Source organism: Mycobacterium asiaticum (assembly GCF_001673365.1).
Classification (GTDB): domain Bacteria; phylum Actinomycetota; class Actinomycetes; order Mycobacteriales; family Mycobacteriaceae; genus Mycobacterium; species Mycobacterium asiaticum_A.
Genome location: NZ_LZLS01000099.1, coordinates 1 through 57671, shown reverse-complemented (window position 1 = coordinate 57671; position 57671 = coordinate 1). Strand labels below are relative to the sequence as shown.

The following is a 57671-nucleotide window of genomic DNA, read 5'->3' as shown; positions in this document are numbered from 1 at the left end:
TGCCCGGAGGTGGCGCCCTTGATCCACTGTTCGCCGCGTGAGCGCGAAAAGTAGGTTGCCTCACGGGTTTCCAATGTGCGGGCCAACGCATCGTCGTCCATCCAGGCGACCATCAACACGTCGCCGGTGCCGCGTTCCTGCACCACCGCGGTGAACAAGCCGTCGGCGTTACGCTTCAGCCGCGCAGCGATTTTCGGGTCGAGCGTCATGTGGTGATCCGCACTGTGATCTTCTCCGCTGCCATCGCGGCCTTCACCTGCCCGATGGTCAGCTCGCGAAAGTGAAAGACGCTGGCGGCCAACACCGCATCGGCTCCGGCCTCGACCGCTGGCGCGAAGTGATCCACCGCGCCGGCACCACCGCTGGCGATCACCGGCACGCTGACCGCCGCGCGTACCGCCTGCAGCATCGCCAGATCGAATCCGGCTTTGGTGCCGTCGGCATCCATCGAGTTGAGCAGGATCTCCCCCACGCCCAGTTCAGCACCCCGGGTGGCCCACTCGATCGCGTCGATACCCGTGCCACGGCGACCGCCGTGGGTGGTGACTTCCCAGCCCGACGGTGTCGGGGCCGATCCTTGCGGCACCGTTCGCGCATCGACGGACAACACGATGCACTGCGAGCCGAATTGCCTTGCCATTTCGGCCAGCAAGTCCGGGCGTGCGATAGCGGCGGTGTTGACCGAAACTTTGTCGGCCCCCGCGCGCAGCAGGATGTCGACGTCGGCGACGGTGCGCACGCCGCCGCCCACGGTGAGCGGGATGAACACCTGCTCGGCGGTGCGGCGTACTACGTCGAGCATGGTGGCGCGCCCCGATGACGATGCGGTCACGTCGAGAAAGGTGAGTTCGTCGGCGCCCTCGGCGTCGTAGGCGGCGGCGAGTTCGACGGGATCGCCTGCATCCCGGAGGTTTTCGAAGTTCACGCCCTTCACCACGCGTCCGTCGTCGACGTCCAGGCACGGGATGACCCGCACCGCCAACGCGCGAGCAGACGCAAACTCACCGTCTTGCTCGGCGTGTCGCGTGCTTTTGCGTCTGGTCGCCATCAGTAGTCCTCGGGTTGGCCGGTGCTGCGCAAGATCTCGAGAATCTCGGCATGCACACCGGGCGCGGCGGCCAACGCGGAGCGCGAGGCCGGGGTCCACGGTTCGCCGGCCAGGTCGGTGACGATACCGCCCGCTGCGCGCACCAACACCACTCCGGCGGCATGGTCCCACACGTGACTACCGAAACTTATTGCACCGCCCAGGATTCCATCGGCAACATAGGCGAGGTCCAAGCCGGTGGATCCGTGCATCCGCAAACGCGACGACAGCCGGCTGAGGTTCTCCAACACCGCTACGCGGTAGCGGCCCGGGAATCGGCCTCGGGAGTCGGCGCTGAAAGAGCCGGCCCCCACCAGCGCATCCGCCAACTCGGCGGAGGCCAGCGATGGCTGCGGCACACCGTTTTTCATCAGCGGGCCGTCCAGCACGGCGGTGTAGTGCTGACCGATGAACGGCAACCAGGTCAGACCTGCCACCGGTACGCCCTCACGCAACAGGCCCAGCAGAATGCCCGCCATCGGTGATCCGGCCGCGTAGTTGAATGTCCCGTCTATCGGGTCAAGCACCCACACCCACGGCGAATCCAATTCGGCGCCACCGAATTCTTCGCCGTGCACCTCGATTCCGGTGGCCGCCACGAGGGCGTCGACGACCTGGCGCTCGATGGCGAGGTCGACCTCGGTGGCAAAATCGTTGCCCTTTTTGCTCACCGCCGACTCAGCGCGGTGGCCGGCCACGAACGGCTCGACCGCGTCGTCCAGGATGGTTGCGGCCTTGGCTACCAACGCATCAAGATCCATCGCGGAACTACTCCCGCACCGCGGCCAGTGCCTGCGGCAAGGTGAACCGGCCAGCGTAGAGCGCCTTGCCCACGATCGCGCCCTCGACTCCGCGGTCGGTCAGTGTCGCGATGGCGCGCAGGTCATCGAGGCTGGACACGCCGCCGGAGGCGATCACCGGCGCGTCGGTGCGCTCTGCGACGGCGGTGAGCAGTTCGAGGTTGGGGCCGCCCAACGTGCCGTCCTTGGTGACGTCGGTGACGACGTATCGCGAACAACCTTCGGAGTCAAGGCGATCCAGCACTTCCCACAGGTCGCCCCCGTCCGTCTCCCAACCACGCCCACGCAATCGGTGTGCACCATCAACGATTTGGACGTCCAGCCCGACGGCGACCTTGTCGCCGTGTTCGGCGATCGCGCGGGCACACCACTGCGGGTTCTCCAGGGCGGCGGTGCCGAGATTGACCCGGGCGCAACCGGTGGCCAGCGCGGCGGTCAGGGAGTCGTCGTCGCGAATGCCTCCGGACAGTTCAACGTGGACGTCAAGTTTGCCCACCACCTCGGCGAGCAGTTCGCGGTTGGAGCCGCGGCCGAACGCGGCGTCCAAGTCGACCAAGTGGATCCAATCGGTCCCGTCGCGCTGCCAGCCCAGGGCGGCGTCCAGCGCTGAACCGTACTCGGTTTCACTGCCGGCCTTGCCTTGCACCAGGCGCACCGCACGGCCGTCGACCACGTCGACAGCGGGCAACAGAATCAGCGTCATGGCTAGAGCGCCTCCACCCAGTTATGCAGGATGGCCGCGCCGGCATCCCCGCTCTTTTCCGGGTGGAACTGGGTGGCGGACAGCGGTCCGTCTTCGACCGCCGCCAAAAACGGCACTTCATGTGTCGCCCACGTCAACATTGCTTCGGCTGAACCTTCCCACCGCTGCGCGGCGTAGGAGTGTACGAAATAAAAACGGGTATCGGCGTTCAGACCTTTGAACAGGGTGCTGCCGCCCGCGGCATCCACCACATTCCAACCCATGTGCGGGATCACCGGCGCATCCAGATGGGTGACCGCACCAGGCCACTGGCCGCAACCCACTGTCTCGACGCCGAATTCGACGCCGCGGGCAAAAAGAATCTGCATTCCCACGCAGACACCCAGGACCGGGCGCCCGGCGCTGACCCGGTCGGCGATAATCCGTTCGCCGTCGATCGCACGCAGGCCTGTCATGCACGCCTCGAACGCCCCGACACCGGGGACCACCAGGCCGTCGGCCGCCAGCGCCGCGTCGGCATCGGCGGTGACTTCCACCTGCGCGCCCACCCGCTCCAGCGCGCGCTGCGCCGAGCGCAGATTGCCGGAGCCGTAGTCCAGAACTACGACGGATTTCTGTCTCACAGAACACCTTTGGTGGACGGCACACCGGAGACGCGTGGGTCGGGCTCGACGGCCTGCCGTAGCGCGCGGGCGACAGCCTTGTACTGGGCCTCGGTGATGTGGTGTGGGTCGCGACCGTACAACACCCGCACGTGCAGCGCAATGCGGGCATTCATGGCCAGCGACTCGAACACATGCCGGTTGACGACGGTGTGATAGGGCACCGAGTTTCCGGCAATCGTGAAGTGCTGCAGGTGATCCGGCTCTCCGGTGTGCACGCAGTACGGTCGGCCGGACACATCCACCACGGCGTGTGCCAGTGTCTCGTCCATGGGGATGAAGGAGTCGCCGAATCGGCGGATGCCCTTCTTGTCGCCGAGCGCCTGCCCGAGCGCCTGGCCCAGTGCGATCGCGGTGTCCTCGATGGTGTGGTGCGCTTCGATCTCGACGTCGCCCTTGGTACGCACGGTCAGGTCGAAGCTGGCGTGACTGCCCAGCGCGGTCAGCATGTGATCGTAGAACGGGACGCCGGTGTCGATCTCGACCTGTCCAGTGCCGTCGAGGTCGAGTTCGATGACGATGTCGGATTCGCGGGTACGGCGTTCGATGCGCGCGCGCCGGGCTGCTTGGCTGGTCATGATGCTCCTAAGATATGGTCGCGACCCGCTTCCCCCGGCTCCGCCGCGCTCGCGATCGCTCCAGAAATATGGTCGCGACCCGCTTCGCCCGGCTCCGCCGCGCTCGCGATCGCTCCGGAAATATGGTCGCGACCCGCTACGTCAGTCGTGGCGATCTGTGCGCTCGCCCGCAGGAAGGCGTCGTTCTCGTCAGCCAAACCGGTGGTGGCGCGCAAGTAGCCGGGTATGCCGACGTCGCGGATGAGCACGCCGGCGTCCAGATAATGCTGCCAAGCAGTCGGCGCGTCGGCGAACTCGCCGAAGAGCACGAAGTTGGCGTCACTCGGAATGACCCGAAAACCCATGCCGGTCAACGATCTTGACACCCGCTCACGCTCGGCGATCAAGGTGGCGACGCTGCCCAGGGTGTCGTCGGCGTGCCGCAGGGCTGCCCGCGCTGCAGCTTGGGTGACCGATGACAGGTGATACGGCAGCCGCACCAACAGCATGGCGTCGACGAGTGCAGGTGTGGCCACCAGATATCCGAGCCGCCCGCCCGCGAACGCGAAGGCTTTGCTCATGGTGCGCGACACGATCAGCTTGGTTGGATACTCCTCGACCAGCGAGACCGCGCTGGGCTGCGACGAAAACTCGCCATAGGCCTCGTCCACGATCAGAATGCCCGGCACCACGTCGAGTAGCCTGCGCAGATCGGCCAATGGAATGCTCTGGCCGGAAGGATTATTGGGACTGGCGACGAACACCACGTCGGGTTTGCGTTCGGTGACTGCGGCGACGGCGGCGTCGACGTCCAGACTGAAGTCGCCGGCGCGGACCGTTTCCAGCCATTCGGTGCGGGTGGCGTCGGAGATGATCGGATGCATCGAGTACGACGGGACAAACCCGATAGCGCTGCGACCGGGTCCGCCGAAGGCTTGCAACAGTTGCTGCAGGATCTCGTTGGAACCGTTTGCCGCCCAGACACTTTCGACACCCACCTGGTTTCCGGTCTGGTTGCTCAGGTACGCGGCGAGGTCGGTACGCAGCGCCACCGCGTCGCGGTCGGGATAGCGGTGCAGGTCGGTGGCGGCTTCGCGCACCGAGCATACGACGTCGTCGACGAGCGCCTGGGTCGGCGGATGCGGATTCTCGTTGGTGTTCAACCGCACCGGAACATCCAATTGCGGTGCGCCATAAGGCGATTTGCCGCGCAGGTCGTCGCGCAGCGGCAGGTCGTCCAGGGTGGGGCGCAAGGTCACGGTTCGAACCTCCGTCGTACCGCTTCACCGTGCGACGGCAGATCCTCGGCCTTGGCCAGCGTGATCACATGGCCGGCAACGTCTTTCAGCGCGGCCTCGGTGTAGTCCACAACGTGGATGCCGCGCAGGAAGGTTTGCACCGACAGGCCACTAGAGTGGCGCGCGGAACCGGCGGTGGGCAGTACGTGATTGGAGCCGGCGCAGTAGTCGCCGAGGCTGACCGGCGCGTAGGGTCCGACGAAAATTGCGCCCGCAGAACGGATTCGGGCGGCTACCTGCGTCGCGTCGGACGTCTGGATTTCCAGGTGCTCGGCGGCGTAGGCGTTGACTACGTTTATGGCCGCGTCGAGGTCGTCGGTCAGGATGATCCTGGATTGCGGCCCGGAAAGCGCGGCCGTCACCCGTTCCCGGTGCACGGTGGTCTGCAGTTGGGCGGCCACCTCAGCGTCGGTGGCGTCGGCCAGTTCCAGGCTGGGGGTGACCAGCACGCTGGCAGCCATCTCGTCGTGCTCGGCCTGACTGATCAAGTCGGCGGCCACGTGCGCGGGATCGGCAGTGTGGTCGGCAAGGATGGCGATTTCGGTGGGTCCGGCTTCGGCGTCGATACCGACCAGAGAGCGGCATAGCCGTTTGGCGGCGGTGACGTAGATATTGCCGGGTCCGGTGATCATGTCGACCGGCGCCAGTTCAGGTCCGCCGGTATCGAGGCCACCGTAAGCCAGCAAGGCCACCGCTTGCGCACCGCCGACCGCCCAGACCTCCTCGACGCCCAGCAGCCCCGCCGCGGCCAGGATGGTCGGGTGCGGCAACCCGCCGAACTCCGCTTGCGGCGGGCTGGCCACTACCAGCGAGTCGACGCCGGCGGCCTGGGCCGGCACCACGTTCATCACCACGCTGGACGGGTACACGGCCCTGCCGCCGGGGACGTAGAGGCCGACTCGTTCCACCGGCACCCAGCGCTCGGTGACCGTGGCGCCTGGACTGACTGTCGTAGTGGTGTCGGTGCGTCGCTGGTCGGCGTGCACCGCGCGGGTGCGCTCGATCATCACCTGCAGCGCCTCGCGAACGGCGCCGTCCAGGCCGACTACCGCGGCTTCCAGCGCACCCGGCGGCACGCGCACCGCGGCGGGCCGCACGCCGTCGAACTCTTCGCCATAGTCCAAGGCGGCTTTCGCCCCGCGTTCGGCGACAGCCTCCACGATGGGCCGCACCTTGGGCAACACCGCCTCCACGTCGACACCACCGCGCGGCAGCTCGGCCCGCAGCCGCGCAGGCGTCAACTCCGCGCCCCGCAAATCAATCCGGGCCAGCAAGGTGGGCGATGTCGTCACGTGGACCATTGTCCCAGAGCAGCTCAAATGGATATTCGACGGTACAGTCCAGCGGTAAAAGAGGAGCCCGCCATGTCAGCAAGGGATCAACACCCCAACAACGCCCCCGGCGTCCCGATGGTTTATCCGGTGTGGTTTGAGAACATCCAGGTCAAGTACCTCAACCCGGCGCTCAAGCCGATCGCCCGCTTCCTACCCGGGACCGCGACCATCGAGCACCGTGGCCGCAAGTCGGGTAAGCCGTTCAAGACGATCGTCACGACTTACCGCAAGGGCAATACGCTGGCGATCGCGCTTGGCCACGGCAAGACCGATTGGGTCAAGAATGTGCTGGCCGCGGGGCAGGCTGACGTGCGGTATGCCCGCCGCACGGTGCACGTCACCAACCCACGGATTCTGGAAGCGGGCACTGACGGCCCGGACGTTCAGGGACTGCCCGCGCTGGCGAAGCTACAGCTGCGCCGGATGGCGGTCTTCGTCGCCGATATCGCCTGATTCGACGCCGCGGGTCGGCGCAATTTCGACTCGGCGGCCGGGCGCGTTCGAGTGTGCGTCCACAGCTTTCGGTGTGCACCTACGGCGGCATATTCACCGATTTCCCGCCGTAGCTTCACACCCAACGCCGACACTTCACACCCAACGCCGTCACTTCACACTCACCCCCGGCGCACTTCGACGCCGCGGGCCAGCGCACCGCGTGCGCGGCGGCCCGCCGCATCGCGTGTGCGTCCACTGCCTTCGGTGTGCACCTACGGCGGCATATTTACCGATTTCCCGCCGGCGCTTCACACCCAACGCCGACGCTTCACACTCACCCCCGGCGCATTTCGACGCCGCGGGCCAGCGCACCGCGTGCGCGGCGGCCCGCCGCATCGAGTGTGCGTCCACTCCGTTGGGTGTGCACCTGCGGCGGCATATTCACCGATTTCCCGCCGACACTTCACACCCAACGCCGTCACTTCACACTCACCCCCGGCGCACTTCGACGCCGCGGGCCGGCGCATTTCGACGCCGCGGGCCAGCGCATCGCGTGTGCGGCGGCCCGTCGCATCGAGTGTGCGTCCACTGCTTTCGGTGTGCACCTACGGCGGCATATCCACCGATTTCCCGCCGACGCTTCACACCCAACGCCGACGCTTCACACTCAACGCCGACGCTTCACACTCAACGCCGACGCTTTACACCCAGCCCAGCAGACGCTTTACACCCAGCCCAGCAGACGCTTCACACCTAACGCCGACCCGACGACACGCAACGCCAGCTACATGTCCAGGCCGACATCAAGCACCCGCACCGAATGCGTCAGCGCACCAACGGCCAGATAGTCCACCCCGGTGCCGGCGTAGGTTTTGGCGGAATCGAGGCTCAACCCGCCGGAAGACTCGAGTAATACCTGAGGCGCACGCGCGTCGCGGCGCTGCACCGCCATCTGCGTCTGCCACACCGGAAAGTTGTCCAGCAGAATCAATTCGGGCTTCTCGGGCAGCACGGCGTCGAGTTGCTCGAGTGAATCCACTTCGACCTCGCAGCACAGCTCAGGCGCCGCGGCCCGGACCGCCCGCAGCGCCTCGAGCACCGATCCGGCCGCGGCGACATGGTTGTCCTTGATCAGCGCCGCATCACCCAAGCCGAGCCGATGGTTGACGCCGCCACCGACGCGGACCGCGTACTTTTGCAACGCGCGCAGACCGGGCAGGGTTTTGCGGGTATCGCGGACCTTGGCCTTCGTGCCTTTGACGGCGTCGACCCACGCCGCAGTGACGGTGGCAATGCCCGACAGGTGGCAGACCAGGTTGAGCATGGTTCGCTCCGCGGTCAGCAGACCCCGTGTCTCGGCGCGCACGGTCAGCACCGGCTCACCTGGGCCTAGCCGCACTCCGTCTTCGACGCGGTGCAGCACTTGGTAGCCGTCCTGGCCGACGACCTCGTCGAGCACCATCAGCGCCACATCCACTCCGGCAATCACGCCGGCTTCCCGCGGCACCATCGACGCAGTGGCCATCGCGTCCGCCGACACGGTCGCCAACGTGGTGGCATCGGGCCCGTAACACAAATCCTCGTTGAGCCCGCGCAGGATGGTCTCCCGAGCGGCCGCCCGCTCCGAATCGTCCAGCGTCATCACCCCACCGCCGCCAATGCTTCCACCTGCACGTCACAACTCGAGCCCAGCCGAACCAGGCTGCTGCGCCCCAAGTCGGTGCCGGCAGCGGGATATTCGGCGCGGTGGTGGCAGCCTCGGCTCTCGGCGCGAGCGCGTGCGGCGGCCGTCACCGTCCGTGCCGCGAGCGCCAAAGCCACGTCCTCGGCGTCGCGACGGCCCGCGACGTGGCGGATCGGTGCGGCGCCGAGCATTTCGGTCAACCGCTGCAGACCGGCACCGTCGCGTACCACCGAGGCGTCCCGGCTCATGGCCTGTTGCAAATCGGCGCGCGCGGGGGCGCTGTAGCTGATCGGTTCGGCCATCCTGGCGCGGGGTATCCCCGCCGCTCGGGCGTGGGCGGCTGCTGCCCTGCCCGCCCGGTTTCCGACGACCAGACCTTCCAGCAGACTGTTCGAGGCCAGTCGGTTGGCGCCGTGCATGCCGGTGCGGGCGACCTCACCGGCGGCATAGAGTCCGGGCAATTCCGTCTGGCCTGAAACATCGGTGACGACGCCACCGCAGCTGTAATGCGCGCCGGGAACGATCGGAATGGGTTGCCGCACAGGATCAATGCCCGCTGCCCGGCATGCGGCGGTCACCGTCGGGAATCGTGCCGCGAAGCCCGCGATGCCGCGCGCGTCGAGGTAGGCACAGGGTTCTCCGGTCGCCCTGAGCCGCGCGTCGATGGCGGCGGCAACCACGTCGCGCGGGGCCAGATCACCCATCGGGTGCACCCCGGCGGTGATCGAATCACCTTGCCGATCAACCAATATCGCACCTTCACCACGGATGGCTTCGGTGATCAACGGGCGCCGGCCACCGCCCTTGGCTGAATAGAGCATGGTCGGGTGGAACTGGATGAACTCGAGGTCACTGACGGCCAAGCCCGCCCACAGCGCCAGCGCGATGCCATCGCCGGTGGAGCCTTCGGGATTGGTGGTCGCGCTGTAGAGGTGCCCGAGTCCACCGGTGGCCAGGATTACCGAGGGGGCACTGAGGATGCCGCATCCGTCCGGACGGGCCACCAAAACTCCGGTCACCGCAGAGTCGTGCAGCACGCGCAGCGCCACGTGACTGCTGCGAATGTCGAGCAGTTGGGCGGCGTCGTCGAGGGTGCGCTGTACCTCTGCGCCGGTGGCGTCGCCTCCGGCGTGCACGACGCGGCGCCGCGAGTGCCCGCCCTCGCGGGTCACATCCCAGAAGCCGGGCGTCGCTTCGTCGAATCGTGCTCCGTCACCGACCAATTCGGTGACCGCACGGTAGCCGTCGGCGACGATCGAGTACACCGCGTCCGGGTCACACAGGCCGGCACCAGCAGCCAAAGTGTCGGCCACGTGAGCGTCGACCGAGTCGTCGCTGTGTGGCAACACCACCGCGATGCCGCCTTGGGCGTAGTGCGTCGCGGTCACCGCACGCGTCTGCGAGGCCTTGTTCAGCACGACGACGCGGCTGCCGGCACGGTGAGCGGCCAGCGCGGCGGCCAAGCCGGCGACGCCCATTCCGATAACGATGACATCGGTTTCGTCCCGCCACACCGGGGCGGTCGTCATTCGCCACCACCGGGTTGGCCGATGGCGATCATCCGCTGCACGCTGCGCCGACCGGCGGCGGCCACGTCGGGATCAACATGGACTTCGTCGGCACCTTCCACCAGGCAACGCAACAGCGCGGCCGGGGTGATCATCTTCATGTACTTGCAGGAAGCCCGGTCATTGACCGCCTGGAAGTCGACTTGCGGTGCGGCCCTGCGCAACTGGTGCAGCATGCCGACCTCGGTGGCAACCAGCACCTTGCGCGCATGCGTCTCGTGCGCGGCATCGAGCATGCCGCCGGTGGACAGAATCTTGACCCGCTCCGCGGGGAATGCGCCCTCGCCGGCCAAATACAACGCCGAAGTGGCACAACCACATTCGGGGTGCACGAACAGTTCGGCGTCGGGATTGGCGCGAGCTTGCTCGTTGAGTTCGTCACCGTTGATCCCGGCGTGTACGTGGCATTCGCCGGCCCAGACGTGCATGTTGGTGCGTCCGGTCACCCGCCGCACGTGCGCGCCGAGGAACTGGTCGGGGCAGAACAGCACCTCGCGATCGGGGTCGATGGATGCGACGACGTCGACGGCGTTTGACGACGTGCAGCAGATGTCGGTGAGCGCCTTCACTTCTGCTGTCGTGTTGACGTAAGAGACGACGACGGCGCCGGGGTGTTCGTCCTTCCAGGCGCGCAGGTCGTCGGGAGTGATCGAGTCGGCCAGCGAACAGCCCGCGCGCTGATCGGGGATCAGCACCGTCTTGTCCGGACTGAGGATCTTGGCCGTCTCGGCCATGAAGTGGACACCGCAGAACACGATGGTGTCTTCGGGCGCCTCGGCCGCGATCCTGGACAGCGCCAGCGAATCCCCCACGTGATCGGCGACGTCTTGGATCGCGGGCAGTTGGTAATTGTGAGCCAGCACGGTAGCGCCGCGCAGACGAGCCAGCCGGCGAATCTCGGCCGCCCACTGCGCATCACCCTCGATTCCGGTGTAACCGGTGGGCGTGCTGATGATGCCGGCCGCCAATTCATGCGATCGCCGCGTAGCGAGCGTGTCCATGCGATTCAAGACCGTCATGGGGGCTCCTTTCGCACCCAGAGGTTTTCGACTTACAATCGAAAACATGTCTTATGGTAGCACCGCCCACGAAGTGCTTGCGGTCGTGTTCCAGGTTCGGATGGTTAACGAATCCAGCCGTACCGAAAAACCGCAGCTGAACGTCCTGTTATGGCAGCGCGCACGGGACCCGCAGAAGGGTGCATGGTCACTACCGGGCGGTCGACTGCGCAACGCCGAGGACATGACCACCTCGGTCCGCCGTCAACTCGCCGAAAAAGTCGACCTTCGCGAACTGTCCCACCTTGAACAACTCGCGGTGTTCTCCGATCCACAGCGGGTGCCGGGGCCGCGGATGATCGCGTCCACCTTCCTGGGTCTGGTGCCCTCCCCCGCAACCCCCGAATTGCCACCGGACACCCGCTGGCACCCGGTGAACACGCTGCCACCAATGGCGTTCGACCACGGGCCGATGGTCAGCCACGCCCATGCCCGATTGGTCGCCAAGATGTCCTACACCAACATCGGATTTGCCTTGGCGCCAAAAGAATTCGCCCTATCGACCTTGCGCGACATCTATGGTGCCGCGCTGGGCCACCAGGTTGATGCCACCAACCTGCAGCGCGTGCTCGCTCGCCGCAAGGTCATCACCCAAACCGGCACCATCGCCCAATCCGGGCGCAGTGGCGGTCGCCCGGCCGCGTTATACCGGTTCACCGACTCCCAGTTGCGGGTGACAGACGAATTCGCCGCACTGCGCCCGCCAGGGTGACCGAGCCCCCAACCAGCGGCATTTGTGACCGGCGCCACCCGGCGCGCTGGTTTCGATCCGGCGTCCACGGCCTGTACATTGTCTAAGAGCTGTTTAAGAGAACGCTGGCGCGTGTCAGGCGCCGGTGCAGGATCTGACTGGCCGGCGGCGCCCCCACCTAACTAAGCGCAAGACGAGCGTGCGAGTACGCCGAGCCCTCGAAGGGAGAGCCTTAATGGTGGAGCTGGCGAAAGCGGCTGGCGGTGCGACCGCAGAAGGGTTGCGCTGGATCGGCCGACCCTCGCACCAGGAACTGCAGCGCAAGGTCCGCCCGCTGCTCCCCAAGGACGACCCGTTCTACCAGCCACCGTCAGGTTTCCAGCACGCCGACCCGGGCACGGTGCTGCGCTCCCGCGACGTCGAACTGGCGTTCATGGGCTTGATTCCCCAATCCATCACCGCCACCCAACTGCTGTTCCGAACGACGGACATGAATGGCAACCCCGAGGCGACGGTGACGACGGTGCTCGTGCCCGCCGAGGTCGCCCCGGGCAAAACCATCCCGCTGCTGTCCTACCAGTGCGCGATCGACGCCATCACCTCACGCTGCTTCCCCTCCTACGCGCTGCGGCGACGGGCCAAAGCCATCGGTTCGCTGACCCAGCTCGAGTTGTTGCTGATCACCGCCGCTGTCGCCGAGGGCTGGGCGGTGTCGGTGCCCGACCATGAAGGCCTGCACGGGCTGTGGGGTGCGCCCTACGAGCCGGGCTACCGCACCCTGGACGGCATCCGCGCCGCACTGAGCTCTGAACGGCTGGGGTTGTCCCCGTCGGCGCCGGTCGGGCTGTGGGGCTACTCCGGTGGCGGTTTGGCCAGCGCGTGGGCCGCCGAGGTGTGCGGCGATTACGCCCCCGAGTTGAACATCGTCGGCGCCGTACTGGGGTCGCCCGTCGGCAATCTTGGGAACACGTTCCGGCGCCTCAACGGCAAGCTGCTGGCGGGTCTGCCCGCGCTGGTGGTCGCCGCGCTGGCGCACACTTACCCCGACCTGGACAAGGTCATCAACGAACACGCCAGCGAGGCCGGCCGCGCGCTGCTGGACAGCCTGGAGAAGATGACGACCGCGGAGGCGATCGTCCGGATGGCGAACCGGGACATGGGTGACTTTCTTAACGTGCCGCTCGAGGACGTCCTGGCCACTCCCGCGGTGACGCACGTCTTCGACAGCACCACGCTGGGCGTCGCGGTTCCCACGCCGCCAGTGCTGATCGTGCAGGCCGTGCACGACTACCTGATCTCCGTCGACGACATCGACGTGCTGGCCGATGCGTACTCAGCCGGCGGTGCTGATGTCACCTACCACCGGGATGCCTTCAACGAGCACATGTTGCTGCACCCGCTGTCGGCGCCGATGGCGTTGCGGTGGCTGATCGACCGGTTCGCCGAACGCCCGCTGACCGATCACCTGATCCGGACCACCTGGCCCACCATGTTCAACCCGATGACCTATGCGGGGATGGCGCGACTGGGTGTGATCGCGGCCAAGGTGCTGACCGGCCGGCGGATCCACCGACGCCCGCTCTGAGGCGCTAAGTCAGCGGCGCCGCGGGCACTTGGGGCGTCGGCTGCAGGCGTGAATTGACCGGCGGGTAGGCGCCCAGGTCGTCGCGCACGGTTCCGGTCGCCAACAGCGCGTACACCAGCGCGGCGGTGGCGGTCGGCGAGAGCAGCGTGGCAGCGATCTGGAGCGGCAAGTGACCGAAGAACACCGGGGGCGCTTGCTGGACGTAGGTCAGGGAGTGCTCGCCGGACGATAGCGCGACGGTGTCGAAGTCCAGCGTGCCGTAACGCAGCCGCACCAACAGGGCGCCGACACCGGCGGCGGCCGCGGCGGCCCCGATCAGTCCGAATGTGAGCGCGACGACCATCTGTGGACCCCGGTGATCGCGCCACTGCCAAGCCGCCACCGACGCCACTACCGCAACCACGCCGAGCAGGCCTACGAGCAGGAATGGCGCCACGAAGAAGTTCTGCGATTCGTTGCCCAGGTAGTCGTGCACACGCTCGCCTTTGCGGCTGACCGCTACCACGGCATGGATCGACGGCGCGATCCACGCCCACAACGCGCCGACGAACACGCCGCTGAGCGTCAGCCCGAATACCACGATGAGCAGCGCACGATCCGCCGGCGTGCGAGGTCCGGCAGGCGGGTCGGTCGGGGCGGGCGAAGGCACCGCCTCAGGACCGGGTGACTCCGTCATCGCATCGTCTCCAAGTCGGCGGAGTCCACCTGTCCGTGTCGAGAACAGCGCGCCCACCACCCATCCGGACGAACCTGCACGATCATCCGGCGGCCGCATTCGGCGCAAAATCGGGGCGGTTCCAATCCCAACTGAGCCGCGGTCGGGGTGGCTGTGCCCGCCGGCTTACCCGTGTAGACGTTGTAGACGCCGGCACTGACCGGCGCGCCCAGATGTCCCGCCACGCTTCTCTTTCTACAAACTCGCGTTCAGTGCCTTCAGCGGCATCTGTAGGTCGTTGAGCAGTTCCAGGTCGGCTTCGGCCGGGCGCCCCAGCGTGGTCAGGTAGTTGCCGACGATGACCGCGTTGATGCCGCCCAGGATGCCCTGCTTGGCGCCGAGGTCGCCCAAGGTGATCTCACGGCCACCGGCGAACCGCAGCATGGTGCGCGGCAACGCGAGCCGGAACGCACCGACCGCCTTGAGGGCTTCGCTTGCCGGCAATACCTCCAGGTCTCCGAACGGCGTGCCGGGCCGCGGGTTGAGGAAGTTCAGCGGGACCTCATCGGGATCCAACTCGGCCAGGTCGGCGGCGAACTCCGCCCGTTGTTCCAGCGTCTCGCCCATGCCGAGGATGCCGCCGCAGCACACCTCCATGCCGGCGTCGCGCACCATCGACAAGGTCTGCCAGCGCTCTTCCCAGGTGTGCGTGGTGACGACGTTGGTGAAGAACGAGCGCGCCGTCTCCAGGTTGTGGTTGTAGCGGTGCACGCCCATCGCGGCCAGCCGGTCCACCTGCTCGGCGGTGAGCATCCCCAACGAACAGGCGATTTGAATCTCTACCTCGTTGCGGATCGCTTCGATGCCGGCGGCTACCTGCGCAAGTAACCGTTCGTCGGGTCCGCGCACCGCGGCCACGATGCAGAATTCGGTGGCACCGGACTTGGCCGTCTGCTTCGCCGCCTCGACCAAGCTAGGGATGTCCAGCCAGGCACTGCGCACCGGTGACTGGAACAGGCCGGACTGGGAACAGAAGTGGCAGTCTTCCGGGCAGCCGCCTGTCTTAAGGCTGATGATGCCTTCGACCTCAACCTCAGGCCCGCACCAGCGCATCCGGACCTCGTGGGCCAGCGCGAGCAGTTCCTCGAGTCGGTCGTCGGGGAGCTGCAGGACTCGCAGCACCTGGTCCTTGCTCAGTCCCTCGCCGCGTTCGAGCACCTGCTGGCGAGCCACCTCGAGAATGTCGTCGCGGTCGGCACCATCCTGCCCGTCCTCGGTCGTCGGTCGAGTCGGCGCTTGGGTCACCTAGCTACTCCCCTGCTTGTTGATCGGGTCCGCGCACGTTTCGGGACCGCAATCCATGGCCAATGCATGTCCTGTGGCCGCGTCGTTGGTGGCGGCCTGAAGGAAAGGTATTCAGGCTAGGGTAACGGTCCCGACGTCCACCGATGCCGCGCGGGCATCTCCGACGGGCCGATCGGGGCAGCACGGTTGCCGTGGTAAGGCCGGCGCGGGGAGGGTATGAAAACACTATGGATAGTCAGATAGTCGATCAGCATGTCGTGTATCTGGCTGACCACGGGCTCTGGCTGGCGATTCCAGCGTTTCTACCTGCGATAATCGTTGTGGGTGTGGTTCTCTATATCGCGATGCGCAACCGACGAACCTCAAAAGAAAAGCAGGATTGACTGACGCCCCATGTGGGCATTACACGTTCGTAATAGTGGGCCGTGCGCCAACGGGAGGCGATCGCGGTGGAATTCTCAGTACTTGCGTCAGTGGTTGCAGAGGCACCAGCGGCTCGCGGTGCCGAGCTGAGCCAGGTGATTGGGCTGTCAGTAGCTGCGCTGATCATCACGCTGATCATGCTGGCGATCGGCTGGGCGCACCGTACCCGGCGGATCATGTGGCTGGAGAAATTCGCCGATTGGCTGGGCGTCAAGTTCAAGCGGCCGTCCTGGGTGGCCCTTCCGGTGCTGGTGTACACCACGTCGATCATCTGCGCCCTGTTCGGCTTCATCTGGGACGTCAGCTGGCATATCGGGGAAGGTCGCGATCCCGGCCCGCTAGCCAACCCGGCGCACTACTTCATCATCATCGGCCTGTTTGGCATCTTCCTTGCCGGCATGATCGCCATCGCGTTGCCATTCGACAAGCCCGGTCCGGCCTCCGTTCGTATCACCGACAACTGGCACGCCCCGGTCGGCGGCGTATTGATGGCCGGCTGCGGGATGTACGCGCTGTTCGGCTTCCCACTTGACGACATCTGGCATCGCATCTTCGGCCAGGACGTCACATTGTGGGGGCCGACCCACCTGATGATGATTGGCGGCGCGGGCCTGTCGTTGTTCTCGGTGCTGATGTTGGAGTACGAAGGCGGACGAGCGCTGCCCGACGCGCCTCCCGAGAAGCCGTTCGTCAAATTCCTGCGTTACCTGTCCTGCGGCGGACTGCTGATCGGCTTGTCGGTCTACCAGATCGAATACGACTTCGGGGTCCAGCAGTTCCGCCTCGCATTCCATCCGATGATGATCGCTGGCGTCGCGGCGCTCGCATTGATCGTGGCCCGCATGACGCTTGGCAAGGGCGCCGCGATCATCGCGGCCCTGTTCGCCATCGCACTGCGCGGCGCTGTCGCGTTTACCGTGGGACCCATTCTCGGGGCTCCGATCAACTGGTTCCCGCTATATCTCGGGCCAGCGCTGATCGTCGAGATCGTGGCCCTGACCCCATTGTTCAAGCGGCCGATCGTCTTCGGGGCCGTCACCGGCCTACTGGTCGGGACCGTCGGGTTGTGGCTGGAATCGCTGTGGATCAGTGCGGTCTACCACTATCCGTGGCCGACCAGCATGTGGGGTGAAGCCCTGGCCATGGCCGTACCGGTGGCAGTGCTGATGGGCGTGTGCGGAGCGATGACCGGCATGGTTCTCACCGGACAACAGCTACCGCGCCGCGCCATCGGCATCTCGATCGTCGCCGCGACCGTGATAGTGATCGGCGGAACGGTGGCCAACGGCCTGCACATCAACATCCCGAGCCAGAACACCGCGACCATCAAGCTGACCGAGCTGCCCAGCGAGGCCGGAAAGCGCATGGTGTCGGCGGATATCCAGATCAACCCGCCCGACCTGATCAAGGACGATCCCGACTGGGTGTCGGTCACCTCCTGGCAGGGCAAGATGGAGAACAACCGCGGGCTGATAATCGACCGACTCGAACAGGTTGGTCCCGGGCATTACCGCACCACAAAACCCATTCCGGCCTGGGGCTCCTGGAAGACGCTGCTGCGGGTGCAGGACGGCTACACCATGGCCGCGGTGCCGATCTACGCACCGGCCGACGAGGCGATTCCCTCCCCCGAGATTCCGGCTCAGCCCGAGATCACCCGGCCGTTCGTATTCGAGAACACCATCCTGCAGCGCGAGCGCGACCCGAATGCTCCGGAATGGCTGTTCACCGTGGGCTCGATATTGGTGCTGATCTTCACGCTGATGGTGATCGCGGCGCTGACCTGGGGTGCTGGCCGAATCAACGGCGAGGTCACCAAACCCAAACGGGTCGAGGAACAAAAACACCCGTTACCGGAAGCGGCGTAGCTCGATGACCTACAGACGTGCCTTCGTTGCGGCGTGGGCGAGCCTACTGACGTGTGCTCTGGTGGCCTGTGGCGGTAACTCGCCGAGTCCAGGTGCGAGCCCCAGTTCGGGGGCTGGCCCGACGATCAACGTCACGATCGCGAACGGGCAGATATCCCCGACGAACGTCAGGTTGCAGGCGAAGGTCAAACAGCAGATCACCCTGCACGTCTCCAGCGACGCCACCGACGAACTGCACGTCCATTCGGTGCCCGACCACAAGTTCGCGGTCATCGCCGCGCCGAACCAGACTTTCGAATTCAGCGTCGACGTTCCGGGCAGCGTCGACGTCGAGTCCCACCACCTGCATAAGACGATCGCCACCATCCAAATCCAGCCGTGACGGCGGGCGGCGCGGTGTCGGTGCTAGCGCATGGCCTCGGCGGTTCGAATGACCTTCCGGTGCCGTACACCTTTGCGCTGATCGGCGCGGCGTGGGCGCTGACCTTCACGTTCGCCCTCGTCGCGCTGGCTTGGAAGAAGCCGCGATTCGATCCGGGCAAGCCCGGCCACCCGTTGCCGGACGCGGTGACCGCGGTAGTTGATTCCCGCATCACCCGCTGGACCGTTGCCGGATTGGCGTTGCTGTTCGCGATATGGGTACTGCTGGCCGGGATTTGGGGTCCGCAAACCTCCGCCAACGGTTTGCTCGGCGCGTTCTACGTGCTGCTCTGGGTCGGACTGGTGGCGCTGTCGCTGTTGTTCGGACCGGTATGGCGAGTGGTATCGCCGGTTCGCACGGCGTATCTCGTGCTGCGGCGCTGCGTGCCGCAAGGACTCCGTCGACCGCGGTTGCGCTACCCGGAAAGCTGGGGGTACCGCCCCGCCGCGCTCGGGCTGTTCGCGTTCGTCTGGATGGAGTTGGCCAGTCCGGACTCGGCGTCGCTGACCGCGGTCGAGACGTGGTTGCTGGTCTACACACTCGTGCTTTTGGTCGGGGCGTGGCTATGTGGCCAGCGCTGGCTGGCCCGGGCGGACCCGTTCGGCGTTTACAGCATGGCCGTATCCCGGCTCTGTCCGTTCTGGCGAAATCCCGACACCGGCAAGATCGTCGTCGGCAACCCGTTCGACCACCTGCCGTCGCTGCCGGTGCGTCCCGGCGTCGTGATGATGCTGGCGGTACTGCTCGGCTCCACCGCCTTCGACAGCTTTTCCGCCGCACCGACCTGGCGCAATTTCGCCGACGGAATCGCCCGCGACTTGCATGGAGTCCCGGAGACGTTGACGTCGTCAGTTTTGCGGACTGTCGGCCTGATCGTCTTCATTTCCGTTGTCGCGGTGACTTTTTCGCTCGCGGCTCGGGCGACCGGTGGGGTTGACAAAGAGCAGCGTCGCGACTTGCCCGGGCAACTGGCGCACTCGCTGATTCCGATCGTGGTGGGCTACATCTTCGCGCACTACCTGACCTATCTGGTCGAGCGCGGGCAGCAGGCCGTCATCGCCCTCGCGGATCCGCTGGGGCGGGGATGGAACCCGTTGGGCCTGGCCGACGCTCACGTCACGTATTTGTTGTCCATGCATCCCGCGGTGCTGTCCACGATCAAAGTGGCCTGCGTGGTCACCGGCCACATCGTGGCGGTGATCGCGGCACACGACAAAGCCTTGCGACTGCTGCCCGCGGACAACCAGCTCACCGGCCAGCTCACGATGATGCTGGTCATGGTGGGCTACACCTTCACCGGGTTGTATCTGCTGTTTGGCGGCTAGACAACCAAGATTTCGGGCAAAGGCTGTGGGCTAACGACAACAGTCGGGATTGAGTACCGCGCTGAGCGCTTTCAGGGCTTCAGGGTGTGCCCGGTAGAAGACGTTTACGCCGCGGCGGTCGGAGACGACCAGCCCAGCGTTACGCAGTTGAGTCAGGTGATGGCTGACGGTGCCGTCGCTGAGTTTAAGTACCGCCGCCAACTTGCCGCTGACCTCTTCGCCCGCAGATGAGCTGAACAGGTAAGACATGATCTTGAGCCGTGCGGGATCGGCCAGGGCTTTAAGCCGTAGGGCAACCGACAGGGCGTCGTCGTCGCTCATCAGCTCTGCCGCTACCGGTGCGCAGCAAACGGGAGCGGAGATGTCGATCTCGGGCAATGTCTTGGGCACCAATCCAGCGTGCCAGACACCTTGACATATATCAAAGTAATAGGAACACTGAGGTGGATTGACTTTGATATATGTCAAACTATTCGGAGGTGTCTAGGAATGTCCCGTGTGCAGCTCGCTCTCAACGTCAACGACCTCGAGGCCGCAATCATGTTCTACTCCAAGCTTTTTAAGACCGAGCCGGCCAAGCGCAAGCCGGGATACGCCAACTTCGCGATCGCCGATCCACCATTGAAATTGGTCTTACTCGAAAATCCCGGCGCCGGAGGGACGCTCAATCACCTCGGCGTGGAGGTCGGCTCCAGCGACATGGTGCATGCCGAAATCACTCGGCTTGCCGAGGCCGGGATGCTGACCGCAGCAGAGATCGGGACGACATGTTGTTTTGCCACGCAGGACAAGGTGTGGGTGAGCGGCCCCGGTGGGGAAAGCTGGGAGATCTATACCGTGCTGGCCGACTCTGAGACCTTTGGAGCCGGTTCGCAACAGGCTGCAACCGGCGATGACGAGGCCGCCGCGTGCTGCGGGAGCTAGGCCTCCCCCGCGACATCGAACTGCGCAACGCCGACCTGATTACCTACGGGGCAGTTGCGGGTGGATTCGATGAGTGTCAATATCGATGTATGTCGAAACTGGCCCAACAGTCTGTTGGGGCGTGCTGCGAGGTTGCGCCGATGGTGCGTCAGTCAATGAGCTCACAGGTAGCCGTCGAAATGGCCGCGCGCTTCAAGGCATTGGCCGATCCGGTGCGATTGCAGCTGCTTAGCTCCATTGCCAGTCACACCGGAAGCGAGGCCTGCGTCTGTGACATTTCCGCTGGGGTCGAGGTGAGCCAGCCAACGATTTCCCATCACCTTAAAGTGCTGCGCGAGGCGGGTTTATTGACCTCGCAGCGCCGCGCCTCGTGGATGTACTACGCCGTGGTGCCCGAGGCACTCAACGTGTTGTCAATGCTGCTTAACGTTCATGCTGATGCGCCCGCTTTGCAGAAGCCCGCTTTGGAGACGTCCGCTTGACCACCACGCACCCCCACCACACCGCGCCAGCGGTGGTAGGCCGCATCTCGACCCTCGATAAATTTTTACCGGTATGGATTGGGCTGGCCATGACCGCCGGGTTGCTGCTAAGTCGTTGGGTTCCCGGACTGAACACCGCGCTGGAAAAGTTTGAGCTAGACGGGATCTCGTTCCCCATTGCATTCGGACTATTGATCATGATGTATCCGGTCCTGGCAAAGGTCCGATATAACCACCTTGACACCGTCGTCAATGACCGCAAGCTGCTGATTAGTTCTCTGACGCTCAATTGGGTCATTGGGCCGGCGTTGATGTTCGCGCTCGCCTGGTTGCTGCTGGCAGATCTGCCCGAGTACCGGACCGGTCTGATCATCGTCGGGTTGGCCCGCTGCATCGCCATGGTGATCATCTGGAACGACTTGGCCTGTGGGGACCGCGAAGCTGCAGCCATCCTCGTCGCGTTGAATTCGATTTTTCAAGTGGCCATGTTCGCGGTACTCGGCTGGTTCTACCTCTCGGTGCTGCCCGGATGGCTAGGCCTTGCGCAGACGACGATTTCAACCTCACCTTGGCATATCGCCGAGTCGGTGCTGATCTTCCTCGGCATCCCGCTGCTAGCCGGATATTTGTCTCGCCGGATCGCAGAAAAAACCAAGGGTCACGACTGGTACGAAGCCCGGTTCCTGCCTACAGTCGGGCCGTGGTCGCTCTATGGGCTGTTGTTCACCATCGTGATTCTGTTTGCCCTGCAAGGAAATCAGATCGTGAACCGGCCACAGGATGTCGCGCGCATCGCGCTTCCGCTGCTGGCCTACTTCGCCCTCATGTGGGGCGGCGGGTTCATCCTGGGCTACCTGCTGCACCTGAGCTATGACCGCACCACCGCCTTGGCGTTCACCGCCGCCGGCAACAACTTCGAGCTCGCCATAGCCGTGGCCATCGCCACCTACGGAGCCACTTCCGGCCAAGCGCTGGCCGGCGTGGTTGGGCCCCTCATCGAAGTGCCGGTGCTGGTCGCGCTCGTCTACGTTTCGTTGGCGCAGCGGCGTCGGTTTTCGCCGCCGCCACCATCGATGGGCACAAGAAACCACGACCCAGATCGCTAGAGGCGCAGGCCTTCGCAAAAGCGTCCGGTGAGTGCCAGGATCGCGTTACCATCAGCTCCTTGCCGACGGCCGAAAGACATCGAACCGCCTGATAGCAAACAGTTCGGAGGAGCGGCATGTCGTTTGTGATTGCGGCACCAAGTATGGTCACGGCGGCGGCGACGGAGCTTGCCAGCATTGGTTCGGCTATGGGCGCAGCCAACGCCGCCGCGGCCACCCACACCACCGAAATCCTGACCGCCGCAGCCGATGAGATTTCAGCGGCCATCGCCGCGGCTTTCAGCACCCACGCTCAGGGTTATCAAGCACTCAGCGCGCAGGTCGCGTCCTTCCATGAGCAATTCGTGCGCACCTTGGCAACCGGCGGAAACCTATATGCCAGCGCCGAAGTTGCCAACGCGTCACCTCTACAACCCGTGCTGGACCTCATCAACGCTCCGACTCAAGCGCTCCTTGGGCGCCCGCTGATCGGTGACGGCACCAACGGCACGGCGCCCGGACAAGCGGGCGGTGCCGGCGGGCTGCTGTGGGGTAACGGCGGCAACGGAGCGCCCGGCGGGGCCGGCCAGCGCGGCGGCAACGGCGGGTCCGCCGGGCTACTCGGCAACGGCGGCAGCGGCGGCCTCGGCGGCAGCGGTGCACCCGGCGGCGCCGGCGGCAACGGCGGCGCCCTGTTCGGCAACGGCGGCGCGGGCGGCGCGGGTGGCGCCGCGGCCGAGGCCGGCGGGTACGGCGGCAATGGCGGCATCGGCGGCAATGCCGGACTGATCGGCACCGGCGGAGCCGGCGGCGCGGGTGGCCTAGGCGCGACGGGAACCAGCGGCAATCCTGGCCCAGTCGCCGAAGTTGCCCAGGCTGCCACCGGCGCCGATGGGACAACGAATTTCACCGATCCCGCGACGCCCGGGCAGACCGGCTCTCCGGGTACCGTCCCCGGCGAAACCGGCGGCAATGGCGGCATGGGCGGCACCAGCAACGCAGGTAGCTCGCCAGGCTTCAACCAGGGCGGCGCTGGTGGCGCGGGCGGCACCGGCGGCTTGGGTGCTCGCGGTGGCACGGGAGGCGAGGGAGGCTTCGCAACTACCGTCAGCCTCGGTGAGGCCCGGGGAGGTACTGGCGGCACCGGCGGAACTGGTGGCGCCGGTGCACAGGGCGGCGACGGCGGTGATGGAGGAGGCGCCGGCGCCGGAGCCTTCGGATCCGTACAGGCCGGAACCCTAATTCTGGGTGGTAACGGCGGTGATGGCGGAACAGGCGGAATCGGCGCCGCCGGCGGCAAGGGAGGAACCGGCGGCTTCGCGTCAGCCGGCGGCCAACCCACCGACGTTGCCGGTAGCGGAGGCAACGGCGGCACCGGCGGGGTCGGCGCCACCGGTGGCACCGGAGGCGCCGGTGGTCACGGCGGTGCGGGTGGTCGCGGCGGTTTCGTGTTCGGTGACGGTGGCCACGGCGGCATCGGCGGCGGCGCGGGTGACGGCGGTGCCGGAGCTCTGGGTGGCACCGGCGGAACCGGCGGCACAGGTGGCAGCACGAGCGGCAGGGGCGGTAATGGGGGCACCGGAGGCAACGGCGGGGTCGGCGGCGACGGCGGCGACGGCGGGATCGGCGGCGACGGCGGTGCCGGCGGCGCGGGAGGACTGTTCGGCAACGCGGGTGGCTACGGGGCCGGCGGCGGTGCGGGTAGTGGCGGCGCTGCCGGAGGTGGTGGAGCCGCGGGTGCCGGTGGCGCCGGTGGTGCCGGTGGTGTGCTTACCGGGTTGGCCGGCACCAACGGGCAGGTGGGCGCCGACGGCGCAGTCGGTGCGGCCGGCCGAGCAGGGCAGCCCGGCTGACGTCAGCCAATGGAGCGCTCGGCGATGCGCACCGGTGTTGTGACGGGTGTTCCGGCGACCTAATAGGCTGCATTTGCTGTCGGATACGCGGGGAGAGGAAGTGCTTTGACGTCGCCGCCCTCGGCCGAGCCGGTACCCCCGGACGAACAACCCCCCAGCCCGCGGCGTCGACGGCGCCGTCCGAAGTTGGTGGCCTGGTTCAGCTTGCAGTCCAAGGTGATGGCGATGCTGTTGACGGCCAGCCTGCTGTCGCTGGGCGTCATCGGGGTGGTCGGGTACGTCACCGCCCGCAACGCCTTATTGCCGTCGGCTTCCGAGCGGATGACCCAACTGCGCTCCGCGCAGCAACGCGCCGTGGAGACGCTGTTCGCGGATCTGAGCAATTCGTTGGTCATCTACAGCCGCGGGTCGACCGCGACGGAGGCGGTGCAGGCGTTCACCGCGGGATACGACCAGCTGGCGAATGCGACCATCGACGCCGCCCAACAACAGGCGTTGGTCAACTACTACAACGACAAGTTGATCAAACCTGTTCAGGACATCACTGGCACCAAGCTGGACCTCGATGCCCTACTGCCGACCAACAATTCGCAGCGATACCTGCAGGCGCACTACACCGTGACGCCCAGCGGCGCCGCCTCGAATGACGCCGGCGACGGCAGCGCCTGGTCGGCGGCTAATGCCCGCTTCAACAACTACTTTCGCGAAATCGCGACCCGGTTCGAATACCGCGACGCGTTGCTGCTAGACGCGCGCGGCAACGTGGTCTACAGCGTGAAGAAGTCGCCCTCGCTTGGCACCAACATCCTCAATGGGCCGTTCCGTGACTCCAACCTGCGTGGCGCCTACGAGCGGGCAATGGCAGCCAACGCAACGGATTTCGTGTGGATCACCGACTTTCAGCCCTATCAGGCGCAGCTGGGTGCGCCGACGGCGTGGCTGGTGGCCCCGATCGGGCCGCCGGGCAAGGCTTCAGGAGTGTTGGCGTTGCCGTTGCCGATCTCGAAGGTGAATCGCATCATGACCGCCGACAAACAGTGGGAAGCCGCCGGAATGGGCAAGACCGGCGAAACCTATCTGGCGGGTCCGGACAATCTGATGCGGTCCGACTCGCGTCTGTTCATCGAAGACCCGAAGCGCTACCAGGAGGAGGTGATTGCGGCCGGCACCCGTCCCGATATTGTCCAGGACGCGCTGCGGTGGCATGGCACGACACTGGTGCAGCCCGTCGCAACCCCAGCCGTGCGGGCCGCGCAACGCGGCGGGACCGGGACCATGATCGACACCAGCTATCTGGGCCGCCGGGAACTCGTGGCGTACGCGCCATTGTCGTTGCCGAATTCCGATCTGCACTGGTCGATTCTGGCCACCCGGGAAACCGACGAATCCAATGCCCGGGTGGAGTCGCTCACCCAAACCCTGGTGGTGACAACGGCCGCAATGGTTTTCGTGATCTGCATCGCCGCGCTGCTGGTGGCACAGATTTTCGTGCGCCCCATCCGGCGATTGCAGGCCGGCACTCACGAGATCAGTGCGGGCAACTATGCGGTGTCGATCCCGGTGACCTCACGAGACGAGATCGGGGAACTCACTGACGCTTTCAACGGCATGAGTCGCAATCTGCAGATCAAAGAAGATTTGCTGAACGAACAACGAAAGGAAAACGACCGTCTCCTCGGATCGTTGATGCCCGAGCCGGTTGCGCAGCGTTATCGCGAGGGTGAGCAGAACATTGCTCAGGAGCACCAGGACGTCACCGTCATCTTCGCCGACTTCGTCGGGCTCAACGAGATTTCGAAGAACCTGGCCGGTCGCGAGTTGGTAGGCGCCATCGACGGGCTTGTCCAGGAACTCGACTCCGCAGCGGAAGCCCTTGGTGTAGAACCGATTCGAACCCTTCATCATGGCTATCTGGCCAGCTGCGGGTTGAACTTCCCCCGCCTGGATAGTGTGCACCGAACCGTGGAGTTCGCCGTCGAGATGCAGGACATCATCGAGCGGTTCAACAGCAGGACGAGCTCACAGCTGGCCTTGCGTGCCGGCATCAACACCGGCAACGTTATCTCCGGCCTGGTCGGACGTTCCAGCATCGTCTACGACATGTGGGGCGCGGCGGTCAATCTGGCCCATCAGATGCCAAGTAGCACAACACAATCCGGAATCTACGTCACCGCGAAGGTACACGACGTGGTCCGCGACGTGCATCAGTTCACCGCGGCGGGAACCATCACCGTCGACGGCACCGAACAGCAGATCTGGCGACTCGCGGAGGGACGGTGACCATGTTGACACTCTGGTGGGCCGCCGCTGTGGTGATCGGACTGCCGCTGCTGCTGATCGGGCTCACCGAGTGGCACCACAGCCTCGTCCGCACGAAAAGCCATCTCGCCCGGCCGGTTTTGCTGCTGCGCAATTATCTGGTCCCCCTGGGCGCGCTGCTGGTGCTGCTCGTCGAAGTGGCCAGGATGCCGGCCGACTTCACCTCGGTCCGCCTGCTCGGCACGGTTTTCGGCTTCGTGCTGCTGGTGCTGCTGCTGTCCGGACTCAACGCGACGGTGTTCGAGGGGGCGCCGCAGGGATCGTGGCGGCAGCGGGTACCGGCCATATTCCTTGACGTAACCCGGTTCTTATTGATCGGGGCCGGGCTGGCAGTGATTTTGTCCTTTGTCTGGGGCGTGCGTGTCGGCGGCATCTTCACCGCCCTCGGTGTGACGTCGGTGGTCATCGGTCTGATGCTGCAAAATTCCGTCGGCCAGATCGTGTCCGGCCTGTTCATGCTGTTCGAACAACCCTTCCGAATCGGCGACTGGCTGGATACCCCGGCCGCGCGGGGCCAGATCGTTGAGGCCAATTGGCGTGCGGTCCACATTCAAACCGGCCGCGGCTTGCAAATCACCCCGAACTCGGTGCTGGCCACCACCTCGTTCACCAATCTGAGCCGTCCGCCGGGAGGACACCGACTGGTGATCACGACGACCTTTTCACCGGCCGACCCACCCAACCGGGTGTGTGAACTGCTGACGCGAATCGCCAACGCTCTACCCCAGCGCCGCACCCAGGTCCCCGCATCGTCGGTGCCCGTCGGCAGCGCGGAGTACCGCGTCACCATCGCATTGCGCTCGCCGGCCGACGACACCGCCGCGCAAGCGACCTTCCTGAGTTGGCTGTGGTACGCCGCGCGTCGCGAGGGTCTACATCTCAATGGCGAGGACGACGATTTCAACACTCCCCAGCGCATCGAGAAGGCCTTGCGCACGGTTGTGGCGCCGACGTTGCGGCTCAGCCATTCCGATCAGCGGTCCCTGATCTCGCAGGCCACGATTGTGCGATACGGCGCGGACGAGATCATCGAGCATGCGGGTCGAGTGCCCGAAAAGATGACGTTCCTGATCGAGGGCAGCATCCGACTAACGGCCGAGGGGCCGGACGGGATCCCGGTGACAGTGGGCACCCTGGACGAAGGTTCATTCGTCGGCGTCACCGCGCTGACCCGCCAGCCCAATTTCTTTGACGCGCAAGCCATTACAGAGCTCACCGCGCTGCAGATCGAGCGCGACCACCTCGTCGAGCTGGTGATGGGCAATCCGGCGCTGCTGCAGGATCTGGGCCGCACCATCGACGACCGGCGCGCCCGAGTGGATCAGGCCAGGACGTCCGAGCAACCGGTCAGCTGAGCATGTATTCGACGCGCTGGTCGCCGTCCCAGCGGCGCAGCCCGGCGACTTGCCCGTCGAACTGGGCAGGCTTCCCCGCGATGCTCACCGCGCGGCCCAGATAGTCGCCATCGAGGCGGCGGGCCAAAGTGACGTGTGGCGTCCATTGCCCGGGCAGGCTGTTTACCATCGGTTCGGGCACGAAGTGCGCGCCGCAGACCCGGTGAACCTCGGCGTGCAGATCCAATAACTCCCGGGACGGCACCACCAGCCGCGTCAGCACCACCTCGCGCCGGCCGAACACCACCGGCGCACCGATCACACAGCGCAAGGGCAGCCGCTGCACCACCGAAGTCAGCAGTCCGTCGACGTCGGCGTCGATGCGTTGCGCCACGGCCACCGTCACGTGCGGGCGCCCGGGCGGTATCCGGGCAGCAATCTTGGCGCCGGCCAATTTGTCCCACATCTGCCGTAAGGCGACCTCGGTATCGGCGTCGAACAGCAACTCGATCGAATGCACCATCAGCCGACCAGTGTTTTGACCCAGTCGCTGTCGAAGGCCGCCGCGCTCATCGCCGCAAAGCTCGTGGCCGAGCCCGCTCCGACGGGAAGCGCGGCCCGCACCGGAGCCAGCGCGTCCAGCGCGGATCGGTTTGACCGCTCCACCAGACCCGGCCGCTGTGGCCAGCTACCGATCACCAATCCTGCACACGGAACACGCTGTGCGGCAAGCGATTCCAATGTCAGCGCGGTGTGGTTGAGGGTGCCCAGACCGGCGCGCACCACCACCAGGACCGCCGCGCCCAGGTCCACGGCGATCTCGCGCAGGGAGATTCCGTCCTGGGCCAGTGAAACGAGCAGTCCGCCGGCACCTTCGACGAGCGTCAATCGGCCGGGGCGGTCCAGGCCGCGAACCAGCCCGACGATCTCGTCGCCGGTGGGCAGCGTCATCCCGGCGTGCTCGGCGGCGGCGGTCGGCGACATCGGCAGCGGATAGCGCGCCAACCCAGCGAGCTCGGTCACCCCGGACAGGCGGCCGACTTCGACTAGGTCGTCGTCACCGTCGGCGATACCGGTCTGCGCGGGTTTGCACACCGCCACGTCGATGCCGAGCTGACGTGCGTGACTGGCCAAAGCGGCGGTGGCGATTGTCTTTCCGACACCGGTGTCGGTCCCGGTGACGACCAGAACCGTCAACGGCGCAGACCGGAGAGCACGTCGCCGAGCACCCGCCGCGCCAAGTCGAGCTCATCGGGGCTCAGCGAAGCCCGCGCGGTCAGCCGCAGCCGCGATGTGCCGGCGGGCACCGTCGGCGGCCGGAAGCAGCCGACCTTGACTCCGGCATCCAGGCACGCAGTGGCGGCGGCCAGCGCGACCTCGGGATCACCCAAAATCACTGACACCACCGCTGATTGGGGCGCTGTTTGAGGCGCCGATTCGGGCCGTCCGGGAACATCGCAGACCCGGGCCAGTTCGGCGGCATGCGCGAGCACCGCCTGCGGCCGCCACGGCTCAGCCTTCATCAGACGCAACGCGGCCAGCGCCGCACCCACCGCCGCGGGAGCGAGCCCGGTGTCGAAGATGAACGGGCGCGCCGCGTCGATCAAATGGGCACGCACCTCAGCCGGGCCAAGCACCACGCCGCCCTGGCTGCCCAGTGCCTTGGACATCGTCGTGGTCACCACCACGTCCGGGGCACCTGCCAGCCCGACCTCGTACAGCAGCCCGCGCCCGCCCCCGCGCACTCCGAGGCCGTGGGCCTCGTCGACGATCAGCAACGCACCGTGCCGACGGCACACCTCGTGCAGTTCGCGCAGCGGCGCCAGCGCGCCGTCCGCGCTGAAGACCGAATCGGTGACGACGACGGCGCGGTGCTCCTCCCGCGATTGCAGCGCGGCCTCGACGGCGCCGAGATCGCGGTTGGGAGTCACCACCACCCGGGCCCGGGACAGCCGACAGGCGTCGACCAGTGAGGCGTGCGAGTAAGCGTCCGAGACCAGCAGCGAACCGGGACCGGACAGCCCGACGACGGCACCGAGGTTGGCCGTGTAACCCGAGGAGAACACCAGAGCCGCTGCCGCGCCGACGTAGTCGGCCAACTCCGCCTCGAATTCCTCGTGCAGGTCCGTATTGCCGGTCACCAGGCGAGACCCGGTGGATCCCGCGCCCCAGATACGCAGCGCCTGGACGCCGCCCTCGATGACCTCGGGGTGCTGGGACAGCCCGAGGTAGTCGTTGGAGGCCAGGTCGAGTTCGGTGCTCACCGGCGGTCGGGGCCGCAGCGAACGACGCAGCCCGGCCGCCCGGCGCTGCTCTTCCACCGTCGCCAGCCAGGCCAGCGGTGTGGTGTCGATCGGTGCGCGCATAGAGGTTCAGCCTACGAGGCCTGCGACCTGCACCATCGCCGAGGTGATCTGTGCGATTTCGGCGGGCTCGCAGATGTACGGCGGCATCGCGTAGACCAGGTTGCGGAACGGTCGCAACCACACGCCGCGGTCCAGCGCCGCGGGGGTGGCTACGGCCAGATCCACCGGTCGGTCGCATTCGATGACGCCGATGCCGCCACACACCCGTACGTCGGTCACCCCCGGCAGTTCGCGGGCCGGTTCCAGCCCGGCGCTGAGTCCCTTGGCGAGCTCGGCTATTCGGGAGCGCCAGTCCTGGCCGAGCAGCAGTTCGACGCTGGCCACTGACACCGCGCAAGCCAGTGGGTTGGCCATGAACGTCGGGCCGTGCATCAGCGCGCCGGCCGCACCCGAGCTGATGGTGTGCGCGATGTCGGTCGTACACAGGGTCGCGGCCAAGCTCAGATAACCGCCTGTGAGCGCCTTGCCGACGCACATGATGTCCGGGCTCACCCCGGCGTGGTCGGCGGCGAACAGTTCACCTGTGCGGCCGAAGCCGGTGGCGATCTCGTCGAAAACCAACAGCACGTGGTGGCGCCGGCAGATGTCGCGCAGATCGGACAGGTAGCGCGGGTCGTGAAAGCGCATCCCGCCGGCACCTTGGACCACGGGCTCGACGACCACGGCGGCCAGTTTGTCGGCGTGCTCGGCCAGTTGCGCTTCGAAAGCCGCGCTGTAGGCCGTGTCGTAGTCCCGCGGCACCTGCGGAGCGAACACCTGGTCGGCCAGGACATCGGTCCATAGCGAGTGCATTCCGCCGTCGGGGTCGCAGACGCTCATCGGCGTGAACGTGTCACCGTGGTAGCCGCCGCGCCAGGTCATCAGCCGGTGCTTGCCCGGCTGGTCAAGACTTCGCCAGTACTGCAGCGCCATCTTCACCGCGACCTCCACCGCCACGGAACCGGAGTCGCTGAAGAACACCGTCTGTAGGCCCGACGGGGTGATCTGGACCAGTAGCTGGGCCAGCCGGGCAGCCGGCTCGTGGGTGAGGCCGCCGAACATGACGTGGTTCATGGTTTCCAGCTGGGCGGTCATCGCCGCGTCCAGATCGGGGTGGCCGTGGCCGTGGATGGCGGTCCACCAGGAACTCATCGCGTCGAGCACCTCAACGGGCTGATCGTCACGGATCAGCGTCAGCCAGGCCCCGCGGGCAGCAACCGCCACCACCGGAGGTATCGCCTCGTTGCCGATGGTGCTGTACGGGTGCCACAGGTGAGCAGCGTCGATCGCGCTGATCTGCGCGGGCGTCAGCCTGGCTCTCGATGCGCCGCCCCATGCCATGGGAGCCGAGAGTACATGCGCACTTCAGCCGCGCCGCGGGCGTCGTATCGGTCGCGGAAAGGCCCGTCATCGGGAAGCATGCATGCCATGGCTGTCCCGGATGAATCCCCGACCGCGGACCGGAACGCCGGTGTGACGCAGGTACCCGAGAGCGACGAACCGCGGATCATCAGGCTGCGACTGGTCCCCTGGGACGTGGTCACCATGCTGGTGCTGCTGGGGCTACTGGTCGTTGCGGTCACCATGACAAGTTGGCCGACGCGATTGTTCGCCTTCACCGAAAATGTCTGCCAGGGCGACGATTGCCCGCTGGTGCCGTTCGGCCTGAACTATTACATCTACCCACTGGTGTGGGGCGGTATCGGCGCGGCCGGTACCGCCGCGTTGGTGGGGCCGTTCGTGTCGCTGCTGAAGGGCTGGCTGATGTCGTTCTGGCCGGTCGTCTCGGTCGGAGTCCTCAGTTTGGCGTCGGTCCTGGGTCGCGCATTGACGGATTTCAGCGCCACCTACGGGCATTAGCCGCACCGTGAACATCACGCGGCGGCATCGTATTTGAGAGCGAAATCACAACTGCCGTCACGGGATTGGCCGTCCCAGTCACCGTCCGGTCACGGTCCGACAAAAAATGTTTCGCGCCCCTGGTGGTCGCTACTCTCTGTTGTCAAAGTGTCTGTAGTGACTGGTGTGAAAACAGAGGACTAACCGCCTAGTTCCAAACTAGGTTTCATCCAGCTGCGCTCGGCCCCGATGTGGCGGCCGATCGTTGCTGCCAGGCAGGCGGGAGGCGCGGGCAACCGCGCCGAGATAGGGGCCTCAGGTCCCAGAAAACGAGGTAACGGATATGAATCGCGTCTACGCCTTCGCGATCGGTCTGGTCATGTTGGTGGCGCCGATGGCGACCGCCACCGCGATCGCCTCCGCGGACCCCTACTCCCGAACCAACGACTACCAGCAGGTGGCCGACACCGTGATCGCACGCGGGCTCGCCCAGCGCGGCGTCCCGTTCTCCTGGGCCGGCGGTGGCGTCACCGGCCCCACCCGCGGCACCGGCACCGGCATCAACACCGTGGGCTTCGACGCTTCGGGTCTGATCCAGTACGCCTACGCCGGCGCCGGGCTCAAGTTGCCGCGATCGTCGGGCCAGATGTACCGGGTCGGCGAGCGGGTCCTTCCCCAGCAGGCACGCAAAGCCGACCTCATCTTCTACGGTCCCGAAGGCACCCAGAGCGTCGCGATGTACCTGGGCAACGGGCAGATGCTCGAGGTTGGCGACGTCGTCCAGGTCTCCCCGGTACGCAGCAACAACATGGCGCCGTACCTGGTCCGCATCCTCGGTACCCAGACGGTCCCGTCGGCGCCCGCTCAAACGGCACCGACGCAGCAGGCCCCGGTTCAGCAGGCGCCGATTCAGCAGCAGCAGGCTCCATTGCAGCAACTGCCGACCCAGCAAGCACCGCAGCAGGCTGCACAAGTGCCGGCTCCGCAGGCTCCGGTGCAACAGGTGCCGGCCCCGCAGGCCCCAGTGCAACAGCTACCCACGCCTCAAGCGCCGGTGCAGCAGGTGCCCGCCCCGCAGGCACCCCTGCAGCAGGTGCCCACACAGCAAGCGCCACTGCAGCAGGTGCCCACCCAGCAGGCACCGTTACAGCAGGTCGTCCCGCAGGCGCCGGCTCCGCTGGTGCCGACACCGACGGCGCCGCTGCAGCTGGTACCGCCCCCCGGCGTGGTCACGACTCCCCGGTAAACCGCACGACCTTTTCTCGACAGGCCGCCACTTGCTCCCCCAGAGCCGGTGGCGGCTTTGGGTAAGTTAGCGGTGACCATGCAGACGCTGACACCGCCGCCAAACCCGCCTGACACCTCGACGTCGGGTGAAATGGGTACGCGGACATCGGGCTTTTACCGCCACGATCTGGACGGCCTGCGGGGCATCGCCATAGCGCTGGTCGCCGTCTTCCACGTCTGGTTCGGCCGGGTGTCCGGCGGCGTCGACGTCTTCCTGGCGCTGTCGGGTTTCTTCTTCGGCGGCAAGATGCTGCGCGCCGCGCTCGGCGAGCGGTTGTCGCCGCCGACCGAACTCTTCCGCCTGGCCCGCCGCTTGCTGCCGGCGCTGGTGGTCGTGCTGGCCGGGTGCGCTCTGCTAACCATCCTGATCCAGCCGCAGACCCGCTGGGAGACGTTCGCCGACCAGAGCCTGGCCAGCCTCGGCTACTACCAGAACTGGGAGTTGGCCAACTCGGCCGCGGACTATCTGCGCGCCGGCGAGTCGGTCAGCCCGTTGCAGCACATCTGGTCCATGTCGGTGCAGGGCCAGTTCTACCTGGCGTTTCTACTCCTGATCGGCGGCTGCGCGTATCTGTTGCGGCCCCTTGGCAAGCACCTGCGGACGGTGTTCGTGGTGCTGCTGAGCGTGCTGACCGTAGCGTCGTTCGGCTACGCGATCATCGCCCACCAGGCCTACCAGCCGACCGCCTACTACAACAGCTTTGCCCGGGGCTGGGAACTGTTGCTCGGCGCGCTGGTCGGTGCGCTGGTGCCCTACATCCGCTGGCCGATGTGGCTGCGCACGGTGGTCGCCACCATCGCCCTGGCGGCGATCCTGTCCTGCGGCGCGCTGATCGACGGCGTCAAGGAGTTCCCCGGTCCGTGGGCATTGGTGCCGGTGGGCGCCGCGATGTTGATGATCATGGCCGGGGCCAACATGGGGGCCGACCCCAGCACCCGCGGCCGGATGCCCCTGCCCAACCGGATGCTGGCGGTGCGGCCGTTGGTGACGCTAGGGGCGATGGCCTACTCGCTGTACCTGTGGCACTGGCCGCTGCTCATCTTCTGGCTCGCCTACACCGGCAACCACCAAACCAACTTCGGGGAGGGTCTGGCCGTTCTGCTGGTGTCTGGTGTGCTGGCTTACCTGACCACCCGGCACGTCGAGGACCCGCTGCGCTATCGCGCCAGCGCTCAACCGGCCACGCCGGCTCCGTGGCGAGAGCGGCTGCGCCGTCCGACCATTGCGCTGGGGTCGGTGGTGGTGCTGCTGGGCGTCACCCTGACGGCGACGTCGTTTAGCTGGCGCGAGCACCTCGTCGCCGAACGTGCCGGCGGCAAGGAACTCAGTGGCCTCAGCGCCAACGACTATCCCGGCGCGCGCGCATTGGTCAACCACGTCCGGGTGCCCAAACTGCGGATGCGGCCCACCGTGCTCGAAGTCAAAGAAGACCTTCCCGCGTCCACCCAGGACGGCTGCATCAGCGACTTCGTCAACCCGGCGGTGGTCAACTGCATCTACGGCGATACCGATGCGCCGCGCACCGTCGCGCTGGCCGGCGGTTCGCACGCCGAACACTGGCTGCCCGCACTCGACCTGCTCGGCCGGATCCACAACTTCAAAGTGGTGACGTATCTGAAGATGGGCTGCGCGCTGTCCACCGAACAAGTCCCGCTGATCATGGGTAACAACGCCCCCTACCCGCAGTGTCGGGAATGGGTGGAGACCACGATGGCCAAACTCGTCACCGACCGTCCCGACTACGTGTTCACCACCTCGACGCGGCCGTGGAATATCAGGCCGGGCGACGTGATGCCCGCAACCTATATCGGGATCTGGCAAACGTTGTCCGACAACAACATTCCGATCCTGGCGGTCCGCGACACCCCGTGGCTGGTCAAGGACGGCCAACCCTACAATCCCGCCGACTGCCTGGCCAAGGCGAAAGACGCCAACTCCTGTGGCATCAAGCGCTCAGAACTGTTGTCCGATCACAATGGCACGCTGGACTTCGTGGCGCAGTTCCCGCTGCTGAAGCCACTCGACCTGTCCGACGCGATATGCCGGCCCGAGTTCTGCCGTGCGGTCGAGGGAAACGTGCTGATCTACCGGGATCCCCACCACCTCACCCCGACCTACATGCGCACACTGGCCCCCGAACTGGGACGGCAGATCGCGGCGGTCACCGGTTGGTGGTGACACGACCCGTCGCCCCGGACCCGGTTAAGGTCTAGTGATGGCTTGGACCGAGCGCGGGACCGAGAGTGCATATGACGGCGCCGACACCTCACCCGCACTTGCGACGGTATGGCCCGGAACACCATTTCCCCTCGGAGCCACGTATGACGGTGCCGGCACGAACTTTTCGTTGTTCTCCGAGGTCGCGGATCGGGTCGAGCTGTGCTTGATCGCCCGCGACGGCACCGAAACGCGGATCAATCTTGACGAGGTCGACGGCTATCTTTGGCACTGCTACCTGCCTAACGTCACGCCCGGGCAACGCTATGGATTTCGGGTGCACGGTCCGTTCGATCCGGCGGCCGGGCACCGCTGCGATCCGAGCAAGCTGCTACTGGATCCATACGGGAAATCATTTGTCGGCGACTTCGATTTCGGTCAGGCGTTGTACTCCTATGACCTGAGCGTCGCCGCGGTGGGCCCGTCGGAGACCGGAACTCCCCCGATGGTCGACTCGCTGGGCCACACCATGACCAGCGTGGTCATCAACCCGTTCTTCGACTGGGCCTCAGACCGGGCGCCCTGCACGCCTTATCACGAGACCATCATCTACGAGGCCCACGTCAAGGGCATGACCCAGAGCCATCCCGGGATCCCGCACGAATTGCGCGGCACCTACGCCGGACTGGCGCACCCGGTGATCATCGATCATCTGAAGTCGCTGAATGTCACCGCCATCGAACTGATGCCTGTGCACCAGTTCATGCACGACCACCGACTGCTGGATCTGGGTCTGCGAAACTACTGGGGCTACAACACATTCGGCTTTCTGGCCCCGCACTATCAGTACGCGGCGACCCGCAAGCCCGGCGGTGCCGTCGCCGAATTCAAGTCGATGGTGCGCACGTTCCACGAAGCCGGCATCGAGGTCATCCTCGACGTCGTCTACAACCACACCGCCGAAGGCAATCATCTGGGGCCGACCATCAACTTTCGCGGCATCGACAACGCCGCCTACTACCGACTCGTCGACGGGGATCTGCGCCACTACAAGGATTTCACCGGCACCGGCAACAGCCTCAACGTGCGCCACCCGCACACTTTGCAGTTGATCATGGACTCGCTGCGCTACTGGGTGCTCGAGATGCACGTCGACGGTTTCCGGTTCGATCTGGCCGCCACCCTGGCCCGCGAGTTCTACGATGTCGACCGGCTTTCGGCATTTTTCGACCTGGTGCAACAGGACCCGGTGGTCAGCCAGGTCAAATTGATTGCCGAGCCGTGGGATATCGGTGAGGGCGGCTACCAAGTCGGTAATTTCCCAGGTTTGTGGACCGAATGGAACGGGAAATACCGCGACACTGTGCGCGATTACTGGCGGGGCGAGCCCGCGACCCTGGGCGAGTTCGCTTCGCGGCTGACCGGTTCGTCGGACCTGTACGAGGCGACCGGTCGGCGGCCCAGCGCCAGCATCAACTTCGTTACCGCTCATGACGGCTTCACCTTGCGTGATTTGGTGTCCTACAACGAAAAGCACAACCAGGCCAACGGCGAGGACAACAACGACGGCGAGAGCCACAACCGCTCATGGAACTGCGGTGTAGAGGGCCCAACCGAGGACCCGGAGATCACCGAGTTGCGCTGCCGGCAGATGCGCAACTTTTGGGCGACGTTGATGGTCAGCCAGGGCACCCCGATGATCTCTCACGGTGACGAGATCGGCCGCACCCAGTTCGGCAACAACAACGTCTATTGCCAGGATTCCGAACTGTCCTGGATGGACTGGTCGCTACTCGAGGAGTACGCCGACCAGATGGCTTTTGCCCGCAAGGTGACCCGGCTACGCAAGAAGCATCCGGTGTTTCGACGACGCCGATTTTTGAAGGGCCAGCCGGTCCGCAGCGATGCCGAAGTGCACGACATCGCCTGGCTGACCCCGGCCGGTCAGGTGATGACTACGCAGGACTGGGACAACGACTTCGGCAAGAGCATCGCGGTGTTCCTCAACGGCGAGGCGCTGCCCGAACCCAATCGCCGCGGCGAGCGCATCGTGGACGACTCGTTTCTGCTGTGCTTCAACGCCCATGACCAGGAGGTCACCTTCGTCATGCCCACCGGCAACTATGCACAGCAGTGGACCGTGGAACTCGACACCACCAGCCCCACTGGGACCACCGAGCGGGTCGTCGAGGAGGGCGACGAAATCGCGCTGGCCGGTCGCTCCGTCATAATTCTACGTAAGACGTTGTAACACATGGTTTTTCCGGTATCAGCTACTTACCGTCTGCAATTGCGCGGCGCGTCCAGCGGCTTCGCGTTCACGTTTGCCGACGCGGAGAACCTGCTCGACTACCTCGACGATCTTGGGGTATCGCACCTGTATCTGTCCCCCATTCTGTCCGCTGCCAAGGGATCCACCCACGGCTATGACGTCACCGACCCCACCACGGTCTCCGAAGACCTCGGCGGTCCCGACGGTCTGGCCCGGCTCGCGGCGGCGGCGCGCAATCGCGGCATGGGCCTGATCGTCGACGTCGTACCCAATCACGTAGGCATCGACGACCCGCAGCAGAACGCCTGGTGGTGGGATGTCTTGCGGCACGGACCGGATTCACAGTTCGCGTCGTACTTCGATATCGACTGGGCACTGGACGAGTCGGGACGAATCGTGTTGCCGCTGTTGGGTTCCGACGACGACGTCGCGGATTTGAGCGTGGAGCAAGACATGCTGCGGCTGGGTGATTTGGCGCTGCCGGTTGCCCCAGGCACCGGGGACGGCACCGGCCCCGAAGTGCATGAGCGCCAGCACTACCGGCTGGTCGGGTGGCGGCGTGGCGTGGTGGGCTACCGCCGGTTCTTCTCCATTACCTCGCTGGCCGGGCTGCGCCAAGAGGATCGTGCGGTGTTCGACGCCAGCCATGCCGAAGTGGCCCGCTGGGTCCGCGAGGGGTTGGTCGACGGGGTGCGGATCGACCACCCGGACGGATTGGCCGATCCCGCAGGCTATCTGGGGTGGCTGCGCGAACTGCTGGGGCCCGAGGCGTGGATCGTGATAGAGAAGATTTTGGGGGTCGACGAGGCGCTGGAACCCACTTTGCCGGTGGCCGGGACCACGGGTTACGACGTGCTGCGCGAGGTGGGCGGAGTCTTTGTCGACCCGGACGGGGCCGACGCATTGACCGCGTTGGTGGAGTCCACCGGGGTGGACTACGCCGCGATGCCGAAGTTGCTGAAAGAGCTGAAGATTCACGCGGCGACCGACACGCTGGCCAGTGAGTTGGCCCGGTTGCGACGCAGCATCGTCGCGGCCGTCGGCGCCGATGACGCGTTGTTACCAGAGGCAGTGTCCGCCTTACTGACCCACATCGACGTCTACCGCTGCGACTACCGCGGACTGTCCGCGATGCTGCCGGCGGCACTGGCCGAAACCCAGGCCGAGCGACCCGAATTGGGGCCGGCACTGGCTATTTTGGCTGCCGCTGTGTCCGCCAGCGCTGAACCGGCCACCCGACTTCAACAGCTGTGCGGTGCGGTTACCGCCAAGGCGGTCGAAGACTGCCTGTTCTACCGCGATGCCCGCCTGGTGTCGCTCAACGAGGTGGGCGGTGAACCGCACCGCTTCGGTGTCGGTGTCGCCGAGTTCCATCAAAGTGCCGCCACCCGCGCGCGGCTGTGGCCCGCTGCCATGACGACACTGACCACCCACGACACCAAGCGCGGCGAGGATGTGCGCGCCCGGATCGGCGTGCTGTCACAGGTGCCGTCGCTGTGGACGGAGTTTCTGGCTCGCTGGGAAATCCAAGCACCCTCGCCCGACCCCGCGACCGGACAGTTCCTGTGGCAAAACATTTTCGGTGTCTGGCCGATGAGCGGAGCGGTCACCGAGACGCTCCGCGAACGACTGCATTCCTACGCGGAGAAGGCCATTCGGGAGGCGGCTTGGCATACCTCGTGGAACGACCCGGACAGCGAGTTCGAGGACGCCGTGCACCGGTGGCTGGACACCGTGCTGGACGGACCGGTGGCTCACGAACTCACCCAACTCGTCGGTCAGCTACATCCGCACGCCGCCAGTGACGCCCTGGGCCAGAAGCTGCTAGCTCTGACCGTGCCCGGAATCCCAGATGTCTACCAGGGCACCGAACTGTGGGACGACAGCCTGGTCGACCCGGACAACCGCCGCGAGGTCGACTACGCCGCCCGCAGGACCGCGCTAAAAGCGTTGCAACACCCCAAGATTCGTGTCGTCACCACCGCACTACGGCTGCGCCGGGCGCGCCCGGACTGCTTCGAGCACGGCGACTACGCCGCCATATTGGCTGTGGGCCAGGCCAGCGATCACATCGTTGCCTTCCGCCGCGGCCCCGACATCGTGGTTGCGGTCACGCGCTGGACGATGCGGCTGGCCGAAACCGGTTGGGGCGACACGGTACTGCCGCTGCCGGAAGGTTCCTGGACCGACCGGCTGTCCGGCGCCATGTCCAGCGGACCGACGGCTGCCGCTCAGCTCTTCGCCGACCTGCCGGTGGTGCTGCTGGAGCGCGATCATGCCTGAATTTCGGGTCTGGGCGCCGAAACCCGAGGTGGTACGGCTCGACGTCGACGGCACGGTGCACGAGATGACCCGCACCGACGACGGCTGGTGGCACGCAACGGTGGACACCGCACCGGACGCCCGCTACGGCTTCCTGCTCGACGATGCCGACACCGTGCTGCCCGACCCGCGATCACCGCGCCAACCCGACGGCGTGCACGAACGTTCGCAATTGTGGGCGCCAGCCGAGGGGTCCAGGACCGACTGGCCCGGCAAGCCAATCGACGGCGCGGTCATCTACGAGTTGCACATCGGCACCTTCACCGCGGCCGGCACGTTCGACTCAGCCATCGAGAAGCTGGACTACCTGGTCGATCTTGGCGTCGACTTCGTCGAGGTGATGCCCGTCAATTCCTTTGCCGGCACGCATGGTTGGGGCTACGACGGCGTGCTCTGGTACAGCGTGCACGAACCGTACGGCGGCCCGGACGGACTGGTCAGATTCATCGACGCCTGCCACGCCCGCGGCCTGGGGGTACTGATCGACGCGGTGTTCAATCACCTTGGCCCGTCAGGCAATTACCTTCCGCGGTTCGGCCCGTACCTGTCGTCGGCGAGCAACCCGTGGGGCGAAGGCATCAACATCGCCGACGTCGACTCCGACGAGGTGCGCCGCTACATCATCGGGTGCGCGTTGCGCTGGATGCGCGACTTCCATGCCGACGGACTGCGACTGGACGCGGTGCACGCTCTGGTGGACGTCACGGCCGTGCACATTCTCGAGGAACTGGCGACCGAAACCGACTATCTGTCAAGGCAGGTGGGTCGTCCACTGGCGCTGATCGCCGAAAGCGATCTCAACGACCCGCGGCTGATCACCGCGCGTCACCGGGGCGGCTACGGCCTCACCGCGCAGTGGGCCGACGATATCCATCACGCTATCCACACCGCGGTATCCGGCGAGCGACAAGGGTATTACGCCGACTTCGGCACGTTGGCGGCGCTGGCACAGACGCTGCGGCACGGGTTCTTTCACGCCGCTACCTACTCGTCGTTCCGGCGGCGACGGCACGGGCGTCCACTGGACATCACCGAACCGACCGGTATCCCGGCCACCAGACTGCTTGCCTATACCTGCACCCACGACCAAGTCGGCAATCGCGCACTCGGCGACCGGCCGTCGCAGAACCTGACCGCCGGCCAGCTGGCGGTCAAGGCCGCCCTGGTGCTCGGATCACCCTATACCGCAATGCTTTTCATGGGCGAAGAATGGGGAGCGACGACGCCGTTCCAGTTCTTCAGTTCCCACCCCGAACCCGAACTGGCGCAGGCTACCCGCGACGGACGCAAAGCGGAATTCGCCGAACATGGCTGGGACGCCGAAGACATCCCCGACCCGCAGGACCCGCAGACATTTGAGCGCTCCAAACTGAACTGGGACGAGCCGGCCTCAGGCGAGCACGCCCGACTGCTCGAGCTGTATCGCAGCTTGATCGCGTTGCGGCACAACGAGCCTGATCTGGCTGATCCCTGGCTGGACCGTTTGGTGGTCGACTACGACGAAGACCAGCGCTGGATTGTGCTGCGGCGCAACCGGTTGGCGATCGCCTGCAACCTCGGCACCGAACCGGTGAACGTGCCGGTGGTTGGTGACCTAGTGCTGGCCTGGGCCGAACCCGACGTCGGTGCGGAGACGACCCGGCTTCCCGGCCATTCCTTCGCGATATTGCGCGAGCAGTCGCCTGTGCGTAACTGACTACCGGGGCGGGCGGGAATCACCCATCATTCGCGGCATGACCAACTACGACCTGCCCATCCCACCCATGGAGTCCGCAACAGAGCCGGTGCATTCGGCGGCCGATCTTCGGCAACGTTGGCGAGCCCTGATGGGGCCGTTGGGGTTCGGCGAAAGGCTGCTGTGGCTGAGCTTTATGGGACCGGACCGTCGGCTGATCAAAGCTCTGAGCCAGGTCCCGATCGGTCCGCGGCCGCAGTCACGGACCCTGAAGAACCTCATGTCGTCGCTACGTTCGGTGCTCGATGGCATGGCTCCCGGAACCACGGTCGCGATGCTGCTGACAGGTCCGGGCCACGGCCCGGTCTCCCCCGCCGACCGGGTCTGGTCGAAGTCGCTGACCGAGATGGCACGTCAGTTCGTCGTCCCGATCGAACCGATTTTCCGCGCCAACGACGAGTCATTGCTGCAGGTCGCACCGACCTGAGCAGGATCTGACAAGGATCCTTCAAGCGGCGTGCCCGAGGCTTTGGGGCATGACGACGATCAGCCCGGCACTGGCCTTCCCCGTTTTCGCACCGCAGCGACGCAAGATCAGCGGCCTCGCCACGTTGAGCTTGACCTTCGGCATCCTGCAGTTCCTGCTGCCCTTCATCCCCACCTCGTTGGCCACTATCCCGCTTGGCATCAACGCGCTGCACCAAAGCGACGCGGACAGCCGGGAAAGCCGCGCCGTCGCGCTCGCCGGCCTGACGTTCTCCGTGGCGCACTTCGTTGTCTACGTCGCGCTGTTCGTCTGGTTGCTGGCCTAACTCACACGCTGGAAGGTCCGGCACTGTGAACAGCCTCGGCGATGGCGTCGGCCAACGGCTCGATCTCGTCGTCCTTCAAGTCGGCGATGGTGATGCGCATGCCCGGTGGTGTGTCCATTCGAAACCGCGTTCCGGGCGCCGCCGCCCACCCCGAGTTGAGTAGTCGGGTGATGGCGACCGTCTCGTCTGGCACGGGAATCCAGACGTTGAGCCCCGACCGCCCGTGCGCGGTGACGTCGCGCTCGGCCAAGGCACTACGCAAGGCGTTACGGTTCTTGGCGTACTGCTCCCTGGCCGCATGGATCAGTTCCGTGGCCGCATCATTCGACCACATCCGCACGGCGAGATCCTGCAGCAGGCGGCTCACCCAGCCCGGCCCGAGCCGCAACCGACCGTGCACTCGCTCGATGGTGCGACGATCTCCGGCAACTACCGCCAACCGCAGGTCCGGTCCGTACGCCTTGGACACCGAGCGGACGAAAGCCCACCTGCGGGTCGCGCCGGCCAGCGGGTGCAACGGCGCACCGGAGATTCTCGCGCAGTGGTCGTCCTCGATGACCAACACGTCGGTGGTCTTACCCGCCAACAAGCTGCGCAATGCCTTGGCACGCTCCTTGGAAAGCGCTGCGCCCGTTGGGTTCTGCGCGCGGGTGGTGACAATCACGGCGCGCACACCTCGGCGCAGCGCCCGCGCCATGCTCAGAACCAGCGGACCTTCGTCGTCGACCTTGACCGGTTCGGGGGAAAGACCAAGCGCCGCAACGAGATCGAGCAAATTGGCCCAGCCTGGATCCTCGACCGCGACCCGGTCACCGGGGCGCAGGTGGGCGGCCAACACCCGCTCGATGCCGTCGAGCGCACCACTGGTCACCGCCAGGTGCTCGGCTGGGACGCCATCACCACGCAGACTTGCGCGGGCATGCTCGGCCAGTTCGGTCGATATCGCCGATTGCCCGTACAACAGCGGCCTGTCGGGATGCGTTGGGTCGAGCTGCACCGAGGCGATCGGCAACAACTGCGGGTCTGGGTTACCGGTCGACAAATCGCGCGCACCTTCCGGGACGGCCAGGCCCAGCAACGACCGCGGCGTAGTTGCCGGCCGGCTTCGGACCCGGGTGCCACGCCTGCCAGCGGTTTCGACGGCACCACGGTCACGCAACAGGCGGTATGCGGCGGCGACGGTGTTGGCGTTGACCCCGAGTTGCGAGGCCACCTCGCGGATTGACGGCAGCGCGTCACCCGGCGCCAACGCGCCCTGAGAGATTCCCTCTTCGATGCTGGCGGCTATGGATTCCGCACCCGTTCCGGTTATGCTGTATCGTACTGGCACGATAGGTATTATGTACTAGGACAATCCTAAAGGCAAGCAAATGAGCAACGAATACCGACCCACCGCGCTCACCACACCGACCCGCTACCGGGAGCGCGCGCGCTATGACCGCGACACCGTCCATCGCATCCTCGACGAGTCGCTGATCTGCCACCTCGGCTACGTCAAAGACGGGCAGCCCGTGGTCCTGCCGACCACCCACACCCGCCTCGGCGAGACGCTGTACGTCCACGGCTCATCCGGCGGCGGGCCGATGCTGGCGGCGAGGTTGTCCGGCTTGCCCATCTGCGTCACCGCGACCCTGATCGACGGCTTGGTGCTGGCTCGTTCGGCGATGCATCACTCGTTGAACTACCGCTCGGTCGTCGTCGTCGGCACCGCACGCATCGTTGACGACCCGCAGGAGAAGGGGCGGGCACTGCTCGCGTTGCTCGACCACATCCGCGACGGCCGCGCCGCCGACTGCCGGCCTCCGAACTCGCGTGAACTCGCCGCGACCGCCGTGCTCGCGCTGGACTTGGTCGAGGTGTCGGCCAAGGTGCGCAGCGGCGGTGTGGCCGATGATCCAGAGGATCTGAACCTGCCGCACTGGGCCGGCGTGGTGCCGCTGACGTTGACGGCCGGAACACCGCAGCCCGACGGCGATCCCGCTACTCCGCTGCCCTCGTACCTGCGGTAGGGGTGGCGAGCCTAAAGCACGCGCGCACGCGGTGGGTCAATCATCGTCCAGCCGTAGTGACGCACTGACCGAGGTGCGGGCGCGATCTGGTGCACACGCTCAAGGGTGTGCCCGGCGAGTGGCGCCTATTCGCCGTGGCGCTTTAAGCGGCTTACCGCCATTAGAAGGGTGGGGGGTCGGCGTCGGGTGGTGGGTCGGCGTCGGTGGAGCCGCCCCACCAGTCAGTGGTGGTGTGGCGGGCGGCCATGCGGGCTTGATGGTTTTGGCGGCGTTCGGTTTTGACGCGCGCGGCGCGGTCTTGGGTGCGGGTGCGGCGGCGTTTGGGCATCATCGCGGTGCGTTGGCCGCAGTAGTCCGGTGCAGGGCCGGTTTCGGGGGTGGGCATGCCGCCCACGGCCTGGCACAGGCTGGGGAACAGTAGTGCGCTGCCGGGGGTGGTGACGTAGGTGTCGCCGTGTGGCGAGGTCAGGATGACGGTGCCGTCGGGCAGTTGTTGGTCGGTAAAGCCCCAGAAGGTTTTGACCAGGTGATGCGTTGGGCAGTAGCACTTGAGGTTGGCGGCGTGCGTGGGTCCGCCCTGGGCGTAGGGGATGGTGTGGTCGGCCTCGCAGGCGTGGGCGGGGATATCGCAGCCGGGCCAGCGGCAGGTCAGGTCGCGGGCGCGCACGTAATCGGCCAGCGCCGCTGAGGGCCGGTATTGGGGCTCGGGGGCACTGAATCCGGGGTGGATCAGCGGCACCTGTTTGGCGGTGAGGGCCAGCTCAGTGAGCAGTTCGGGAGTGATCAGACCTTCGGCGCCGGCCATCACCGCGGGGGTGGTGCCGGTTCCGGCCAGGGTGGCGGCGTCGGCGATGACGTGGATGAGCACGGGTCCGGCGGGTTTGCGTGCGGGCGCGGTGCAGTCCGGGCGTGCGCAGCGACATCCCAGCCGGTCGGCGCCGGCGGCCAGCGCGCCGAGGGCATCGGCGCGGCGTTGGTCGCGGGTGCGCGGATCGTGCGGGCAGACGGTGGCGGCCAGCGTAGACAGCTTGGCGTCCAGGGCGCGCGCATCGGGGCTGGCCAGGGTGCCCTCCACCCGCGAGATCCCCTCGTCGTCTGCGCCGATGTAGACCTCGCGATCCTGGTGGCGTTCGCGGCGGCGCCGCAGTGCATCGACATCGAGGCGGGCCACGATCTTGTCGACCTGGGCGGCCAGCCGGCGCGGGGTCAGGCTGGGCCAGCGGGTCACGTTGGAAGCGATCAACCCATCTACCCGCTTAAGGACCTGCGGGTCCTCGATGTTGTCGGTGCGGTAGACGATGGTGGCAAAGGTCGAAAAGTCGATGTCCCCTGCGCAAAACACCACACCCACCTGCGGCAGCCGCTCGCGCATCGCCCGGGCATAGCGCAGTTTGGACATGGCTAGGCCCTGGCTGATCTTGAGCCCCGCGGCGACTTCGGCGCACACCGCGGCAGTGGCGTCGACCGCCCAGGTCTCGGTGTCGGTCGAGGACTGCCGCAACCGGTAGACAAACAACTCTCCCAGCGCCACCAACTGCGCGGCCGCAGCCTGGTTCTGCACCCGCGCGGCCTCGCGCATGCGCCCCACCCAGCCCGCGGACTCCGGTGTTGTGATGCGCTGGGTCAACACCTCCTCCAGGGACTCCATATCCGGAATCCGCGCGAGAATCCCTCCCTCCAACGCCACGTATTCGAACATACGTTCGATCATATCACGTTGCGCACGCGTTGGATGCGCGTTGAATGTGATGTCTCAGGACATCGGTGAGAGCGGGTGTGTCAGGACCTTGGTGATAGTTCTTGGGTCGATCGAGTCGCCGGCGCTGAAGAAGAGGACCCGCTCGAAGGCTCGTTGTGCGTCAACTTTGTAGGTGATCGAGTCCAGTCGTGCTCTTGCGTCTGCCCGGCCTAAAGCAGCAGGTAGCGGTAAGCCGGGGAACCTGGGTGCAGAGTCTCGGCGTGAATCTCGGTAGCCCGCATCCGCGCCAGCAATCCGTCCAAGTCCGCCGCCGACCCTAGTTGGACCCCGACCAGCGCCTCGCCGGTCTCGCGATTGTTGCGCTTGACGTACTCGAACAAGGTGATGTCGTCGTTAGGGCCGAGCACCGCGTCCAGAAAGCGGCGCAGCGCCCCCGGTTCCTGCGGAAAGTCGACCAGGAAGTAGTGCTTGAGGCCCAGGTGCACCAAGGAGCGCTCCAGCACCTCGCCGTAGCGGGATACGTCGTTGTTTCCACCCGAGATCAGGCACACCACCGTGGAGCCGGGCTCGACTTCCCCCGGCAACGCTTCCAGCAACCCGGCAACGGATAGCGCGCCCGCCGGTTCGGCGATGATGCCCTCGTTCTGATACAGGTCGAGCATCGCGGTGCAGACCGCGCCCTCGTCGACCGCGGTGATGGACACCATGTCGCCGGCAGCCGCCAACGCGGCATAGGGCAGCGCGCCGGCCCGGGCCACCGCGGCGCCGTCGACGAACTGATCGACGTGGTCCAGGGTCACCGGTTCGCCGGCGGCCAGCGCGGCCATCATCGCCGCGGCGCCGGCCGGTTCGATCCCCAGCACCGAGGTATTCGTGGTCCGCTCGGCCAGGTAGCTGGTGATGCCGGCGATGCAGCCGCCCCCGCCGACGGGCACCACCACCAGGTTGGGTTCAGCGTCCAGAGCCTCCAGGATTTCGACTGCGATGGTGCCCTGGCCAGCCATGGTGCGCAGGTCGTCGTACGGCGGCACCAAAGTGGCTCCGGTACGTTCGACATCGTCGCGGGCGGCCGCCGCGGCCAAGTCGTAGGTGGACCCGCCGACGATCAACTCGATGTAGTCCCCGCCGTGGTAGCGGATGCGATCACGCTTCTGCTTGGGCGTCTTGGCCGGCACATAGACGCGGCCCCGCACGCCCAGCGAGCGGCAGGCGAACGCGAACCCCTGCGCGTGGTTGCCCGCCGAAGAGCAGACGACACCGGCAGCCAACTCCTCGTCGGAGAGCTGAACCAGCAGGTTGTAGGCGCCGCGAAGCTTGTAGGAACGCACGACCTGCAGGTCTTCGCGCTTGAGGTAGACCTCCGCGCCGGTGATCGCCGACAACCGGTCGCTGTACTGCAGTGGCGTGGGCGTGACCACCGGAGCAATTCGCTTGGCCGCCCCGTCGATGTCAGCCGCGGACAGCGGCAGGTCACGGGGGTTCTGGCTCAGTTCGGCGGACACCGATCAATGGTGCCATGCCAGCCCGGTGGGCGGATCAGCTCACCGGTGTCAGGACGAAGACCGGAATCTGACGGTCGGTCTTGGTCTGATAGTCCGCGTAATCGGGCCAAGCCTGCACGGCCCGCTCCCACCAGGTGGCTTTTTCGTCACCGAACACCTCGCGTGCGTCGTAGTCGCGGGTCACGGCGCCGTCCTGCAACTCGACTCGAGGATTCTTGACGATGTTGTAGTACCAGACCGGGTTTTTCGGTGCCCCGCCCAACGAGGCGACGACGGCGTATTGGCCGTCGTGCTCGACGCGCATCAGCGGGGTTCGGCGGATCTTGCCGGTTTTGGCGCCCACCGTGCTCAGCACGATAATGGGCTTTCCTTTCATGTCCGCGGCATCGGCGCCACCGGATTCCACGTACTTGTCGGCTTGCTCACGGGCCCAATCCCACGGGCTGGGTGCGTATTCACCTTCTAACGGCATGTCAACCACTGTATGCCGCAGCATAACCGCATCGAATGTTTCGATTACCCGTAAATTCAAGTGCTGGGTTTGCTGAATCCTATGTCCCAGCCCGTCATCAACAGCACCGATGTGCTCGTCGCAGGTGTTCCATGGCCGCGGTACAAGCTGTTCGCGCTGATCGTCGGTGTGGCCGCGTTGGTGCTCATTGGCGCGCTGACGGGCAGCGCCGCTACGGCTGTCCTGGGTGCCACCGCGGTGGCGGTAACCGTCGGCCTGGTTCTCAAGGCGTTGCAGCGCGGGTGACCTGACGGGCAGCCGCCGTGCGGGCCAGCTCCGCGATGCAGTTGACGCGTCGGGTGGCGGTCGCGATCTCGTCGGCGAACTCCTGACGTCGCTTGGCAATGTCCGCCTGCTCCGGGCTGTCGACCAGTTCGCGATGCCGGGCCAGCCGGAGCGCTGTCTTGAACAGCTCCATCGAACGCGACTCCGCGTTGGCGATCCTGCGCTGCAGTTCCCACTGCTTGCCCACTTGGAGACACTCGTTGAGGAACAGTTCCTCGTCCAGCGACTCGTCTTGGAGGGCGGCCAGCCGATCGGCAACAAGGTGGTAGGCGTCGAGGAAGGGACGCAACACCAGATGCGCCAGCAGCAGATCGGCTGACTCGAGTAGCTCCCGTACCTCGGTGGCGCTGACCGCCTTGGTGATGTCTTCCACCGGACCGATCAGGCGCACCTCGTCGGCCAGTTCCATCTCGAACTGTGCGCGGGCGGAGAACAGAAACTCGAACTTCAGCAGCTCACGCAAGCTGAGCGCCTCGTCACGTACGGCGGCCGGCGACACTGTCCCATCGGCCGCGTTTTCTGATGCCGCCAACAACGCCATCTCGGCGATGGCCCGGTCGACCATGATGTGGATGGCGGTGTTGCGGTAGAACGCTGCAACAAGGTGTTGGTCGGCACCGATTCCCCACACCGCTTCGGTGCCGGCGTCGTAGACGCTCACCACACCGGAGTCGACCATCTGGTGCAGGGTCCAGCGGATCGTCGACTTGTTTGTCAGGTCGGCGGCTCCGGCCACCGCCCAGTTGCGGGCAGCGATGTAACTGGCCAGTGGGCGCACGGTCGCCAGCACCTCGCTGATGGACAGCGAGCGGTCGGCACCCAGCAGCGCCAGACTCACCACCGCGGTCGGCGTAACCGGCGTGGCGCGGTTGATCCGGTGCTCGACGTCCAACGCGATGCGTTCCACAACGGTCTCGGTGCCCGACGGGTCCGCGCGCAATTCCTCAAGACGCTTACGCAACGGCAGCGGCTCGCCGAAGTCGAGGTAGGCGCGGCCCAGTCGTTCACCTTGTTGGCGGGACAGTCGTACCAGGAACCGGAAGTCCTCCGGCCGCTTCGTCGCCCCGTACGCCTCGGTGGTCATCGCCTCCACTTCGTGCAGCTGGTCATAAACAATCGACGTCGGCACCAAATAGACTTCGGGACCGTCGATCTCGTCGACCGCGTCGGTGAGGTAACGCAGAATTCCGAATACCGGCGGCCGGAGTTTGCCGGTGCGGGTGCGGCCGCCCTCGATCGACCAGGTCAAGTTCGCGTGGTTCTGCACCAGTTGCGCGGTGTAGGCGCGCAGCACGAACCGGTAGATCGGGATGTCTTTGGTCTGGCGACGGATGAAAATGGTTCCGGTGCGCTTGGCCAGACCACCCATCGGGAAGAAGTTCAGGTTGGCCCCGCCGAACGTGTACGCCGCCGACAGCCGGTTGGCAGCGATTTCCTCTGGTAGCAGCATGCCGTCCAGGTAGGACCGGTGCGAGAACGCGAAAGCGAGCGTCGCCTTGCGGTCCAGGGCGCGCAGCTGGGCGATCTGGTCCTCGTCGACCAGCACGTCGTAGGCCCGCATCAGCCACCGGCTGAACCCGCGCCACGCCTGCACCGCGCGCTCGTCCAGCGATGCCGCCACCTCACGTAGGTAACCGGCGGCCTCCACCCGCACACTTTCGGGATCCCGGCCGAGTTCACCGGCCAGCGCCTCCAGTCGTTCACCGAACCAGTCGGCATCCAGCAGCTGGGTGACCGCCTCTGGGTCGGTCGCCAACGCGGTCGTGGCTTCCTCGACAATTCCGGTGCGCTGCAGTAGCTTTCGTAAACCGCTGCTGCCGACCTCTCGTGCAGTCACCGTCACCCCCGTCAGGCTGGTTGGGCCGCCGGCGCGGCGGCGGGTTCATGGACGTCGGATCCCGGCTCGCTGGCGTACAGCTCCTCGATCTCCGCGCGGTACTTGGCGTGGATCGGTTTGCGCTTGAGCTTCATCGTCAGCGTGATCTCGTCGCCGCCGGGCTCCCACAGGGAGGGCAGGATACGGAACCGCTTGATCTGCTCGACCCGCGACAGCTTGTCGTTTCCCGCAGCGACGCCCGCGGCGATCTGGGCGATTACTTCCGGGTCGGACGCGAGGGCTTCCGGTGAGGGGTCCAGGCCCCGCTGGGCGGCGTACGGGCCCACCGAGTCGGCGTCGAACACCAGCAGCGCGGTGTTGTATGGCCGCCCGTCGCCGATGGCGATCATCACGCCTACCACCGGGCAAGCCGCCACGATGGTGTTCTCAATGTTGGCCGGCGACATGTTCTTTCCGCCCGCGTTGATGATCAACTCCTTTTTGCGGTCCACCACCCGCAGATACCCGTCGTCGTCGATCTCAAGGATGTCGCCGGTGTGCAGCCAGCCATCGGCGTCGATCGCCTCGGCGGTCTTGGCCGGTTCCTTGCGGTAGCCCTTCATCACCAGTGGCCCACGGACCAGGTACTCGCCGTCGTCGGCGATCTTTCCTTCCAGGCCGGGCAGCAATTTGCCGACTGTGCCCAGCCGCGCATCCCGCGGATGGCTCACCGTGGCGGCGCAGCTGAGCTCGGACATCCCCCACAATTCGGCGATCGGTATGCCGATGCCGGTGAAGAATGCCAGGGTTTCCTTCGGTATCGGGGCCGCTCCGGAGACCGCCCAGCGCAGTTCACCGAAGCCGAGCTTCTCGCGCAGCTTCGAGAGCACCAGTTCGTCGGCCTTGTCCCATTCGGCGGCGAGCTCACCCGACATCGACTCACCGGCGAGCAACGCCTTGGCGCGCTGGTCGGCCACCGACATCGCCCACTGCAACGCCGCCCGCTTCATCTCGTCCGGTTCGTTGGCGACGGTGAATTCGATTCCGGCCTTGAGCTTTTCCCATACCCGCGGCACCGCGCCCCAGACGGTCGGCCGCACGTCAGGCAGCGCACCGACGATCGCCCTCGGATCGGAGACCGTCGTGATCTGCGTGCCGAACATCTCCTGGCTGTACAGGCAGCACATCCGGTCGGCGATGTGCGCCGTGGGCAAAAACGACGTGCCGCGGTCGCCGAACTCCACGCCCAAGACGTCGTCCAGACCGTGCCCCTCGAATAGCAGGTTGGCGTGGGTCATCTCCACGCCCTTGGGATTGCCGGTAGTGCCGGAGGTGTAGATCAGGGTGACGATGTCGTCGGGTTGCACTGCGCGCCAAGTCGATTCGAAATCGAAGTTGGCAGGTGCGGCCGCGTAGAGGTCATCGACCGACAAGGTACCCTCGGGCCGACCGTCGATGCAGACGATGTGCTCGAGCGGTGCGCCGCTGGCGCGGATCCGGTCCACGTACTGTTCCTCGCACATCACCACTTTGGTGCCGGCGTTGTCGAAGACGTAGGTCAGTTGCTCGGCAGGCAGGGTGTTGTACACCGAAAACGACGTGGCGCCAACGTGTTGCGCGCCCACCTCGAGTGGGTAGAACTCCACCCGATTGGTCATCATCAGCGATACGGTGTCACCGCGCTTGACCCCAAGACCGGCCAGGCCGGCTGCCACCTTGCGGACCTGGTCGGCGTATTCGCGCCAGGTGAGGGTCTGGGCGTCGCCCGGTGTTCGCAGCGCCACCGCGTCCGGATCGATGGAAGCGGTGCGCTGAAATGCTTCGCACAGGGTGGTTGGGGGCGCGGTCATAACGCTGAGCGTACGTCCGCGCGCCAGCGAATAGTGGACGACCGCGGATTGCGCCGGTGGCGCCTTTGTTCCGGCGGCGGTCGACGGGCGGCGGCCGACGCGTCCGCGGCGTGTCAATCGGTAGGCGTCTGCGGCATCGCGAACGTCACGCAGGAGTTGCGTTCCGGTGCGAGCGTCACGCTGGCTTGACGTTCGGCGTATCGGTGGCGAGCTTTGCACTCCTACATCCGCAAAGCGCGCCATGCCCTCGAATTCCAAGAGCTGCAGCAACTTTACGATGCCGACTAGGACCAGCAGCGGCGCTAGCCGATCCGAACTGCCACTGCCGTCTCTTGCCTCGGATCGATGTAGCGCTTTTGATGCAGGCAGCACGTGGGTAGCCATTGGTTGGTGACACGACCGTCCGCTGCGGACGTTAGACGCGGGCCTCGACCTCTCTTGGATTTCCCTGCCCAGCCTGCGCCTCTGATGCGAAGCTGGCTTCACACTCGGCGAAACGAGGCCTAGCTGCCCAGACACCCCGGACCGAGCAGTTCCTTCAGGTCGCCCATCAGCGCCGGCGACGGCGTCACCCGCAGCGACTGGTCCAGCTCCAAGGTCGTGATCCGGTCGCCGCTGATGAGCCGCAGATGCACCTGGGAGGTTCCGGGGTGACGGACGAGTACCTGCTTGAGCGCAGTGACCTTGTCGATCGTGCATTGGCGGGTAGGCAGGCTGACCGCAAGCGGCCGATTCGGCTGGGCGTTAGAAAAGTCGGGCACCACAAGCTCATTGGCGATCAGGCTGATGCGGTCGTCGCGGATCGCGACCTTGGCATTGACCAGCACCACCGCGTCGTCGGCGATCTCGCCGCCGAAGGTGGAGTAGGTGTGTGGGAAGAACATCACCTCGATGCCGCCGGTGAGATCTTCCAATTGAGCCGACGCCCAAGGCATTCCGTTCTTGTTGACCCGCCGGTTGACCGACGCCAGGATGCCGCCGACCCGCACCTGGGCGTCGTTGGCGACGTCCCCGTCCAGGATCGCCGGTATCGCGGTGTCGACCTGGGTGGCCAGCAGGTGGGCCACCCCGTTCAGCGGGTGCCCGGACACATACAGGCCCAGCATCTCCCGTTCCAGGGCGAGCTTGTGTTTGTCCTCCCACTCGTCCTCGGGCACCTTGATGGTGAACACCGCGTCGGCACCCGAATCGCTCCCGCCGAACAGGTCGAACTGCCCCATCGCCTCGGCCTTCTTGGTGCCCAGCACCGAGTCGACGGCGTCGGTGTGCACCAGGAACAGCCCTTTGCGCGGGTGGCCGAGCGAGTCGAACGCGCCGGCCTTGACCAATGACTCGGTGACCTTCTTATTGCACGCCGAGATGTCGATCTTGTTCAGATAGTCCGAGAAGTCGGTGAACTTGCCCTTCTCGCTGCGGGTCTTGATCAGCGACCCCACCACATTGGCCCCGACATTGCGCACCGCGCCCAACCCGAAGCGGATGTCGGGTCCGACGGAGGCGAAGTTCACCAGCGACTCGTTGACGTCGGGCGGCAGCACGGTAATGCCGAGCTTGCGGCAGTCGGCCAGATAGACCGCGGCCTTGTCCTTGTCGTCTCCGACGGAGGTGAGCAGTCCGGCCATGTACTCGGCGGGATAGTTGGCCTTCAGGTAGGCCGTCCAGTAGGACACCAAGCCGTATCCGGCGGCGTGCGACTTGTTGAACGCATAGCCGGCGAACGGAAGAATGGTGTCCCACAACGCTTTAACCGCTTTTTCGGAGAAGCCGTTGGCGGTCATGCCCTCGTAGAAGCCTTTGTACTCGGCCTCTAGCACCTCGAGCTTCTTCTTACCCATCGCCTTGCGCAGCGCATCGGCCTTGCCCATCGTGTAGGAGGCGACCTTCTGGGCGATGAACATGATCTGCTCTTGGTAGACGATCAGCCCGTAGGTCTCGGCGAGGATCTCGCGCAGCGGTTCCTCAAGTTCCGGGTGGATCGGCTTGACCGCTTGGCGACCGTTCTTGCGGTCGGCGTAGTCGTTGTGCGCGTTCATGCCCATCGGGCCGGGCCGGTACAGGGCCAGCACGGCGACGATGTCGTTGAATTCGGTGGGCTGCATGCGACGCAGCAGATCGCGCATCGGGCCGCCGTCGAGCTGGAACACGCCCAAAGTGTCGCCGCGGCCGAGCAACTGGTAAGTGGCTTCGTCGTCGAGCGGAACCGATTCCAGGTCGAGGTCAATTCCCTTGTTAGCCTTGATGTTTTCCAGCGCATCGCCGATGATCGTCAGGTTGCGCAGACCCAGGAAGTCCATCTTCAGCAGGCCGATGGCCTCGCAGGACGGGTAGTCCCAGCCGGTGATGATGGCGCCGTCCTGCGGGCGCTTCCACAGCGGGATGGCCTCGGTCAGCGGCTCGCTGCTCATAATCACCGCGCAGGCGTGCACGCCGGCGTTGCGAATCAGGCCCTCCAGACCCCGCGCCGTCTGGTAGATGGTGCGCACGTCGGGGTCGGTTTCGATGAGGCCGCGGACCTCGGCCGCTTCCTTGAACCGTTCGTGCGCCGGATCGGTGATACCCGACAGCGGGATGTCCTTGGCCATGATCGGCGGCGGCAGCGCTTTGGTGATCCGGTCGGCGATCGCAAACCCGGGCTGTCCGTAGTGGATCCGGGCCGAATCCTTCAGCGCCGCTTTGGTCTTGATGGTGCCGAAGGTGATGACCTGCGCGACGCGGTCGGAGCCCCACTTGTCGGCGGCGTAGCGCACCATCTCGCCGCGACGACGGTCATCGAAATCGATGTCGATGTCCGGTGCCGACGGACGCTCCGGGTTGAGGAAGCGTTCGAACAGCAGACCGTGCGGGATCGGGTCGATGTTGGTGATGCCCATCGCGTAGGCCACCAGCGATCCGGCCGCCGAGCCGCGCCCCGGCCCCACTCTGATATCGACCGATCGCGCATAGTTGATCAGGTCGGCCACGATCAGGAAGTAGGCCGGAAAGCCCTTGTCGCAGATGACTTTGATCTCGTATTCGGCTCGCGTGATGTAGTCCTGGCCGACACCGGACGGGAAACGCCGCGCCAGCCCGGCCATCACCTCGTGGTGCAACCAGGACGCCTGGTCGTGCCCTTCGGGCACCGGGAAGATCGGCATCCGGTCCCGCGGCGTCCACACGTCGGCATAGGACTGCACCCGCTCGGCAATCAACAGGGTGGAGTCACACGCGCCGGGCACCTGACCGTCCCAGAGCTGGCGCATCTCGGCTGCCGATTTCAGGTAGTAGCCGTCGCCGTCGAATTTGAACCGGTTTGGGTCCGACAGGGTCTTGCCCGTTTGTACGCACAGCAGCGCTTCGTGATTGTGGGCGGCCTCGCGGGTGACGTAGTGGCAGTCGTTGGTGGCCAGCGGCGGGATGTTCAGTTTGCGGCCGATCTCGAGCAGACCCTCACGGACCCGCTGCTCGATCGACAGGCCGTGGTCCATCAGTTCGAGGAAATAGTTCTCGGCCCCGAAGATCTCCCGCCACTTGGCCGCCGACTCCAGCGCCTCACGTTCATGGCCCAGCCGCAGCCTGGTCTGGACTTCCCCGGACGGGCAGCCCGTGGTGGCGATGATGCCTTCGGCGTGTTCGGCGACGAGTTCAGCGTCCATGCGCGACCACTTGCCCAGCTGCCCCTCGAATGAGGCCAGCGACGTCAGCTTGAACAGGTTGCGCAGGCCGGTCGCGGTCTCGGCCACCATCGTCAGGTGGGTGTAGGACCCGCTGCCCGATACGTCGTCGGATTTCTGGCTGGGATCCCCCCAGGTGATGCGCCGGGTGTCAAAGCGCGAACCCGGAGCGATATAGGCCTCGACACCGATGATCGGCTTGACGCCAGCCTTGGTGGCCGAATTGTAGAACTCGCTGGCGCCGAACATGTTTCCGTGGTCGGTCATGCCGATCGCCGGCATCTCCAGCCGCTGCACCTCGGCCAGCATCGGCGAGATCTTCGCGGCACCGTCGAGCATCGAATACTCGGTGTGGTTGTGCAGGTGCACGAAGGAAGACTGGTTCATAGGCACGCCAGTCTATGACCGCCCACTGACACACCACCGGCGTGTCGTGAGTCGTGTCGTGACGTGTTTTAGCCGTACAACTCGACGAACTGGTCGAGCGACTTTTGCACGTCGCCCTTGGCCGCGCGGGCCGCAGCGGACCCGATCGGACCGAAAAAGGCCCGCCCGCCCAGCTCAACGGACAGACCGAGGGTGGCCGCGTCCTGGGCCGGCGTTACGGTCAGCGTGACTTTGTACTTTGCTCCGCCTTTGCCATCCCCCGACATCGCGACCTCGTGCGGCGGGTCCCACTTGGTGATCGTCCAGGTCACCCGGTTACGTAGTCCCTTGGAGCGCGCGACACCCACGATCTGGGTACCTTCGGCGATGTCGTCGACGTCGGGCAGATCGCTGCGCCAGCCCTCGTGCAACACCAGCCAATCGCCCAGCGTCGACAGGTCCGACACGTGATCCCACATGTCTTGCGGGGTCATCGGTACATCCAGGGTCAGGTCAACAGAAGCCATCGGGCGAGCCTAATCGCGTGCGGAGTGCCACCGCGATCCCCGACGCGATTTTCCCCGGTCGCGATACGCTCGGCGACGAAGCGGAGGGAGGTTCGGTGGTCGAGGATCGGGCTGGCTCGCAGTTCGGGCCCTATCGGCTGATCCGACTCCTGGGCAGCGGCGGGTACGGCGAGGTGTACGAGGCCGAGGACACCGACATGCACCGCACGGTCGCGCTGAAGCTGCTCAGCGGCACGTTCTCCCAGGATTCCGTGTTCCGCGAACGGCTGTTCCGCGAGGCCCACACCGCCGGCCGGCTTCGCGAACCACACGTGCTGCCGATTCACAGTTGCGGTGAGATCGACGGGCAGGTCTACATCGACATGCGCCTGGTCCGCGGCGTGGACTTGGAGACGGTACTCAAACGCGACGGGCCGTTGGATCCGGTGCGCGCGGTGAACGTGATCCGCCAGACCGCCGCCGCATTGGATGCCGCGCACGCCGAAACGGTGTTGCACCGCGACGTAAAACCCGCCAACATCCTGCTGTCCGGGGAGGATTTTGTCAGCCTGGTGGATTTCGGGCTGGCCAGCGCAGCGGGCGATGCCCGGCTCACCGGCACCGGCAAGGCTGTTGGAACGTTTGATTACGTTGCGCCGGAACGTCTTTCGATCAATCCAGTGGTGGACCACCGCTGCGACGTCTATGCGTTGGCCTGCGTCCTGTACGAACTTTTGACCGGCTCCCCGCCATATGACGAGCACCGCAATATCTCCGCACTGATGACCGCACACCTGACCGCCCCGATTCCGCGGCCCAGCCAGCAGCGGGCGGGTATTCCGGTTGCATTCGACGAGGTCGTCGCGCGGGGCATGGCCAAGAACCCCGACGAGCGCTACTCGACCGCCGGCGAATTGGCCACCGCCGCCCAACGTGCGCTGGGCCCCGCCGCCACCACCCGCGAGTGGACGACCACCTGGCCACACCCGCCGGCGCGTTGAGCGCGGTGGTGGGCATCAGCTGAGTGGTGCTGGACGAATTGGGCGGCAGCTTGAGCACCTGATTCAGGAATTCGTCCACTACGTAGATGCTGCCGTCTTTGCCCAGCGCCACGGCAATGGGCCGGCTCAGGTGCCCGAACGGCATCAGCGCCGGGCCGCGCGCCCCCGGCGTCCACTTCCACAGCGCGGGTGCATGAGCATCGGCCACATACACATTGCCCGCCGCATCCACCGCCACCCCCTCGGCCCCCAATTCACCGAACGGGAGCTCGATGGGGGTCGTCGCGCCGGGAGGCAACTTCAGGACCCG

At 66.0% G+C, this 57671-nt stretch carries 47 protein-coding genes and 3 pseudogenes (1 of these 50 running past the window's edge); 23 read left to right on the top strand and 27 right to left on the bottom strand.

All coding sequences use genetic code 11. The features are described from left to right. The 8 genes in view from hisI to hisD are tightly spaced (at most 7 nt apart) and all read right to left on the bottom strand, a layout consistent with a single transcriptional unit that may run on beyond the window. On the bottom strand, positions 1–209 hold the 5' portion of the coding sequence (gene hisI, locus A5634_RS11450) for a phosphoribosyl-AMP cyclohydrolase (protein WP_065144161.1). 136 nt of this gene lie to the left of the window's left edge; the window shows 209 of its 345 coding nt (coding positions 1–209); its start codon is at positions 207–209; its stop codon lies off the left edge, out of view. Next, positions 206–1048 carry an imidazole glycerol phosphate synthase subunit HisF gene (gene hisF, locus A5634_RS11445; protein ID WP_253861555.1) on the bottom strand — a complete coding sequence of 281 codons (843 nt, stop codon included), beginning with the start codon at positions 1046–1048 and terminating at the stop codon, positions 206–208. Before hisF ends, hisI begins: the two co-directional genes overlap by 4 nt. Continuing rightward, a complete protein-coding gene (locus A5634_RS11440) occupies positions 1048–1848 on the bottom strand; it encodes an inositol monophosphatase family protein (protein ID WP_065144160.1) in 801 nt (266 codons plus the stop codon). The genes hisF and A5634_RS11440 overlap by 1 nt, the downstream gene beginning before the upstream one ends. A gap of 7 nt (positions 1849–1855) precedes the next feature. Next, positions 1856–2590, bottom strand: a complete 735-nt coding sequence (priA, locus tag A5634_RS11435; RefSeq protein ID WP_065144159.1) for a bifunctional 1-(5-phosphoribosyl)-5-((5-phosphoribosylamino)methylideneamino)imidazole-4-carboxamide isomerase/phosphoribosylanthranilate isomerase PriA — start codon at positions 2588–2590, stop codon at positions 1856–1858. 2 nt (positions 2591–2592) lie between these two features. Continuing rightward, on the bottom strand, positions 2593–3213 hold the full coding sequence (hisH, locus tag A5634_RS11430; protein ID WP_065144158.1) for an imidazole glycerol phosphate synthase subunit HisH: 621 nt from the start codon (positions 3211–3213) through the stop codon (positions 2593–2595). After that, entirely contained in the window at positions 3210–3830 is a 621-nt protein-coding gene (hisB, locus tag A5634_RS11425) for an imidazoleglycerol-phosphate dehydratase HisB (protein ID WP_065144157.1), read from the bottom strand. The genes hisH and hisB overlap by 4 nt, the downstream gene beginning before the upstream one ends. Beyond that, positions 3827–5068: a histidinol-phosphate transaminase gene (locus A5634_RS11420; protein ID WP_065144156.1), complete on the bottom strand. Its 1242-nt coding sequence runs from the start codon at positions 5066–5068 to the stop codon at positions 3827–3829. The genes hisB and A5634_RS11420 overlap by 4 nt, the downstream gene beginning before the upstream one ends. Next, the gene (gene hisD / locus A5634_RS11415; protein ID WP_155769491.1) at positions 5065–6381 is read right to left on the bottom strand and encodes a histidinol dehydrogenase; all 1317 of its coding nucleotides are present in this window, start codon (positions 6379–6381) and stop codon (positions 5065–5067) included. Before hisD ends, A5634_RS11420 begins: the two co-directional genes overlap by 4 nt. A gap of 90 nt (positions 6382–6471) precedes the next feature. On the opposite strand from hisD, the gene A5634_RS11410 reads away from it, so the two are divergent. Further along, the gene (locus tag A5634_RS11410) at positions 6472–6894 is read left to right on the top strand and encodes a nitroreductase family deazaflavin-dependent oxidoreductase (protein WP_065144154.1); all 423 of its coding nucleotides are present in this window, start codon (positions 6472–6474) and stop codon (positions 6892–6894) included. Between the two features lie 766 nt (positions 6895–7660). On the opposite strand, the gene nadC is transcribed toward A5634_RS11410, so the two are convergent. The 3 genes from nadC to nadA are packed head-to-tail and all read right to left on the bottom strand — an operon-like array spanning position 7661 to position 11147. Beyond that, complete coding sequence (gene nadC / locus A5634_RS11405) at positions 7661–8518, bottom strand: carboxylating nicotinate-nucleotide diphosphorylase (RefSeq protein WP_065144153.1); 858 nt, start codon at positions 8516–8518, stop codon at positions 7661–7663. After that, positions 8518–10089, bottom strand: a complete 1572-nt coding sequence (locus A5634_RS11400) for an L-aspartate oxidase (protein WP_065144152.1) — start codon at positions 10087–10089, stop codon at positions 8518–8520. The genes nadC and A5634_RS11400 overlap by 1 nt, the downstream gene beginning before the upstream one ends. Next, positions 10086–11147: a quinolinate synthase NadA gene (nadA, locus tag A5634_RS11395; protein WP_065144151.1), complete on the bottom strand. Its 1062-nt coding sequence runs from the start codon at positions 11145–11147 to the stop codon at positions 10086–10088. Before nadA ends, A5634_RS11400 begins: the two co-directional genes overlap by 4 nt. Before the next feature lie 46 nt (positions 11148–11193). Here nadA and A5634_RS11390 point away from each other — a divergent pair, with 46 nt between their 5' ends. Both A5634_RS11390 and A5634_RS11385 read left to right on the top strand, forming a co-directional pair. Then, complete coding sequence (locus A5634_RS11390; RefSeq protein ID WP_065144150.1) at positions 11194–11898, top strand: NUDIX hydrolase; 705 nt, start codon at positions 11194–11196, stop codon at positions 11896–11898. Positions 11899–12112: 214 nt separating this feature from the next. Continuing rightward, positions 12113–13462: a lipase family protein gene (locus A5634_RS11385; protein ID WP_065144149.1), complete on the top strand. Its 1350-nt coding sequence runs from the start codon at positions 12113–12115 to the stop codon at positions 13460–13462. Positions 13463–13466: 4 nt separating this feature from the next. On the opposite strand, the gene A5634_RS11380 is transcribed toward A5634_RS11385, so the two are convergent. Genes A5634_RS11380 through bioB form a run of 3 tightly spaced genes read right to left on the bottom strand, consistent with a single transcriptional unit; the run spans position 13467 to position 15422 of the window. Beyond that, positions 13467–14138, bottom strand: a complete 672-nt coding sequence (locus A5634_RS11380; protein WP_065144148.1) for a DUF2567 domain-containing protein — start codon at positions 14136–14138, stop codon at positions 13467–13469. Beyond that, on the bottom strand, positions 14135–14362 hold the full coding sequence (locus A5634_RS11375; RefSeq protein ID WP_065144147.1) for a hypothetical protein: 228 nt from the start codon (positions 14360–14362) through the stop codon (positions 14135–14137). The genes A5634_RS11380 and A5634_RS11375 overlap by 4 nt, the downstream gene beginning before the upstream one ends. A gap of 10 nt (positions 14363–14372) precedes the next feature. Continuing rightward, the gene (gene bioB / locus A5634_RS11370; RefSeq protein WP_065144146.1) at positions 14373–15422 is read right to left on the bottom strand and encodes a biotin synthase BioB; all 1050 of its coding nucleotides are present in this window, start codon (positions 15420–15422) and stop codon (positions 14373–14375) included. 509 nt (positions 15423–15931) lie between these two features. On the opposite strand from bioB, the gene A5634_RS11365 reads away from it, so the two are divergent. From A5634_RS11365 to A5634_RS11355, 3 genes are read left to right on the top strand one after another with little or no spacing between them, the layout of a single operon-like run. Further along, entirely contained in the window at positions 15932–17713 is a 1782-nt protein-coding gene (locus A5634_RS11365; protein WP_065144196.1) for a hypothetical protein, read from the top strand. Positions 17714–17717: 4 nt separating this feature from the next. Beyond that, positions 17718–18095 carry a hypothetical protein gene (locus A5634_RS11360; protein WP_065144145.1) on the top strand — a complete coding sequence of 126 codons (378 nt, stop codon included), beginning with the start codon at positions 17718–17720 and terminating at the stop codon, positions 18093–18095. Next, a complete protein-coding gene (locus A5634_RS11355; RefSeq protein WP_065144144.1) occupies positions 18092–19459 on the top strand; it encodes a hypothetical protein in 1368 nt (455 codons plus the stop codon). Before A5634_RS11360 ends, A5634_RS11355 begins: the two co-directional genes overlap by 4 nt. 30 nt (positions 19460–19489) lie before the next feature. Here A5634_RS11355 and A5634_RS11350 read toward each other — a convergent pair whose 3' ends face one another. After that, positions 19490–19849: an Rv2640c family ArsR-like transcriptional regulator gene (locus A5634_RS11350; protein WP_065144143.1), complete on the bottom strand. Its 360-nt coding sequence runs from the start codon at positions 19847–19849 to the stop codon at positions 19490–19492. Positions 19850–19948: 99 nt separating this feature from the next. Here A5634_RS11350 and A5634_RS11345 point away from each other — a divergent pair, with 99 nt between their 5' ends. From A5634_RS11345 to A5634_RS11320, 6 genes and pseudogenes are all read left to right on the top strand, one after another. Then, the gene (locus A5634_RS11345) at positions 19949–20383 is read left to right on the top strand and encodes an ArsI/CadI family heavy metal resistance metalloenzyme (RefSeq protein WP_065144142.1); all 435 of its coding nucleotides are present in this window, start codon (positions 19949–19951) and stop codon (positions 20381–20383) included. 89 nt (positions 20384–20472) lie between these two features. Next, the gene (locus tag A5634_RS11340) at positions 20473–20865 is read left to right on the top strand and encodes an ArsR/SmtB family transcription factor (RefSeq protein WP_065144195.1); all 393 of its coding nucleotides are present in this window, start codon (positions 20473–20475) and stop codon (positions 20863–20865) included. After that, a pseudogene (gene arsB / locus A5634_RS11335) lies at positions 20862–21968 on the top strand (ACR3 family arsenite efflux transporter); the annotation flags it as partial. The gene A5634_RS11340 and the pseudogene arsB, both read left to right, overlap by 4 nt. 119 nt (positions 21969–22087) lie before the next feature. Next, positions 22088–23803 carry a PE family protein gene (locus tag A5634_RS11330; protein WP_065144140.1) on the top strand — a complete coding sequence of 572 codons (1716 nt, stop codon included), beginning with the start codon at positions 22088–22090 and terminating at the stop codon, positions 23801–23803. A gap of 105 nt (positions 23804–23908) precedes the next feature. Next, a complete protein-coding gene (locus tag A5634_RS11325) occupies positions 23909–26083 on the top strand; it encodes an adenylate/guanylate cyclase domain-containing protein (RefSeq protein ID WP_065144139.1) in 2175 nt (724 codons plus the stop codon). A 2-nt stretch (positions 26084–26085) separates the two neighbouring features. Further along, positions 26086–27477, top strand: coding sequence for a mechanosensitive ion channel family protein (locus tag A5634_RS11320; protein ID WP_065144138.1), 1392 nt, complete (start codon positions 26086–26088; stop codon positions 27475–27477). On the opposite strand, the gene A5634_RS11315 is transcribed toward A5634_RS11320, so the two are convergent. The 4 genes from A5634_RS11315 to A5634_RS11300 are packed head-to-tail and all read right to left on the bottom strand — an operon-like array spanning position 27470 to position 31142. Then, positions 27470–27979, bottom strand: a complete 510-nt coding sequence (locus tag A5634_RS11315; protein ID WP_065144137.1) for a 2'-5' RNA ligase family protein — start codon at positions 27977–27979, stop codon at positions 27470–27472. The genes A5634_RS11320 and A5634_RS11315 overlap by 8 nt on opposite strands. Continuing rightward, positions 27979–28653, bottom strand: a complete 675-nt coding sequence (gene bioD, locus A5634_RS11310) for a dethiobiotin synthase (protein WP_065144136.1) — start codon at positions 28651–28653, stop codon at positions 27979–27981. The genes A5634_RS11315 and bioD overlap by 1 nt, the downstream gene beginning before the upstream one ends. Then, positions 28650–29822: an 8-amino-7-oxononanoate synthase gene (locus A5634_RS11305; RefSeq protein WP_065144135.1), complete on the bottom strand. Its 1173-nt coding sequence runs from the start codon at positions 29820–29822 to the stop codon at positions 28650–28652. The genes bioD and A5634_RS11305 overlap by 4 nt, the downstream gene beginning before the upstream one ends. 6 nt (positions 29823–29828) lie before the next feature. After that, positions 29829–31142 carry an adenosylmethionine--8-amino-7-oxononanoate transaminase gene (locus A5634_RS11300; RefSeq protein WP_065144134.1) on the bottom strand — a complete coding sequence of 438 codons (1314 nt, stop codon included), beginning with the start codon at positions 31140–31142 and terminating at the stop codon, positions 29829–29831. Positions 31143–31229: 87 nt separating this feature from the next. Here A5634_RS11300 and A5634_RS11295 point away from each other — a divergent pair, with 87 nt between their 5' ends. From A5634_RS11295 to A5634_RS11260, 8 genes and pseudogenes are all read left to right on the top strand, one after another. Continuing rightward, complete coding sequence (locus A5634_RS11295) at positions 31230–31661, top strand: hypothetical protein (RefSeq protein ID WP_065144194.1); 432 nt, start codon at positions 31230–31232, stop codon at positions 31659–31661. A gap of 322 nt (positions 31662–31983) precedes the next feature. After that, a pseudogene (gene ripD, locus A5634_RS11290) lies at positions 31984–32649 on the top strand (NlpC/P60 family peptidoglycan-binding protein RipD); the annotation flags it as partial. A gap of 315 nt (positions 32650–32964) precedes the next feature. Beyond that, positions 32965–35106: an acyltransferase family protein gene (locus A5634_RS11285; RefSeq protein ID WP_065144193.1), complete on the top strand. Its 2142-nt coding sequence runs from the start codon at positions 32965–32967 to the stop codon at positions 35104–35106. A 37-nt stretch (positions 35107–35143) separates the two neighbouring features. Beyond that, positions 35144–37336 (top strand): glycogen debranching protein GlgX, encoded by a 2193-nt coding sequence (gene glgX / locus A5634_RS11280; RefSeq protein ID WP_065144132.1) that lies wholly within the window; start codon positions 35144–35146, stop codon positions 37334–37336. A gap of 3 nt (positions 37337–37339) precedes the next feature. Beyond that, on the top strand, positions 37340–39640 hold the full coding sequence (treY, locus tag A5634_RS11275; RefSeq protein ID WP_065144131.1) for a malto-oligosyltrehalose synthase: 2301 nt from the start codon (positions 37340–37342) through the stop codon (positions 39638–39640). Continuing rightward, positions 39633–41375 (top strand): malto-oligosyltrehalose trehalohydrolase, encoded by a 1743-nt coding sequence (gene treZ / locus A5634_RS11270; RefSeq protein WP_065144130.1) that lies wholly within the window; start codon positions 39633–39635, stop codon positions 41373–41375. Before treY ends, treZ begins: the two co-directional genes overlap by 8 nt. Before the next feature lie 37 nt (positions 41376–41412). After that, positions 41413–41841, top strand: a complete 429-nt coding sequence (locus A5634_RS11265) for a hypothetical protein (RefSeq protein WP_065144129.1) — start codon at positions 41413–41415, stop codon at positions 41839–41841. Positions 41842–41890: 49 nt separating this feature from the next. Beyond that, a complete protein-coding gene (locus A5634_RS11260; protein ID WP_065144128.1) occupies positions 41891–42166 on the top strand; it encodes a DUF4190 domain-containing protein in 276 nt (91 codons plus the stop codon). A 1-nt stretch (position 42167) separates the two neighbouring features. On the opposite strand, the gene A5634_RS11255 is transcribed toward A5634_RS11260, so the two are convergent. Then, complete coding sequence (locus A5634_RS11255; protein WP_065144127.1) at positions 42168–43496, bottom strand: aminotransferase class I/II-fold pyridoxal phosphate-dependent enzyme; 1329 nt, start codon at positions 43494–43496, stop codon at positions 42168–42170. A gap of 40 nt (positions 43497–43536) precedes the next feature. Here A5634_RS11255 and A5634_RS11250 point away from each other — a divergent pair, with 40 nt between their 5' ends. Beyond that, positions 43537–44175, top strand: a complete 639-nt coding sequence (locus A5634_RS11250) for a pyridoxamine 5'-phosphate oxidase family protein (RefSeq protein WP_065144126.1) — start codon at positions 43537–43539, stop codon at positions 44173–44175. A gap of 160 nt (positions 44176–44335) precedes the next feature. On the opposite strand, the gene A5634_RS11245 is transcribed toward A5634_RS11250, so the two are convergent. The 3 genes from A5634_RS11245 to A5634_RS11235 all read right to left on the bottom strand — a co-directional run bounded on the left by A5634_RS11245 (position 44336) and on the right by A5634_RS11235 (position 47848). Further along, on the bottom strand, positions 44336–45823 hold the full coding sequence (locus tag A5634_RS11245; protein ID WP_065144192.1) for an HNH endonuclease signature motif containing protein: 1488 nt from the start codon (positions 45821–45823) through the stop codon (positions 44336–44338). 260 nt (positions 45824–46083) lie between these two features. Next, positions 46084–47376: a threonine ammonia-lyase gene (ilvA, locus tag A5634_RS11240; RefSeq protein WP_065144125.1), complete on the bottom strand. Its 1293-nt coding sequence runs from the start codon at positions 47374–47376 to the stop codon at positions 46084–46086. 34 nt (positions 47377–47410) lie between these two features. Further along, entirely contained in the window at positions 47411–47848 is a 438-nt protein-coding gene (locus tag A5634_RS11235) for a nitroreductase family deazaflavin-dependent oxidoreductase (protein ID WP_065144124.1), read from the bottom strand. A gap of 81 nt (positions 47849–47929) precedes the next feature. Here A5634_RS11235 and A5634_RS11230 point away from each other — a divergent pair, with 81 nt between their 5' ends. Next, complete coding sequence (locus A5634_RS11230) at positions 47930–48133, top strand: hypothetical protein (protein WP_065144191.1); 204 nt, start codon at positions 47930–47932, stop codon at positions 48131–48133. On the opposite strand, the gene A5634_RS11225 is transcribed toward A5634_RS11230, so the two are convergent. The 4 genes from A5634_RS11225 to A5634_RS11210 all read right to left on the bottom strand — a co-directional run bounded on the left by A5634_RS11225 (position 48111) and on the right by A5634_RS11210 (position 56381). Beyond that, positions 48111–50009: a lysophospholipid acyltransferase gene (locus A5634_RS11225; RefSeq protein WP_065144190.1), complete on the bottom strand. Its 1899-nt coding sequence runs from the start codon at positions 50007–50009 to the stop codon at positions 48111–48113. The genes A5634_RS11230 and A5634_RS11225 overlap by 23 nt on opposite strands. Before the next feature lie 11 nt (positions 50010–50020). After that, positions 50021–51838 carry a fatty acid--CoA ligase FadD11 gene (gene fadD11 / locus A5634_RS11220; RefSeq protein ID WP_065144189.1) on the bottom strand — a complete coding sequence of 606 codons (1818 nt, stop codon included), beginning with the start codon at positions 51836–51838 and terminating at the stop codon, positions 50021–50023. 503 nt (positions 51839–52341) lie between these two features. Continuing rightward, positions 52342–55875 carry a DNA polymerase III subunit alpha gene (gene dnaE / locus A5634_RS11215; RefSeq protein WP_065144123.1) on the bottom strand — a complete coding sequence of 1178 codons (3534 nt, stop codon included), beginning with the start codon at positions 55873–55875 and terminating at the stop codon, positions 52342–52344. Positions 55876–55943: 68 nt separating this feature from the next. Then, positions 55944–56381 (bottom strand): type II toxin-antitoxin system Rv0910 family toxin, encoded by a 438-nt coding sequence (locus A5634_RS11210; RefSeq protein WP_065144122.1) that lies wholly within the window; start codon positions 56379–56381, stop codon positions 55944–55946. A 95-nt stretch (positions 56382–56476) separates the two neighbouring features. Here A5634_RS11210 and A5634_RS11205 point away from each other — a divergent pair. Further along, positions 56477–57301: pseudogene (locus A5634_RS11205) on the top strand (serine/threonine-protein kinase); the annotation flags it as partial. Positions 57302–57671 lie beyond the last annotated feature (370 nt).

Bases quoted from the DNA above. Each gene is read 5' to 3' on its own strand.
- hisF (WP_253861555.1), bottom strand. From the start codon at position 1,048: ATGGCGACCAGACGCAAAAGCACGCGACACGCCGAGCAAGACGGTGAG.
- A5634_RS11440 (WP_065144160.1), bottom strand. From the start codon at position 1,848: ATGGATCTTGATGCGTTGGTAGCCAAGGCCGCAACCATCCTGGACGAC.
- priA (WP_065144159.1), bottom strand. From the start codon at position 2,590: ATGACGCTGATTCTGTTGCCCGCTGTCGACGTGGTCGACGGCCGTGCG.
- hisB (WP_065144157.1), bottom strand. From the start codon at position 3,830: ATGACCAGCCAAGCAGCCCGGCGCGCGCGCATCGAACGCCGTACCCGC.
- A5634_RS11410 (WP_065144154.1), top strand. From the start codon at position 6,472: ATGTCAGCAAGGGATCAACACCCCAACAACGCCCCCGGCGTCCCGATG.
- nadC (WP_065144153.1), bottom strand. From the start codon at position 8,518: ATGACGCTGGACGATTCGGAGCGGGCGGCCGCTCGGGAGACCATCCTG.
- A5634_RS11400 (WP_065144152.1), bottom strand. From the start codon at position 10,089: ATGACGACCGCCCCGGTGTGGCGGGACGAAACCGATGTCATCGTTATC.
- nadA (WP_065144151.1), bottom strand. From the start codon at position 11,147: ATGACGGTCTTGAATCGCATGGACACGCTCGCTACGCGGCGATCGCAT.
- A5634_RS11390 (WP_065144150.1), top strand. From the start codon at position 11,194: ATGTCTTATGGTAGCACCGCCCACGAAGTGCTTGCGGTCGTGTTCCAG.
- A5634_RS11385 (WP_065144149.1), top strand. From the start codon at position 12,113: ATGGTGGAGCTGGCGAAAGCGGCTGGCGGTGCGACCGCAGAAGGGTTG.
- A5634_RS11380 (WP_065144148.1), bottom strand. From the start codon at position 14,138: ATGACGGAGTCACCCGGTCCTGAGGCGGTGCCTTCGCCCGCCCCGACC.
- A5634_RS11360 (WP_065144145.1), top strand. From the start codon at position 17,718: ATGACCTACAGACGTGCCTTCGTTGCGGCGTGGGCGAGCCTACTGACG.
- A5634_RS11345 (WP_065144142.1), top strand. From the start codon at position 19,949: ATGTCCCGTGTGCAGCTCGCTCTCAACGTCAACGACCTCGAGGCCGCA.
- A5634_RS11340 (WP_065144195.1), top strand. From the start codon at position 20,473: ATGTCGAAACTGGCCCAACAGTCTGTTGGGGCGTGCTGCGAGGTTGCG.
- A5634_RS11330 (WP_065144140.1), top strand. From the start codon at position 22,088: ATGTCGTTTGTGATTGCGGCACCAAGTATGGTCACGGCGGCGGCGACG.
- A5634_RS11320 (WP_065144138.1), top strand. From the start codon at position 26,086: ATGTTGACACTCTGGTGGGCCGCCGCTGTGGTGATCGGACTGCCGCTG.
- A5634_RS11315 (WP_065144137.1), bottom strand. From the start codon at position 27,979: ATGGTGCATTCGATCGAGTTGCTGTTCGACGCCGATACCGAGGTCGCC.
- A5634_RS11305 (WP_065144135.1), bottom strand. From the start codon at position 29,822: ATGCGCGCACCGATCGACACCACACCGCTGGCCTGGCTGGCGACGGTG.
- A5634_RS11300 (WP_065144134.1), bottom strand. From the start codon at position 31,142: ATGGCATGGGGCGGCGCATCGAGAGCCAGGCTGACGCCCGCGCAGATC.
- A5634_RS11295 (WP_065144194.1), top strand. From the start codon at position 31,230: ATGGCTGTCCCGGATGAATCCCCGACCGCGGACCGGAACGCCGGTGTG.
- A5634_RS11285 (WP_065144193.1), top strand. From the start codon at position 32,965: ATGCAGACGCTGACACCGCCGCCAAACCCGCCTGACACCTCGACGTCG.
- glgX (WP_065144132.1), top strand. From the start codon at position 35,144: ATGGCTTGGACCGAGCGCGGGACCGAGAGTGCATATGACGGCGCCGAC.
- treY (WP_065144131.1), top strand. From the start codon at position 37,340: ATGGTTTTTCCGGTATCAGCTACTTACCGTCTGCAATTGCGCGGCGCG.
- treZ (WP_065144130.1), top strand. From the start codon at position 39,633: ATGCCTGAATTTCGGGTCTGGGCGCCGAAACCCGAGGTGGTACGGCTC.
- A5634_RS11265 (WP_065144129.1), top strand. From the start codon at position 41,413: ATGACCAACTACGACCTGCCCATCCCACCCATGGAGTCCGCAACAGAG.
- A5634_RS11260 (WP_065144128.1), top strand. From the start codon at position 41,891: ATGACGACGATCAGCCCGGCACTGGCCTTCCCCGTTTTCGCACCGCAG.
- A5634_RS11250 (WP_065144126.1), top strand. From the start codon at position 43,537: ATGAGCAACGAATACCGACCCACCGCGCTCACCACACCGACCCGCTAC.
- A5634_RS11245 (WP_065144192.1), bottom strand. From the start codon at position 45,823: ATGGAGTCCCTGGAGGAGGTGTTGACCCAGCGCATCACAACACCGGAG.
- A5634_RS11235 (WP_065144124.1), bottom strand. From the start codon at position 47,848: ATGCCGTTAGAAGGTGAATACGCACCCAGCCCGTGGGATTGGGCCCGT.
- A5634_RS11230 (WP_065144191.1), top strand. From the start codon at position 47,930: ATGTCCCAGCCCGTCATCAACAGCACCGATGTGCTCGTCGCAGGTGTT.
- fadD11 (WP_065144189.1), bottom strand. From the start codon at position 51,838: ATGACCGCGCCCCCAACCACCCTGTGCGAAGCATTTCAGCGCACCGCT.
- dnaE (WP_065144123.1), bottom strand. From the start codon at position 55,875: ATGAACCAGTCTTCCTTCGTGCACCTGCACAACCACACCGAGTATTCG.
- A5634_RS11210 (WP_065144122.1), bottom strand. From the start codon at position 56,381: ATGGCTTCTGTTGACCTGACCCTGGATGTACCGATGACCCCGCAAGAC.